Raw genomic sequence first — 54780 nt, 5'->3', positions numbered from 1 at the left:
CGCAGGTCGTGTCCCCATCGTGACTTTGGTCTGTGGTCCGGTCGGGGCTGCGGGTTGTGTCACGGGCAGCAGGATCCGGAACTGACCCGCGAGTTGGACCATGTCTCCCGGCAAGCACGCCTCGCACAACGAGGCTCCTGCCGTGATGACAGCACGTGTCCGCGGGCGATGCGGCGCCGCGCCTGCGTGACCCGCCCGGCCGTCCGGACTGTCGTCGCGGCCGGCCCGATCGCACTGGGCGTCGCCCTCACATCCCCATCCATGAAGGTTCGATCAAGCCGACGGTCACATCATCAACTCGGCCTTGTCAGAGCCGGTTAGAGTGATCTGCATGAACATGCGCCGGATCGTCGCAGTGCTGGCCGAGGAAGCCGAACAGCAGGTCCGTAGCCGTGTGTGGCAGCTGGAGCCCGACGACCGTGCACTCGCCCTTGAAACCGAGGCCGGCCTGCGCGACGCTGTCGGCCCGCCCAACGTCCAGGAGGCATTGCCCCAGATCAAGCGGCTCGAGCACCTGCGCGAGACACTCGCCGTCCTGGCCATATCTCTCGCGCGCACTCACGGCCGCCTGGCGTGGTTTCTGTCCGGCGCTCTCAACGCCCTCGAACCCGTCCTGCGCTGGCGTGCTCTGCAGATCGACCACGGCACCAGCTTCGGCACCGTCCTCCCCAAACCTGAGGACTACACAGAAGCAGAGGATGCCGTCCGCCAACTCCAGCACGCGCTGACGCAGATCACCGCTGAGCCAGGCTGATCAGCACACGGAGCCCCGAGCGTGCAGCCGCAGAACGGCGCCGACGACAGCACGCGTCCCGACGGAGACGTGCCGCCCGGGGCGGCCGCTGCCGAGCACAGGTCAGCGAAGGGCTGGATTGTGTGCAGGAGCCACCCGGACGCTCGACGGCACCAACAGTGCGTGACGGGCACCCACTTCACGCCTCGTTGTCCTCCATGACGCGCTTCGCGTGGTGATCCAGTCGGCCGGGCGGCGCCTAACTGACGCTGACAAAGCCTCTGGACGTGTCGGTGGGTGATCGGGCAGGCGGCGAGTCCGAGGAAGGCCTCGTGGATGTCGTCGCGTCGTTCCCAGCGGATGCGCAGGCGGCGCAAGCCGTGCAGCCGGGAGATGGTGCGCTCGACGACCCAGCGGAAGGTGCCCAGGCCGGTGCCGTGGGGCCGGCCCCGTGCGGCGATCACCGGCCGGATTCCACGCTGTCGCAGGAGCCGGCGGTACTTGTCGTGGTCGTAGCCGCGGTCGGCGAACAGCATGCTTGCTTGCTGCCCGCTCGTGCGCGGTCGACCGGGCTGTGTCCGCTTCTGGGCCCCGGCGCGCGGCCCGGACGTGGGAGGAGTCGATCACCGGCCTCGTTCCAGGCCGCCAGGCGGCGCCGGCAGGTCATGCCAGAGCCGAAGCCCAGCTCCTGGGGCAGGTACTCCCACTGGATGCCGGTGTGCAGGACGACGTCTTGTCCCGCCGAATGAGGGGGCTGGCCAGGTAATGGCGGCGAGGTAACGGCCGGGCTGTTTCGCGTAACGGGCGGCGATGCCACGCCAATGCTTGAGACGGCGCCCCGCCCGTCGCAGTAAGAGGGATCTTCCCGGTCAGCCCGCCCCGGGACCGGCCGAGCCCACGCTCGTCGAGCTCTGTTGGCAACGGGTGCCAGGGACTGCCGGCGGATCATGCATCGGGGGCGAGGGTCCGGAGGTCGTAGAGGTAGGAGCGGTCGTCCTTGAAGCTTCGCCAGACGGTGGCCGGGGGTTCCGGTTCGTCAGCGTGGCTGTTGAGAGGATGGGCGGTGACGAGACCATCAGCGATCTTGCAGTGCCAGCCCTCGGCCGGCGACCAGACGCACCACACGTTCCCGTCCGTTCGGCGGTAGGCAGGACGACCGTTGTGCTCGCCGTCCCGTTCGAAGCGGTGGCGGAGTCCGTCTATGTGGCGTACGAAAGTGAAGGATGCGAGTGCCGTCATACCTTCGGCACTGTATGGGACGACGCTCCCGGCGACTAAGCAGTTTTTGGGTGTAGCCAGATGCAGGACGCATCTCACGGGCGGAGCCAGGGCAGGACTGCGGCGACGGTGACGGTGCCGTGGAAGACGTAGGCCCCTTTGTCGTAGCGGTGGCGGCGGCCCGGGAGTTCTTCAGCCGGTTCGTCGTCCGCTCGACCTCGTTGCGGCGTTCGGAGATCTCGCTGTCGAAGGCGGTGGGCCGGCCGCCCCCGCTGCCGCGCCGTTCGCGGTTGGCCCGCTGGTCCTTCGGTTCGGGGATGGTGTGCTTCTGACGTCTTCGCAGACAGTGGCGGTCGCGGCGTGAGCTGTATGCCCTGTCGCCGCCGAGGCGGTCCGGCCGGGTGAGAGGACGACCGCCCAGAGGGCGGGGAACGCGCGCTCCAGTCGATCCGGCCCGCGAGGTCGGCGTCCGCCTGGACAGCACGCGGCATCCGGTCCCACGCGCCGTCCGCCGACCACCGGCGATAGCAGCTCGGCGCGGCCGGCCGGGTCGTGGCCGCCCTGCCCTCGTCACGCGGCAGTCTTCTTGCCGCGGCCTCCGCTGCGGGCGAGGGCATCGACGAGTTCTTCGCGGCTCATCTTCGACCGGCCGGGAAGGTCCTGCTCAGTCGCCCGCTGATACAGCTCAGCCTTGCTGAGCTTCTGGAGCTCTCTTCTGTCTCCTGCCCCGCCCGTGCGGGCCCGGGCCGTCTCGGTCTTCTTCGGCGGTGCCTTGCGCGCCGGCGTCTTGGCTGTCTTGCTCGCCGCCGACGACCGGGCAGCCAGCTTGCGCGGAGCGGCCTTCGCCTTCCGTTCGTCGGCCTGCTCCTTGCCGTCGCGGCCGGAGCGGGCCGCCTGCAGGCTTCCCTCGAGGACCTGCATCAGGTCGATCACGTTGGTCGCCTGCGGCGGTTCCTCGGCCACCGCGATCTCCTGGCCTTCAGCCTTCGCTCTGACCAGCTCACGCACCTTCTCCTGGTAGGTGTCGCGGTAGCGGGACGGCTCCCAGTCAGAGCTCAACGCGTCCACCAGTTGCAACGCCATGTCGAGCTCTTTGCCGCGCGCGGCGCGGCCCGAGGGCAGCTCGGGAAGCTCCTTGCGCGGGTCGCGAACTTCGTCCGCCCAGTGCAGCGTCTGCAGCACCAGCACCTTGTCCTCGGCGCGCAACGCCGTCAGGTACTGCTTGTTGCGCATGACGAACGTGGCGATGCCCACCTTGTTCGCCTCGGCCAGCGCGGCGCGCAGCAGCTCGTAGATCTTGGTGTACTCCTTGCCCCGCGGGGCGACGTAGTAGGTGCGGCCGAAGTACACGGGCTCGATGCGGTCGAGGTCGACGAAGTCGGTGATGTCGACGGCCCGAGAGCGACCCGGCGCGATCTCGTCAAGCTCGTCGGGCTCCACCACGACGTACTGGCCCTCGTCGATCTCGTATCCCTTGACGATGTCGCTGGTGTCGACCTCGTCACCGGTGCGTTCGTTGACCCGCTTGTTCCGGATCCGGTCCGACGTGCCGCGCTGGAGCTGGTGGAAGTGGACGGTGTGGTCCTCGGTCGAGGTGTAGAGCCCGACGGGGACGGTGACGAGCCCGAAGGTGATCACACCTGTCCAGATCGCCCGAGCCATCACTGTGCTCCATCCTGTGTGCGTCGGCGCCCTGCCTGGCTTGCTCCTTACACGCTCGCACCGCCGCCCGGGCCGCGCGCGCCCAGGCCTCACATGGCCACCCGATCGGCTTCCGTCGGCACGCTCAGTGGGCGGCGTGACCCTTCTGCGCGGACAGCCGGAAGGCGGGGGACGCGTACTGGACGTCGTCGTCCCGTGGACGTGTACGCAGACGAAGGGCCCGCGACCGTGCCTGGTCCCTGGGGCCCCTCTTGCGACCGCTCGCTCGCCCGGTCGCCGGGTTCGGGCCCGCGTCCTGCACAGTTGTTGTCAGCCAGGACAGCCACCGATTTTCGCCCCAGCGAGGTTGCCCCGTCCCCGGGGCCTGTGTGTGCTGCTTGAAAGCACTGCGGTGAAACTCAGGGCTCTGTCGCCCTGATGTCAGCGTCGGTACGCCCACGGGCCGGCGGTGTGGTCGCCGTGCCGGGCTTGGTGAAGGCCTGCCGGCTGTGCAAGAGCAGCTCGCGCGTCCCCGGGGTGTGCGAGTTCTTCCAGATCAGGGCGAGCAGTGCGGGGGTATCGACGTCCTCGATGGTGCGGGCGGTGAGCCGGTCGCGGTGGCTCGTGGCCATGGAGTCGCTGAGGACGGCGACGGCGAGCCCGCGGGCGGCGAGGTCGGCAACGGCGTTCGCGGCGCCGGCCTGCAGAGCAGCCACCATGACGCGCCGAGGCATCCCTGAGGGCTGCCTGCGAGTCGGCCGGCACCGCCCAGGCCTTGATCACCGTCGGATGCTCAAGGCTTGGGCGAGTGCGGCCGGAGACCGGGTGAGCACACGCTGCAACGGCTCTCCGTATGGCCTTTCGCCGTCGCATCCCCGTCGCGCTCCCGGTCCGTTGCCGGGCTTCCGTGCACCAGCACCCGAATCTTCTGGAACACCAGTAAAAACCGTTGCTTTTATCCGTTTTGCCCAGAAATGCGGGTACCCGCTGCAAGGGCGCGGAACCGACGGCATCCGCTCCGTCGGCTGCTCCACACGCTCCACACGTACCGAAGGAGGAACGGCTCATGAGCGAAGACGGCGGTCGCGTTCAACAGACGGGGCAGACAGCCAAGGAACAGACATCAGCGGTCGCGGCGCAGGCCCAGCAGGCGGCTGGCGAAGTGGCAGGAACGGCCACCCAGCAGGCCAAAACCGTCGCAGGCGAGGCACGCGCACAGGCCGGCAGTGCGATCCGTGACCTCGGTCAGCGCCTGCTGGACGAGAACCAGGGACATGTGGAACGGCTGGCGGGGACCGTACGGCAGTGGGCGGACGACCTTGCCGGTATGGCGCAGAACGCCTCCGGCGACTCCCCCGCCCGGGATCTTACGGCCCAGGCGGCCGATCAAGGTCATCGTGCCGCGGACTACCTGGACAAGGCCGGGCTCGAGGGCATGGCAGACGATCTGCGGACGTTCGCGCGCCGCCGACCGGCTGCGTTCCTGGGCGGAGCGGCACTGGCCGGTCTTGTGGTGGGCCGCCTGGCCAAGGCAGGCACCAAGACCGCGAAGTCGACGGCAGGCCCCGCCCAAGATGTGCAGTCGCAGGAAATCGGGCACGAGGAGAGCAGCATGCTGCCTCCCGCCGCGCCTCTTCCGACGCCGGTGCCGTCGGGATATCCGGCCCACCCGGGAGCATGACATGGCGTCGATCCACCCAAGGCCGCAGGTAAGCCGCGATGGACTGTCCGACGCAGGCCCGGACCGCTCGACGGGCGAGTTGCTCTCCGCCGTGACCTCGGACCTGCAGACGCTGCTCCGCCAGGAGGCCGAGCTGGCGAAGACGGAGATCCGCGAGGAGGCCACGAAGGCCGGCAAGGCCGCCGGGATGTACGGCGGCGCCGCATTCGGCGGATACATGGTGGCGATCTTCGCGTCGTTCGCGGCCGTCTTCGGCCTGGCCAACGTGATGGACGCCGGCTGGGCGGCGCTGATCGTCGCCGCCGTCTGGGCGGCCGTAGCCGCCGTGCTCTACGTCAAGGGCCGCTCGCGGATGCGCGAGGTGTCCCCCAAGCCGGAACAGACCCTGCAGAGTTTGAAGGAGGATGCTCAATGGGCACGGCACCCGACCAGCTAAGGTCCGAGATCGACTCCACCCGGAACCGTCTGGCCAAGAACGTCGACCAGCTGACCGAACACGCCCGCCCCAGGCAGATGGTGCGACGCCGCACCCGACGCATGCGGGGCGCGATGTCAGGGCTGCGCGACCGCGTCATGGGCTCCGCCGCGGAATCGGCCCAGTCGACGCGGGACCGTACGGCACAGGCAGGGCAATCCATACAGGAAAACGCGGGAAGCGCCGCGGACTCGGTACGCCAAGCGGCCGGTCAGGTCGGGAACGCGGTGAGCCGGGCCCCCGAGCAGGCGGTGCAGCAGACCCAGGGCAGCCCATTGGCGGCCGGGCTGATCGCTTTCGGCGCCGGTCTCCTGACTGCTTCCCTCCTGCCGACGTCCCAGGCCGAGGAACGAGCAGCCTCCCGCATGACCGAGCAGGTCGGCGACGCCCTCGAACCCGCCAAGCAGGCTGCTCTCGAATCCGCGCAGCAACTGAAGCAAGACGCCACGCACGTCGCCCAGCAGGCAGCACAGGAGGTGAAGGACACCGCCACGCAGGCTGCGAAGACCACCCAGGAAGAGGCTGCCGAGCAGGCGGGCCAGGTAGGACAGCAGGCCCGCACGTCCGGGCAGCAGGTGGCCGACGAAGCCCGCGGGCAGAACTGAGGGCCCCGCCTGATGGGTGCTGCCGGGTCGCAGGGACTCGGTGTCGCGCGAGAGGAGCTGCCATGTCCAGCCCGAACGAGGACGAACTGTCCCACCCACTGGAGCAGGAGACCGGTGAGAAGGACGTACCGCCGGAAGAAGAAGGCGCCGAACCGCAATCCGAGGAGGCGGACACCGACTCACCCGGTACGGGGGAGGGTGCCGCTGGGGATGCGGCGACCTGACGGTGTCCACCGTCGGAGAGGATCCCGCTCCGCCCGAAACCTGAGCGGGGCGGGCCGTTCCGCAGACGGACCACCTGCAGCCGCTTCGGCCCCTTCGCCGGGGACCGCTGAGGTCAGGCACCGGCGAAGGAAGTCCCCTCCCGTTCGTCGAGTTCGGCGACGCATCGCAGGCCGTCCGTGAGCGCGAAACCGAGCCAGACCGCCGGGGTGCGGAGTCTGGTGCCCTGTGCCAGTGAAGGTTGAGTGGCGCTCTCGAATCGTGAGCACGCGCACCTGCCGGCGCCGCGCTACATCTGCCGGACGACCTGGTACATCGTCTCGGAGACGGGTGCTGGGTGCGGGGCGTTGTGCCAGCCGATCTCCTCGGCGCGCTTCGCGATCGCCCTTCGTGCCGCTTGAGCTGCGGCTTCGTCCTCGAAGAAGGCGACAGACAATCCGTTGCCAGTGGCAGGATCGACGAGGTGGTAGGCGCCATGGACGCCGGGCACGGTGGCGGCGGCATCCAGTACCCAGCCGCGGTCGTCAGTCGGCATCGGTTCCCATACGGCTACCCTCGCGATCATCGCTGCCTCCTTCTGGTCGGCCTGTGCCTTCAGGATGAAGCAACCTCGGTGTCAGCGCTCACCCTTCGCTGACACAGGACACCTAGGCATGTCGGGCGCCAGATCCGTCACGCCTCCAACTCCCACCGGCATTCAGCTCCGAGCCTTGCTCGGCGCGGCTGACCTGGCGGCCTGCTCGATCTTCGCGAAGTACGCTGCCCGGGCCTCCTCGTCGATCGGCCTCTCATGTTCGGGGCGCAACCCGGTCCGGCCGTCGAGGCCCTCGCGCAGGATGTCGGCGTGCCCGGCATGCCGGATGGTTTCGCCGAGGACATGGACCATGACTGCGAACAGGTTGGTGTCGGCGTAGGGCTCCGGCCACCATGGCACATGACCGGGGGCGTCGAGGGGGAGCTCGTCGATCGTCGCGTCCGAGTGTTCCCACGTGCGCCGGCAGAACCCGAGGATCCGGTCGCGGGTCTCGTCCGCGGTCGCCCACAGATCGCTGCCGTCGGAGTCCTGCCACCGGGGCAGCGGTTCCGGGGAAGGGCGGTCGAAGACCTCGCCGAAGTACCTGGCCTCGACGGTGGCCACGTGTTTGACCAGGCCGAGGAGATTGGTCCCGGTCGCTGTCAGAGGTCGGCGGGCGTCGTACTCGGACAAGCCGTCGAGTTTCCAGAGCAGCGCCTCGCGGTCCCGGCGCAGTCTCCCGTGCAGGTTGTCCTTCGCGAAATCGTCGATCATGCGGCATGAGCCTGTCATGGGCTGCTCGCGCTCTCAAGATCCGTACGCGGTCCGCAACGGGCAGCAGAGCCGAGGCTCGGGACTCGTGACACAACGAGCTACCGGTATGGCTGTCTGTCATCGGTAAGCACCGCCGGCCGCCTGCCAGGGCGATTGCGCCGTCCCCGAACCCATCCCTCCACCCGACCGACGACAACAGGTCGCCCCGCACCTCCGCGAACGACTGCGGGCGCGCTACGCCTCCTGCAGCAGCAGCGCAGCGGGCCGCTGCTCCCCCGAACCGCGCACGATCAGCCGGGTGGGAACGGTGATGGTGCGGACGCGAGAGCGGTCGCCGTCGAGGCGGGCCAGGGCGGTGGTCGCGGCTGCTCTGCCGATTTCCTCCGGGTCCTGGGCCACGACGGTCAGGGCCGGTTCGAGCACCTCGGCGAGCGGGACGTCGTCGAAGGCGACGAGGGCGACGTCCCTGCGTCCGGTGCGGGCCAGTTCGGTGACGACTCCCAGGGCTACGATGTTGTTGCCGGCGAACAGGGCGGTGGGCGGGTCGGCCAGGCTCAGCAACTCGGCGGTGGCGGTGGCGGCCCCGTGCTGGTCGTGGGCGTTGGTGAGGAGGGAGCGGTCGTAGCCGAGGCCGGCTTCGTCCAGGGCCGCGCGGTATCCGGCCAGGCGCTCGCGACGGGTGTAGAGCTTGGTGGGCAGGTCGCCGACGAAGCCGATGCGCCGGTGGCCGTGGGTGATCAGGTGGGTGACGCCGGCCTGGGCGCCGGCTCGGTTGGAGCTGACGACGCTGTCCGTGGACAGGCCCACTCCGGGACGGTCGAGGAAGACGACGGGCAGGCCCGAGGCGCGGTGGGGCTTGAGGTGGGAGTGGTCGGCGCCGACGGACGGCACGACCATCAGGACGCTGACACGGCGGGCGAGGAACTTGTCCGTCAACGCGCGTTCCCGGTCCGGGTCGTCCGCGGAGGAGCCCATGAGCAGGGTGAGGCCGCGGTCGCGGACGGTGTCCTCGATGCTGCGGGCCACGGCGCCGAAGAAGGGGTTGGCGAGGTCGGGGATGACGAGGCCGACGGTGGTGTCGGGTCCGCCGACGCGGATGTTGCGGGCCATGAGGTTCGGCTGGAAGCCGAGCCTGGCCACGGCGGCGAGCACCTGCTCCCGGGTCTTCGCCGAGGCGGGGCCGTCCTCGTTGAGAACGCGGGAGACCGTCTTGGCGCTGACGCCCACTTCCCGGGCCACGTCTGCGAGGGTGGGGCGGCGTTTGGCTGCCATGGAGTAAACAGTCTCCCCTGCTCGTCGGTTCCGGCCGCGGTGGCGCGGTGTGTCGCCCCCGGCCGGAACCCCTGTCGTAGGTCAGTCGGCCTGAACTCCCGCGGCCTTGGCCGCCTGGGAATCCGCTACGACGGTACCTCCCGCCTCGTCGACGGTGAGCGCTCCGGTCATGATGGCGACGACTTCGGCCATGGAGTGGTCGGACGGCTTGATGACGGCCGCGCGCCTGCCGAGGCGGTGGACGTGGATGCGGTCGGCGATCTCGAAGACGTGCGGCATGTTGTGGCTGATCAGGACGACCGGCATGCCCTTGTCCCGGACGCGGCGGATGAGGTCGAGGACCTGTCCGGACTCCTTGACGCCGAGGGCGGCGGTGGGTTCGTCCATGACGACGACGCTGCGTGCCCAGGCGACGGACCGGGCGACCGCGACGGCCTGCCGCTGTCCGCCGGAGAGGGTTTCGACCGCTTGGGTCAGCGAGCGCAGGCCGATCTTCAGGTCGGCCATGTGCTCGGCGGCCTCCTGGCGCATGCGCTTCTTGTCCAGCATGCGGAAGACGCTTCCGAGGACGCCCGGGCGGAGCAGTTCGCGGCCCAGGAACATGTTCGAGGCGATGTCCATGGAGGCGGCCACGGCGAGGTCCTGGTAGACCGTCTCGATGCCGTGTGCGCGGGCGCTTTGCGGTCCGGAGAAGGCGATGGGTCGGCCGTTGAGGCGGATCTCGCCCGCGTCGGGGGTCAGCGCGCCGGTGAGGGCTTTGATCAGGCTGGTCTTGCCGGCGCCGTTGTCCCCGATGACGGCCAGGACCTCGCCGGGCATCAGGTCGAAGTCGGCGCCGTCGATGGCGGTGACGTGTCCGTACCGCTTGACGAGGCCGCGGGCCTGCAGCACGGGGGTGGGGGTCGCGATCATCGTGCCTTCTTCCGGGAGATCTGGTCGACGGTCACCGCGAGGATCACCAGGACGCCGGTGATCAGCGTCTGGTAGATCGAGGCGACGCCCATCAGCTGCAGGCCGTTGCGGAACACACCGACGATGAGGACGCCGATGAAGGTGCCCAGGACCGAACCGCGGCCGCCGAAGAGGCTGGTGCCGCCGAGGACCACGGCGGTGATGCTGTCGAGGTTGTCGGTCTGGCCGGCCTGGGGGTCGCCGACACCGGTGCGGGAGATGAGCAGGAGTGCGGCGACACCGTAGAGCAGACCCGCCACGGTGTAGACGCCGATGGTCAGGCGGGAGGTTCGGATGCCGTTCAGCCGTGCTGCTTCGGGGCTGTTGCCGAGCGCGTAGACGTGCCGGCCCCATCCGGTGCTGCTCAGGGCGTAGGCGAAGAGGAGGAACAGGCCGATGGTGACCAGCGAGCCGTAGGTGATGTCGGTGTTGCCGAGCGGGAACGTCTCTCCGAGAGCCGTCAGCGGTCCGGGCAGGTTGGTGACGGTCTGTTCCTCGGAGTAGATGTGGGTCAGCGCGAACGCCACGTTGAGCATGCCGAGGGTGACGATGAACGGCGGCAGCGGGATCTTCTGCACCAGCGCCCCGTTGAGCAGCCCGAAGCCGCCGCAGACGACCAGGCCCAGCGCGATGGCGGCGAGCGGTGGCAGGGAGCCCTCGGCGGCCATCTTGGCGATCATGATGCTGCCGAACGCCATCACGGCCCCGCAGGACAGGTCGATGCCCGCGGTGAGGATGATCAGGGTCTGGCCGATGGCGAGGGTGCCCACGACCATGACCTGCTGCACGATCAGCGAGAAGTTCCCGCCGGTGAGGAACTGGTCGGTCGAGAGTGAGAAGAAGGCGCAGGCCAGGAGCAGAGCGACCAGCGGGCCGGTGGTCGGCTGCGTGAGCAGTCTGCGGGCGGTGCTCGGTGCGGTGAGCCCGGCGTACGGCTTGGACGTGTCCGGGGGCGTGGTCGTGGCTGTCATGCGAAGTCCTTGTCGGAAGACAGATGTCCTTGTGCGTCCGCTGTCCTTGTGCGTCCACGTCGGAGGACAGGGGAACAAGGGGGCGGCCGTCCCTGGTTCGGGGAGGGCGGGACGGCCGCCGCGCGGGGGCAGGTGCGGTGTCGTACGGCCTCGGGGGGCTCAGCCCCAGCAGTTCTCGAGGCCGTAGGCGGTGTCCTCGGCCTTGATGCCGGCCTGCGTCGTGTCGGTGATCAGGGTGACGCCGGTGTCGGTGTAGCCCGACGCCTTCTTGCCGTCCTCGGCGTAGGTCACGACGGCCTTGACGCCCTCGGCGGCCATCTTCAGCGGGTACTGCTGCGACGTCGCGGCGATCTTGCCGTCCTTGACCGCCTGGGTCCCGGTGCAGCCGCCGTCGACGGAGACGATCAGCACGTCCTTCTCGCGGCCCTTGGCCTTCAGCGCGGTCCAGGCGCCCAGCGCGGCGGGCTCGTTGATGGTGTAGACGACGTTGATGTCCGGCTCCTTCTGGAGGCAGTTCTCCATCGCCGTCTGACCCTTGGCCTGGTCGCCGCCGGTGTCCTGGGAACACACGACGGAGGGGTCGCCCTCCTTGATGCCGAAGCCCTTCAGGAAGCCGTCGTGGCGCTGGACGCCGACGGACACGCCGGGCGCGAGGTCGAGGGTGGCTATCTTGGCGTCCTTGCCCTTCATTGCGGCCTTGGCGTACGCGCCGATCAGCTCGCCGGCCTTGAGGTTGTCGGTGGCGAAGAGGGCGTCGGCCGCGCTCTGCGGGTCGGTCGGTGTGTCCAGCGCGACGACCATGACGCCCTTGGCCTTGGCCTTCTCGATCGCCGGCACGATGGCCTTGGAGTCGCTCGGAGTGATCAGGATGCCCTTCACACCGGCGGCGACCATGTTCTCGATGGCGGTGACCTGGCCGGCGTTGTCCCCGTCGAACTTGCCGGCCGCGGTCATGAGCTCGACGCCCTCGGCCTTCGCCGCCTTCTCCGCGCCCTCCTTCATCTTCACGAAGAACGGGTTGGTGTCCGTCTTGGTGATCAGGCCGACCTTGACGTCGCCCGGACCGGCGCTGGACGAGCCCGCTCCGGAGCCGGAACCGCAGGCCGTGAGGGTGAGGGCCGCGACGCCCGTGACAGCGGCGGCTCTGAGGAGTGAGGAGGACAGGCGGGTGGTGCGAGACATGTTCGACTCCTGAGGGATAGCGGGCGGCACGGAGGCGGGAGCAGCACAGGCCGCCCGAGATGTCAGCGTTGACTTATGTCATCGTTGACACTGCTTGCCGAGGATGATGGACTCCGGCTCCCGGCAACGTCAATGCCTTGCACGAGACACAAGTCCGTAACGGCCGCGGCGGATGCCCGTACCGTGCCCGCTTTCCGCCCGCGCGTTCGCAGAGAAGAGCCGCCCATGAGCAGCCCACGCCAGATCACCGTCCTGGGAGAGTGCGTCGCGGACGCCTTCACCGAACCGGCGGACACCCCGGGCGAACTCGCCCTGCGGGTGCTGCCGGGCGGAGGGCCCGCGAACACGGCCGTGGCCCTGGCCCGCTTGGGCACTCGGGCGCGCTTCCTCGCGCGGCTGTCCGGCGACGTGTTCGGCCGCCTGTTCCGGGCTCACCTGGAGTCCTCCGGGGTGGACCTGTCCAGCGCCGTAGCAGCCGCGGAAGCCAGCACGCTGGCCGTGGCGGAGCTGGACGAGCGGGGGCAGGCCGCGTACTCCTTCCACGCGCAGAACACGGCCGACTGGCAGTGGACAGCCGAGGAACTGGCGCGGGCGGACCTGTCCGGGACCGTCTGCGTGCACACCGGTTCCCTGGCCCTGGTCCGGGAACCCGGCGGGGCGGCGGTGGAGGACTTCCTGGCCGCATCGGCCCCTCGGGCCACCATCAGCATCGACCCCAACGTCCGGCCGCTGCTGGTGGATCCCGGCGTCTACCGTGCCCGGCTGGCGCACTGGTGCGCCCTGGCCGATGTGCTGCGGCTGAGCGAGGACGACCTGCACCTCCTGCTGCCGGGCACGCCGCCCGGGCAGGCGTGCGACACCTGGCACGCAGCCGGGACGCGGCTCGTCGTGATCACGCTCGGCGCGGACGGCGTCCTGGCCTCCCTCGACGGCGAACGCATCACGGTGCCCGCCGTACCCACGAACGTCGTCGACACGGTGGGGGCGGGAGACTCCTTCACCGCCGGGCTGCTGCACCACCTCGCCGCCCAGGGACTCCTCGGCGGCAGACTGACGGAACTCCGTCTCGGCGACGTCGCGGACGCCTGCCGGTTCGCCGCCAGGGTTGCGGCCCTGACCTGCTCGGTCGCCGGCCCCAACCCGCCCTGGCACAGTCAGTTGGAGCAGCTCGCCACCGCCGGCCGCTCATGACGTACCGGCGCGCCGCCGGCCGGTGACCGGCGTCCGGACGGTTGACGCGTCGGCCGGACTGCCCCCATCATCGGGCCACTCGATGTCATCGCTGACACAAGTCATCGATGACACGTCCTCCTCTTCGGGTGCCGTGCACGTCGGCGCCCGTGAGGCGTCAACCCTTCGGCTGGTTCCGCGCCGGGGCAGCAGGCCCCGCAGTCCGACAGCCGCAGCACAGGAGACCCCATGAGCTCTGGACGTGTAACCCGACATGCCCGCACCCGGCTGATCGCGGCGGTGGCAACCGTCTGCGCCCTCTCCGCGGCCCCGCTCGCCCCCCAGGCCCTCGCCGCCGACCCCGAGCCGTATTCCGAGACGTACCGGCCCCAGTTCCACTTCACCCCGCAGAAGAACTGGATGAACGACCCGAACGGCCTGCTCTATCACCAGGGCGAGTATCACCTCTTCTACCAGTACAACCCCAACGGCAACTCCTGGGGGGACATGTCCTGGGGGCACGCGGTGAGCAAGGACCTCGTGCACTGGAAGGAGCTGCCGCTCGCCCTGTCGCACGACGACCAGGAGATGGTCTTCTCCGGCAGCGCGGTCGTCGACCGGAACAACACCACCGGGTTCGGCACAAAGGAGAACCCGCCCATGGTGGCGGTCTACACCAGCGCCTACAGGAACGGCGGCAGGCAGGCCCAGTCGCTCGCCTACAGCACCGACCGCGGCCGCACCTGGACCAAGTACCAGGGCAATCCCGTGCTCGACATCGGCTCCGGCGAATTCCGCGACCCCAAGGTCCAGTGGTACGCACCCACCCAGAGCTGGCTGATGACGGTGTCGCTGTCCACCGAGCACAAGGTGCGGTTCTACTCGTCGAAGAACCTCAAGGACTGGGACCTGCTCAGCGAGTTCGGCCCGGCCGGCGCGACCGGCGGCGTGTGGGAGTGCCCCGACCTGTTCCCCCTCGCGGTCGACGGGGACCCGCACCACATCAAGTGGGTCCTCGTCGTCAACATCAACCCCGGTGGCATCGCGGGCGGTTCGGCCGCGCAGTACTTCATCGGCGACTTCGACGGCACGAAGTTCACCGCCGACGACAAGGGCACCTACACCCCGCCCACCGGGAAGATCGTGCAGGACTTCGAGGGCACCGGCTTCGGGACCTGGACCGTCACCGGCACCGCGTTCGGCGACGGGCCGTCGGCCGGTGCACTCGCCGGGCAGGGCACCGTCGACGGCTTCGACGGCAAGGGCCTCGCCAACAGCTTCCACTCGGGAGACGGCACCACCGGCACCCTCACCTCCCCCGCATTCACCGTCGACAGCCCCTACCTCAACTTCAAGGTCGGCGGCGGGCGCCACCCGCACGAGCCGGGAACCGTCCTGGAGCAGGGACTGCCACCCGCGGGCACGGTCCTCGCCGACTTCGACGGCGGCAGCTACGACGGCTGGACAAGGACCGGAGACGCCTTCGGCACCGCGCCCGCCACCGGCACTCTCCCCGGCCAGCAGGAAGTCTCCGGATTCCTGGGCGGCGGCCTGGTCAACACCTTCCTGAACGGCGACTCCACCACCGGCACCCTCACCTCACCCGAATTCACCCTCGACAAGAAGCACATCAACTTCCTCATCGGCGGCGGCCATCACCCCGCCGGCACCGCCGCACCCACCGCCGTGGAACTCCTCGTCGACGGCCACGTGGTGCGCAGCGCCACCGGAAGCGACGCCGAGGCGCTCAACTGGGCCTCATGGGACGTCAGCGACCTCGCCGGCAAGAAGGCCCGGATCAGGATCGTCGACGACAACACCGGCGGCTGGGGACACATCAACGTCGACCACATCGTGCTGTCCGACACCAAGGCCCAGCCCGTCTCCCGGGAGACGTCCGTCAACCTGATCGTCGACGGTCGGGTCGTCAGCAGCGCCACCGGCTCCAACAGCGAGACCCTCGACTGGGCTTCCTTCGACCTGCGCCCCTACGCCGGAAAGAACGCCCAGATCCAGGTCGTCGACATGAACACCGCCGGCTGGGGCCACATCCTGGCCGACCAGTTCACCGCCGCCGACAAGCCCGCCGAGTCCGCCCTGCAGCGCGTCGACTGGGCGGACTACGGCAAGGACTACTACGCGGCGGTGTCCTGGGAGAACACGCCGGGCGGCAAGCGCTACATGATCGGCTGGATGAACAACTGGGACTACGGCGGTGCCATCCCCACCTCCCCCTGGCGAGGCGCCCAGAGCACCCCCCGGGAAATGGCGCTGCGCACCGTCGACGGCCGGATCCGCCTGACCAGCAAGCCGGTGAACAGCCTGAAGTCCCTGCGGCAGGGGCCCCCGGCGACCGCGGCCGGCATCACCGTCACGAGCACCACCGAACCCCTTGCCGGCCCCGCGGCCAAGGGCACGGCACTCGACATCGAGGCCACCTTCTCCCTCGAGGACGCCGAACGCTTCGGCCTGAAGGTGCGCACCGGCGCAGCGGGTGAGGAGACAGTCATCGGCTACGACACCACGACGCAGGAGCTGTACGTCGACCGCACCCGCTCCGGCGCCGTGGACTTCAACAGCTCCTTCCCCGGCGTCCAGCGCGCCCCCCTGGAGACGAAGGACGGCAAGGTGAAGCTGCGGATCCTCGTCGACTGGTCGTCCGTCGAGGTGTTCGGCGGCAACGGCGAAGCGGTGATCACCGACCAGATCTTCCCCGACCCGGCCAGCCAGGGGGTGGAGGTCTTCGCCGAGAACGGCTCGGTGACGCTGGAGCGGGCCCATGTCTGGCACCTCGGCTCCTACCGCGACTGACCCTCACACCGCATCCCGACCGAAGGACACCACACCGTGAACAAGACCCTGCTCGCCGAGTTCACCGCACGCGAGGGAGCGCAGGACGAGGTCGCCGGCCTCGTCCGTGACTACGCCGAGAAGGTACGCGAGGAGGACGGGAACCTCGCCTTCGAGGTCTACACCAAGGTCTCGAACCCGCGCGCCTACCGGATTCTCGAGGCGTACCGGGACGAGGACGCCTTCCAGGCCCACCTGAAGGCTCCCTATGGCGGTCCCTTCAACGCCGCCCTCGCCCCGCTGATCGAGGAGGACGCCTCGGTGCTGACCTTCCTCGATCCGCTGGCCTGACCTTGGGGCTGACCTTCCTCGATCCGCTGGCCTGACCTTGGGGCTGACCTTCCTCGATCCGCTGGCCCGACCTCGGGGCTGACCTTCCTCGATCCGCTGGCCCGACCTCGGTGCGGGCCACCTCAAGGGCGACAAGGAGGATGCGGCCGCCTGCGGGGAGCGCGCGTCCGGCACGGACCGTGTCGGACGCACCCCGCCTTCACCCCTGTCCGCAGCCTGCCGCTCCGCGCGCCGTGGACGGAGTGAGAGCCGGGCCACGGGGCGGCGGGAGCGGGGACGGCGAAGGCATGAACGACTCGGCTCACCAGCGGGTCCCACACCGCCGCTCGTTTCGTGTTCAACGGGCGCGCGGCGGGCACTCTTCGCCATCTTCAGTGCCTTCGGGAGCGTCAGACGTCCGGCGACGTCAGAATCCCAGCCCGGCCCGTCAAGCCCGGAGTGGCTCAGAAGCACTGCTGTATGAGGCCGTGATACGTCACGTTATTCGCAAAGATCCAGCCTCTGGTCCAGTTCGGGTACGCGCTGACGTAGAACCATGTGCTGCCTAGCCGGTTGTTGTAGTGACAGTAGATGGTCATGGTGTAGCCCTGATAGAGCGTTTCCCTCGTACCGCAGTCGGCGTACGGCCCTGGACGCAAAGGGGCGGTCGCGTTCTTGACCTCGCCCCACCCCGGCTCATACGCCTCGGGGTCCGGAGTCGATGTCGTGTAGCAGGTCAAGGTCGCTGTGTCGCCCAGCGCCTCCGCCGACGCCGTGGCCGCCGGCATCGTCAGCACCACGGCGGCGGCGACCACGGTCATCGTCGCTCTTGCTCGCCTGAACAGCAGACGCACCGTTCCTCCCATCAGTGGGTGATCCGAGGCATGCGGCGAACTCGGCGCCCGCTCAACCACGTGGGCTCGACCGCCGAGCCAGTCCCATCGTTCCTGACCACCGTCCAGGGCGGACAGAACGAGAATTGGTCATCCGGCCTTCTCCGCGAGTGGCGTCCCTTCGTGAGTGCCGCGTGCTGCTCGGATCTCACACCGTGGCTGCCCTTCCCTCAGCAGCGAGATGCCGAGCGCCTCGGCGAACGGGGTTGCCGGAACTCGCCTAGGACCGGCCCGTCTACGATCAGCCGATATGGACTGGCTGGAGCGGATGGCGAAGCTGAGGCAGTGGACCAGGAGCGGAACGCGCGCTCCGCACAAGCCGCTGCTGCTCCTGTACGCCCTCGGCCGGTTCCAGGAGGACGCCGACGGCGGCCTGCGATACACCGCGGTGGAGCAGGACCTGCAGCGACTGCTCACCGAGTACGGGCCACCCCACAAGACGACACCCGCCTATCCCTTCCACCACCTGGTCAGCGACGGCGTGTGGGAAGTCCGCACCGATCGCGGCCCGGGCAGCCCCGGCAGCGGCGTACGGGACCTCCGCGAGACGGGCGCCACGGGGCAGCTCGCGCCGGACTTGAGAGCGGCCCTGCGCCGTGAACCCGCCCTGCTCGGCAGAATCGCGCGCTTGCTGCTCGACCAGCACTTCCCACCCTCTCTGCACGGGGAACTGTGCGAAGCCGTCGGGCTGGGACTCGAGCCGGCGGAGGCCGAGCAGCTTTCGGCGGTGCGCAGGCAGCGGGACCCGCGGATGCGGGACCTGGTGCTGACCGCCTACGAGTACCGGTGCGCCTTCTGCGGATACGACGGCAGGATCGGCGCGGTGCCGGTCGGGCTGGAGGCCGCCCACGTGCGCTGGTGGACGTTCGGCGGACCCGACGAGATCGACAACGGACTGTGCCTGTGCGCGCTGCACCACAAGCTCTTCGACAAGGGCGTCCTCGGCGTGGGAGAGGATCACCGCATCTTGGTCTCACAGCGCTTCGTCGGTCACAGCCCCGCAGCCCGGGAGCACGTCATAGCCCTCGCGGGCCGTCCGCTCATCGGCCCTCAGCCCGGTTCGCGCCCTGTTGCCGCAACCCACCGCGACTGGCATGCCCGGCAGGTCTTCCACGGCGAACCGCGCCCTGCCACGGCCGGCTGACCCCGGCAGCCACCCGCGAGACACCCCTTTCGAGGCCGCACCGCACTACCTCACGTACCGGCTGCTGGTCCGCGACGAGCGAGGCCAGGAGCCGTCCGATCAGCTGGCCCGGATGCTTCGGCGGCCCACCGATGACGGGGCGATGACATGGCGCTGACGGCACCGGCCTACCGTTTCTCATGGGCAGAAGGGTGCAAAATCGGCACAGAAGGGGCTATCCATGACCTCGCTTCTCGAGTACCGGAGCAACCGGATCGTCGAACTGATGGAGGAGCCCGCCGAGCACCGCGACGCCGACTGGCTGAAGGAGTCGCTTCAGCAGGCGATGATGCTGGAACTCGCCACCCTCCCCCCGTACTTGTCCGCGATGTGGTCCATCGAGCCCCAGAGCGGCGAGGTGTTGAAGGCGTTCAAGCGGATCGTCTTCGACGAGATGTCCCATCTCGGCCTCGCCGGGAACATGCTCACCACCATCGGTGGAGTCCCCCGCCTCGGCGACGTCCACGCGGTGCCGAAGTACCCCGGGCCGCTGCCCGGCGGCGTACGTCCGTCGCTGACGGTCTTCCTGAGCGGGCTGTCGAAGGAGTCCCTCGATCTGTTCGCCCGGATCGAGGAGCCCGACAACCCGATCGCGGACGCGGCTGCCCAGTCGCACACCTCCATCGGCGCGTTCTACACCGCGATCCTGGAGGCGTTCCGGGACCACGCGGACCTGATCACCGGAGGTCACCAGCTCATCCGGGACATGGAGCACCATGGCGCGGGGAACAGCCTCGTGGCACTCAACTCGCTCGCCGACGTCGAGGCGGCGATCGACGTGATCAAGGAGCAGGGCGAGGGCATCGGCGCCTCGCCGGAGAACCCGCACCCCGGAGTGACCGGCGAGCTCGCCCATTACTTCGTCTTCCGGGAGCTGTTCCGAGGCCGCAAGCTGGTCAAGGTCGCCGAGAACCCGGACCGGTGGGACTTCTCCGGGGACGTCATCGCGATGCCGGGCACCCGCCCGATGGGCACGGTGCCCGACGGCGGCTGGGGAGCGCCGGGCCAGCCGGCCCCCGACGCCGAGACACAGGACCTGCTGGACCAGGGCAACCAGGCGTACAGCCGGATGCTGGACCATCTGGAGGACGCCTGGCAGGCGAACGACCCGGACACGGCGTCCGGCTTCCTCGACGAAGCCGTCTTCAAGATGGTCAGCCTCAGAGGACCGGCTCGGACACTGATGCTCCGCGAGGTCCCGGGCGGCGACGGCAGGACCTACGGACCGGAATTCCGCTACGTCGAGGGCTAGGACGGACGATGCCGTGTGGGGACCACACGGCAGAAGCCGCCCTCACTCCCCCGGGCCCGGTGGGCTGGCGGCCCTCGCGCCCCCCGCGGACAGTGGCAGAAAGACCCCGCCCGGAAGGCCCGCCGCCCATGTCCGGACCCGTGGAACCCCTGCCCGACTGCGCCGACGACCCCACCGGCGCACTGCGCGCCATGTTCGTGGACCTCGTACAGGGCAGGCGGATCGCGCAGGGGCAGGAACCCGCGCTGCGGCCCGTCTTCCTCAAGGCCCACGGCTGCGCCCGGGGCGTCCTCACCGTCGACACCGATCTGCCGGAGGAGCTGCGCGTCGGCTTCCTGGAGGTCGCCCGTGCCCAGGGCGGGCTGACCGCCTGGGTGCGGTTCTCCAGCGACACCGTGCCCTCCCGGTCCGACCTGCGCACCACCCTCGGCATCGGGATCAAGCTCTTCGGGGTGCCAGGCGCGAAGCTCCTGGCGGACGACAGTGCCGCGGACACCCAGGACCTGCTGCTCCAGAACCACGACGTGTTCTTCGTCGACACCGCCCGTGACATGTGCGAATTCACCCGGGCCGGGGTGGTCGACAACACCGCCCAGGCCTACCTGGACAGTCACCCGGTCACCCGGACGATCCTCCAGGACATGGCCAAGGCCGAGAAGAGCACGCTGACGGCCACGTACTGGAGCGTGCTTCCGTACGGCTTCGGGGACGAGCGGCACGTCAAGTACAAGCTGGTCCCCGCGGGCTGCCCGGACGGAGATCCGCAGGCGGTGCCGCCGGACGAGGACCCGTCCTTCTTCCGCGGCGACCTGCGGCACCGGCTGGCCGCCGGGGAGGCGGCCTTCGACCTGTTCGTACAGCTGCGCACCGAACCGGACGGTATGCCTCTGGACCGGGCCACGGTCCGCTGGGAGGAGGCGGTGAGCGCTCCGGTGCGGGTGGCCAGGCTGACCCTGGATCAGCAGAACACCGAGGCGCGCGGCCAGGCCGCGTACGGCGAGAACCTCGCCTTCAACCCCTGGCACTCCCTGCCCGAGCACCGCCCGGCCGGCAGCATCGCCGAGGCCCGCCGGGACGTGTACCTCGCCTCGGCCGCCCGGCGGCGCGACGCCAACGGCGTCCCCGCGACCGAGCCCGGCCCCGCCCGGCCGGCCTCCGACGAGCCGCCCGGCCGCGACAGCCGAATCGTCCGCGCCGCCATCCACCCTGCGATCGGCGTGGCCCGGGTCGGTGACAGCGCCGAGGGGTTCTTCCTCGCCCCCGAGGTCGACGACGCGCCCACCGAGGCGTCGTACAAGGACGCGACCGGGGCCCTCAAGCGGCAGGCGGTCCGCTTCCGGGTGTACGGCTTCAACGCCGCCGGGGAGCCGGTCGCCGAGCTGACCGCGGACAACGCCGACCTGCGGTGGACCGTGCACGTGGCCAACAAGAAGGCCGCCTGGTACCGGTTCCAGACGGCCCTGGACATCCCGGAGGCCGCCCAGGCCGAGGAGAGCGGACTGCGCAACGCCACCGTCCTGCCCAGGAGCCGGCTGGTCATCGACCCCGGCTCCCGGTCGGTGCGCGGCCGCGACCGGGCCGGGCTGCCCGAGCTCCGGTTCGACACCGGCACGTTCATGGGCACCCCCGTCTACCTGGGCGAACTGCGCACCGACCGGGCCGGCCGGCTCCTCTTCCTCGGCGGCCGCGGCAAGGCGGCCTCGGCGGACAACCTCCCCGCCACCGACTTCGCCAACAACGACGGCTGGCACGACGACATCGCCGACGGGCCGGTGCGGGCCGAGGTCCGGATCGACGGCCGGACCATCCCCGTCGAGCCCGCCTGGGTCGTCGTCGCGCCCCCCGACTACGCGCCCGGCCTCAAGTCCGTCCGCACGCTGTACGACCTGCTCCGCGACACCTACGTGACGGCCGGGCTGCTGCCGCGCCCGCAGCAGGTCTCCTTCACCCACGACGTACTGCCGGTGCTGAGGCGGCTGTGCGACCTTCAGTGGGTCAACCACGGGATCGCCGTCCGGTTCGGCCACGGCGGCCGCGACCATCTGCTGGCGCCCGAGCGGCTCGCCCGGCTGGCGAGCAAGGACCCGGTGAACAAGGAGCTGCGGCGCCAGGTCTGGGCATCACTGCGGCACCTCGACCGCGACGGCATGTCCACCGTCCCCTGGCCCCCGGTGTACGGCGACGCCGTGAATCTGCCGCCGGTCTCCCCCCGCCAGCACCTCGCCCTCTCCCCCCTCCAGTACGACCTGCTGATGCGCTGGATGAACGGCTCCTTCGTCGAGGACTTCGACCCGGCCGCCACCCCGGTGACCAGGCTGGAGGACGTTCCGCTCGCCGAGCGCCCCGCGACGCTGGACCGGGCCGCGCTGTCGTCCTGCCTCGCCGACGCCTTCCATCCCGGCTGCGAGCTCACCTGGCCGATGCGGCACGCCACGATCTACTCGGCGCCCTTCCGGATCAAACACCGCGACCCGGGTCTGCCCGACCAGAGCTACGGCCGGGTCCTCACGCCCCAGGCCGCGCTCGGCGTCGACGGCCCGCTGTACGCGCAGGGTCCCGGCCACCTCACCCGGTGGATGGCCGTCCCCTGGCACACCGACACGGCGAGCTGCCGCTCCGGCTACGACCAGGGCTTCGGGCCCCGTTACGACCCGTACCTGCCGACGTTCTGGCCGGCCAAGGTGCCCAATCACGTCCTAGCCGAGGAGGAGTACACGATCGCGACGGATCCCGCGCGGCCCCAGGAGGAGCGCCGGCTCGCCTTCGAGCGCAGGTCCGTGTGGCTGCGCTGGCTGCCCACCGGCTACGCGACCCAGATCAACGACATGGTCCGGGACTTCGGCAAGCTCGGGATCGTCGAACGCCGCCCCGGGCCACAGGACACCCCCGGGCTCCCGGAGACCATGCTGGTGGAGTCCGAAGTGAGCTTCCCTCCCGAGCCCGCACCGCCCCGCGAACGCAATCTGGTCACCGTGCATGTACCGGAGGCCATCGACCCGGAGGTACGGGCCGACGCCGTGGCCACGGCCGCCATGATGGCCGAGCCGCCCGACGAGGAGGTCTCGACCGGCTTCATCAACAAGATGACCCGCTTGTCGGGCGGCCGGTGACGGGCGGCTGCGACGCGGTCGTGACGGCCGGCTGCGACGCCATCGTGGCGGGCGCCGGGCCGGCCGGGTCGGTCGCGGCGCTGTGCCTGGCCCGCGCGGGCCGCCGGGTCCTGCTCCTCGACCCCCGCCCGCGGGACCTCCCCGGGCCGAGGGGAGCGGGCCCGTACCGGATCGGCGAGACCCTGCCGCCCGGCGCCCGGCCTCTGCTGCGCGACCTCGGGCTGCTGGCCGGGCTCGACGCCGACGGGCACCTGCCCTGCACCGGCACCGACGCCGCCTGGGGTTCGGAGCAGCTGCACGGGCGCGCTCACGTCATGGACCCGCACGGGCACGGCTGGCATCTGAACCGCGTCCGCTTCGACGCGTTCCTGCGCGGCGCGGCCGAGGACGCCGGGGCCCGGCCCGTGTGCGGCGTCGCGGTGCGCCGGACCGGCCGGCCGGGAGCGTGGCGTCTGGTGGTCCGCGAGCGCGGGGTGGAGCGGGAACTGCCCTGCGCCTGGCTGGTGGACGCCACCGGCCGGCGCGCGCTGATCGCCCGGCAGGGCGCCGTACGGCTGCGGCAGGACCGGCTCGTCGCCGCGCACGCCCTGCTGCCCGGCCCCGCAGCGGCCGACCACGACCTGCGCACGCTCGTCGAGTCGGCGCCGGGCGGCTGGTGGTACACCGCGCGGGTGCCGGCCGGGCGGCTGGTCGCCCACCTGACCGATCTCGACCTGGTCGAGCCCCGACTGCGCACCGCCGCCGGTTTCCTGGAGGCGGCGGCCGGCACCCGGCACGTACGGACCCGCCTGGAGGGCTACGCCGCCGGGCAGCTGCCGGAACCGCGTTGGGCGCCGGCCCACGGGCAGCGTCTCGACCCGCCGGCCGGGCCCGGCTGGGTGGCCGCCGGGGACGCCGCGCTCGCCTGCGACCCGCTCTCCTCCCAGGGAATCCTCACGGCCCTGCACACCGGCGCCCGGGCGGCCGCGGCCGTCGACGGCTCCCTGCGCGGCGAGGCGGGCGCCCTGACCGCGTACCGAGCCTTCGTCGACGGGATCGCGGCGCGCTACCTCGCCCTGCACGCCCTGGCCTACGCCGACGAAACCCGCTGGGCGTCGTCGCCGTTCTGGGCACGGCGCCGCACGGCGGTGACGGCCCTGTCCGGGGTCCTCACGCCGGGTTGAGGCAGATGTCCTGCACCGACAACCACGCCCCCCTCTCCAGGAGGGCGGCGCGGCCGATGAGTTTGTGACTCCCGGCCGGTCCAAGCTCGTGACACCCAGGAAAGGACACGCCATGTCGGAACTTCTCGTCGACTTCATCACCTCCCTCGACGGCTACGCGTCGGGACAGGGATGGCCCGGGTTCTGGGGCCTCGAAGGCCCGGAGTACCTCGCATGGCTCAGCGAGCAGCCCAAAGCCACCTACCTCATGGGAGCGAACACCTACCGCCTGATGTCGGGCTTCGCCGCGGGCGAGGTCCCCGCTGGCCAGGACGAGTTCAGGCCCGAGGAAGAGGCGTCCGTCGACGAGCTCACGCAGGCGCCCAAGGTGGTGTTCTCCTCCTCGCTCGAAGAGCCGCTGAAGTGGGCCAACTCCACGCTCGTCCGCGACGACGCCGTCGAGGCGGTCCGCCACATGAAGGCGAGCGGCTCGGGGCTCCTCAGCACGATCGGCAGCCTCAGCCTGTGCCGCTCCCTGCTACGAGCCGGACTCGTCGACCGCTTCCGCGTCGTGATGTTCCCCGTGATCACCGGTGCCACGGGCGAAGAGCGCATCTACGACGGCTATCCGGACGTTGCCCTCGAGATGATCGATCACCGCACCTTCGACGGCCGCATCCAGCTGGTCGAGTACAAGCCCCGCGTGCTCGAGCACCCGCCGCTGAGCGTCCCCGCGTGATGCCGCGCCCCGTCCGCCGGGTCGGGACGGCACCGGGCCGGCGTCGGCGGGGGCGGAGCAAGCGCTGACGGATGCTGAACGGCCCACGTCAGGAGGCCCGGTCCAGGTCGCGTCGAAGGAGCAGACGTGGGGGCGGACCTTTAGCAGCCGAGCGGCTCCCTTATGCAGTGGCATTCCGGTGTCATCGGGGATCTCAGGTGGACGTGCGGTCTGATGCCTACTCCATCAGCCGTCTCCGGCCAGAGGGCCGAGGGCCACAGTGCTCGGGGTAGTGCGACGAGGAGGTCCGTCTGTTCGGCAACGACAGGTGCGCCGGGCCGACGGTGGGGGTGTGGTCATGCCGGACCGTCAACCGGCCTCACCCCGCGTCCCGCTGATGCGCGTCAACAGGCCCAAGAACCGCTCCCGTTCGGCAACCGGAAGGGGGGCGAGCAGCACGTCGTTCGCCTCGCGGGCCGCCTTCTCGCAGCGCACCAGCTTCCGCTCGCCGGCCTCTGTGAGCGACACCGCGTTCTTGCGGCGGTCCTTCGGGTCGGGGGCGCGGACGACGAGGCCGGCGGACTGCAGGTCGTTGAGGATGCCGACCAGGTCCTTGGGGTCGAGTCCGACGGAGCGGCCGAGGTCGGCCTGGGCGACGGGGGCGAGGTCGCGGACGGCGGAGAGCACTACGTGGTGCCACATGCGCATGTCCTCGGCGGCCAGTGCCTCGGCCACCAGCGCGCGTCCCCGGGCCGCCGCGCGGCCGAGCAGCCAGCTGGGCAGGGAGCGGATCGCGGGCAGGGGTGCTTCGGTCATGACGGCAGCCTAGACGGAAACCATTGGACTCCCCAACGAAAGGGGCTATCGTTGGGGCCACCAACGAACTCGTTGGGGTTCCCTACGACATTTCCGGAGGCCCAGTGCGCCGCATCCGCTACGACCACCCCGGCGGCCCCCTCTTCCTGGAGGACGCGCCCGTCCCCGAGCCCGCGCCCGGCGAGCTGCTGGTCCGCTGCGAGGCGGTCGGCGTCACCCTGCCCGTCGTCCGCAAGGTCACCGAGGCCGCCGAACCGGTCGCGCTGGGGGGCGAGATCGCAGGCGAGGTGGTGGCCGTCGGCGAGGGGGCCGACCGCTTCAGGCCCGGAGACCGGGTGACGGGGCTGTGCTTCGGGCACGGCTACGCCGACTACGCCCCGCTGCTGGAGCACATGGCGTCCCCGGTGCCGGACGGCGCCTCGGCCGTGGACGCCGTCGCCCTGGTGCGCAGCGGCCTGGTCGCGTACGGCGCACTGGAGGCGGCCCGCCCCGCTGCGGGAGAGGCGGCTCTGATCACGGCCGCGGCGAGCGGCGTCGGCCATCTCGCGGTGCAACTCGCCCGGCTGCGCGGCGCCTCCCGCGTGGTGGGCACCGTATCCGACCCGGGCAAGGCCGACTTCGTGCGCTCCCTGGGCGCCGACGAGGTGGTCCTCTACAGCGACACCGGCTGGGGCGAAGGCGTCGACTACGCCCTGGACGCCGTCGGCGCCGACCTGCTGGGCCCGGTGGTGGCCGCACTGGCGCCTGGCGGACGGCTGGTGGCCTACAGCTCCGGCGGCGGCACGATCCAGGCGTACGACCTGCTGGCCGGCGCCAAGTCCGTCACCGGCTTCCAGATCGCGCGGATCTCACGCGAACAGCCCGGACTGTACGAGGAATGGCGCAAGGAGCTGTGGGCATTGTTCGCGCAAGGCTCCCTGCGGCCCGCCGTGCACGCCCAGTACCCGCTCGCCCAAGCCGGGAAAGCTCACCACGCGATCACCATCCGGGCCAACCTCGGCAAAGTCGTACTCGTGCCCTGAAGCCCCAACCGCCGGTGCGTGATTGCCGCTGGGACTTGTCCGGGCGATCTCTGAGGGAAGCGGAGATCAGCACCCGTGAATTTCGTTGTCGCAGTTCCGGCCGAGTGATGTGGAAGGACGACATGGATACCGCCGTGCTTCAGGGCGAGGCCGTGGCCTTGCCCAAGAGCGGTGCCGCCGCACAGACGGTTGCAGCCTGAACCATCGAGCCGGACGCGAGGTGCGTGCTCGTGGTGCTGTTTCCTCGGGCCGGCCCCGCTCGTGAAGGCGGCTGTCAGGCAGGCCGCGACCGCGGCCACCGAGCCGAAGAAGATCCCCTCGAAGACCAAGCTGTTCGCGCCCTCACCCGTGCCATCTTCACGCATGCAGGACTTCTCGGACGGCACTCGCCAAGATCCCCCGGCCGGGGCGGGGCCGCTGGCATCGAAGTTCGCCGGTGCGCCCCGGCGCCCGCCCGCGGACCCGTATCAGGCTGGTGCCTCTTGGCAGGTCCTGGCGGCGGCCAGGTCCGCCGCCAGCCGGACTGAATCGGCGGAGGCGGCCAGCAGCGGCAGGCGGACGGCCGGACTGGGGATGCGGCCCTGAGCGTGCAACACCCCTTTGATCACGGTGGGGTTCGGCTCGGCGAAGAGCGCGGCGGACAGCCGGGCCAGCTCGGCTCCCAGCCGGCGGGCCGGTCCGGCGGCGTCGCGCTGCCACAGTGAGATGAGTTCGGCGTAGTCGGCGGTGCGGACGTTGGCCGAAGCCAGGATGCCGCCGCAGGCGCCCGCCGCGAGCAGCGGCGAGATGACGGCGTCATCGCCGCCGAGCACCGCGAAGTCCGGGGTCGACGCGCCGAGCAGTTCCATCGCGGCTGCGTCGATCGCACCGGTCGCGTACTTGACCCCGACGACCTGCGGCAGGCCCCCGAGCGCGTTCAGCGCGCTGGTGCTGAGGCGCTGACCGGTGCGGTACGGGATGTCGTAAACGACCAGCGGCAGCCCCCCGTGTTCGGCGAGTGCCGCGAAGTGCGCCAGTGTTCCCGCCTCGCCGGGCCGGGTGTAGGGCGGCGTGGGAACCAGCGCCGCGGCGACGTCACCGCTTTCAGCGAGCTCCCGCAGCGCCGTGATGGCGGCCGCGGTGTCGTTCGTGCCGACGCCGACGACCAGCGGAGCTCCGTGTGCACGGCAGGCGGCCGAGCAGACACGGACCACGGCCCGCTTCTCCTCGGTGGTCAGCGTGGCCGCCTCCGCCGTGGTGCCCAGGGCAACGAGTCCGCGAGCCCCGGCCGACAGCGCCTCGCCGGCGAGGCAGGCGAGCGCGTCCGGATCGAGGTGCAGGTCGTCGGTGAAAGGCGTCACCAAGGGGACAAACAGGCCGGTGAGGTTCGCTTCGGGCTTCATGGGCCCAGCCTGACCGACATAACTCAGTAGATCCAGTTCATGTTTCTACGCTCATACGTAAGCTCACCTTATGCTCGATGTCCGACGACTCCACCTGCTGCGCGAACTGGACCGACGCGGCACCATCGCGGCCGTCGCCGAGGCGCTGAACTTCACCGCCTCGGCCGTCTCCCAGCAACTGGGAGTGCTCGAGCGCGAGGCGGGCGTGCCTCTGCTGGAGCGAAGTGGCAGACGGGTGGTGCTCACCCCCGCCGGCCGCGCACTCGTCACCCATGCCGACGCCGTCCTCGAACGCCTCGAACTGGCGGTCTCCGAGCTGGCCGGGGCACGTCAGGGCATCGGCGGACCGCTGCGGATCGGGACGTTTCCCTCGGGCGGTCCCGCGATCGTGCCGGCCACGCTGGCGGAACTGGCCCGGCGGCATCCCGCGCTGGAACCGATGGTGCAGGAGATCGACTCGGCGCGGGTCTCCGACGGCCTGCGCGCAGGCGAACTCGACGTGGCCCTCGTCCACGACTACGACTTCGTGCCCGCGTCCCCGGACACCACGGTCGACCAGGTGCCCCTGCTAGAGGAGCCGATGTACCTGGCCACGGGCGTCGCTACCGACACCGGTCCCGCAAGAGATCCCGCCGGCCGCGGTGACACGCTCGCGGAGTTGCTCGGGCCGTGGGCCACGGCCCCGTGGATCACGGCCCGGGACGGCACGACCGGCCACGCGATGGCTGTACGCGCCTGTCAGGCCGCCGGCTTTCAGCCGCGCATCCGCCATCACGTCAACGACTTCCGGACGGTCCTGGCACTCGCCTCCATCGGGCAAGGCGCCGGATTCGTGCCGGAGATGGCCACCGCACACGCCCCCGAGGGCGTGGTGCTGACCCGGCTGCCCCTCTTCCGCCGCTCGAAGGTCGCCTTCCGCGCGGGCGGCGGCGCTCACCCGGCGATCTCAGCATTCGTGGCGGCGGCGCGTACAGCGGTGGGCGCTGCGGTCCAGGATGTCTGACCGCCTCGCCGGGGGCGCAGTGCAGTGGCCGGAGCCGCCCGCCGGGTCAGGACTGCCCCGTGGCCCAGTACGCGGCGCGCACCTCCCCTTGCGCGAAGTCCCGGCGCGGCAGACTCAGGCCGAGGGACTCCTCCAGAGCATGGAAGTACAGCTGGAAGGTGTTGGTCAGCTCTGGGTGGTCCAGCTCGGCGCGGCGTAGGGCGCGGTTGAGGAAGTCCAGTTCACCGCCCCGCAGATAGGGGGCACGGCCACGTTCGTACCAGATCAGTTCCAGGACGCCCCAGTCGTCGTCGACGCGACGAGAGTCGCGCATGTAGTCGAAGGTGTAGATGGCCTTCGCGGCGGTGGCGGTCAGCCACACGCTTTCCTTGATCCCGAGAGCCGCGTACGCCTCCTTGTCGGCGAAGGACCCTGGCGGCGTGTCGTGGTACAGCAGGAACGTCCACTCCCCCGCCTGCCCGTAACAGCAGCTCTCCCACTGGCGGTCCCAGTGGACCCGGCCATTGTCGACGGCTTCCAGATCCTTCAGGCGGGTGCCGGCGGCGACCTGCGCGGGGTCCGCCCCGTACAGCAGGGCCAGTTCCTCGGCGTCGACGGCTCTGCCGGGTGCCGCGCGGTAGAAGGCGAGGGTGGTGTACGGGGCCTGTTCCCGCCAGGACCCGGCTATCCAGGCGAGTCCTTCCAGCGGGTCGCGCCCGCACGACTCGGCCGTCCCCATGTCGTCCAGGCCGCCGCCGCGAAACCGTCTGCCCCACGCCGGATCGATCCGCCCCAGCGCATCGGCCGTCTCCTCGGGGCCGGCGGCCCGCCGACGCACCGCGGCCTCGGCGATCAGGTAGAGCGCCAGTTCGAGATCCCTGGTGGCGAACACCTCCCGGTAGGGACCGTGAAAGCCGCGCACGACTCCGTCCCTGCCCAGCACCAGGCACAGGCCGCCGTCCGGATCCTCCGCCCTCTCGGCGCACTCCTCCAGCTCGTCCTCCGAGAACGCCACAGGCGGCAGCCCAACCCCGTGGAGCTGGACGTGTCCGTCGGCCTTCCGCCGCCAGGCCTCCGCAAGTGCGGTCTTCGTGATCTCCATAGCTGCAGCATAGGAAGCACCACTGACAATCAGCCCGCCCTGCCCGGCGGTTAGCCCCCGACCGCCCGACCTCCGTTGCCGTGCCCCGTCTCGGACCGAGCGGGGGCAGAGGCGCTCTGCCCGGCTCCAGGGCGACGGCCGCCGGGTGCCACGAGTCGGGTGCGCCGTGCTCGCGGGCGCGTCATGATCCCTGAAATGCCGGTTCGCCGGTGGAGGCGGTCGACGAAGTGGGGAGGCAGACAGTGCGAAACCAGCTCCTCGGGGGTCGTCACCGATTGGTGCGCCGGCTCGGCGGGGGCGGCATGGGGCAAGTGTGGGAGGCGCGGGACGAGACGCCGGGGCCGGCCCGCCGCGGCCAAGGTGATCTCCCTGCTCGCCGGTGGCGAAAGCAGCGGCGACGAGGCACGCGCCAGGTTCCCGCGTGAGGCGCAGATCACCGCCCGGTCGCAGCATCCCAGCATCGTGACGATCCACGATCTCGGCGAGACCGGAACGGGCGACAGCAGAGTCCCGTTCCTGGTGATGGAGCTGGTCCGGGGCGAGGGCCTGCTGCGATGCAGTTGGGCGTCAGCCTCTTCGACGCAGGCCACCTGTCGACGGCCAGGGACAGGCCGGCAAGCTGCCAGGCGGAGCTCATGACCAGCCCGACGGACCGCGACCGATTCCTGCGCGGAGTCGCACTGAACCGGGCGACCCTCGCAACACCGGCACCCCTCGGCCCTGCCACGGACCATCCTCAGCAGTGATCGGGCCCTGCGTAACTGGCCCTGACAAAGCCTCTGGACGTGTCGGTGGGTGATCACGCAGACGGCGAGTCCGAGGAAGGCCTCGTGGATGTCGTCGCGTCGTTCCCGTCGGATGCGCAGGCGGCGGAGACGTGCATCCACAGATGGTGCGCTCGACGTCCCGGTGGAAGGTGCCCGGGCCGGTGCCGTGCGGCTTTCCTCGTTCGGCGATCACGGGCCGGATCCCGCGTTGTCGCAGGAGTCGGCGGTACTTGTCTTGGTCGTAGCCGCGGTCGGCGAACAGCATGTCCGGGCGGCCGTCGCGGCCGGCCGACGACTCCCGCGACCGCCGGATCCTGCTCCAGCAGCGGCAGGAGTTGGGTGACGTCGCCCGCGGTTTCCGCCGGTCGGCGACACCGCGAGCGGGATGCCCTGGCCGTCGGTGATGATGCAGTTGATGCAGTTGGCCCGGACGCCGGCGACCTGCTTCCGCGGCGGCTCGGGCGGAAACTGCCCGTTGAGGGACCACAGTTCGCCCGACAAGCCGTCATTCACAGGGTCGACTCGCTTCGTCGGCGCCAGTCAGGCGAGGGCGGCAGTCAGGGAGGTGAAGGCGGCGATGATGACGGCGACGCGGGCGTAGTGGTAGCGCTGCCAGCGGTTCAACTGCTGCTTCCAGTCGGCGGGCCGGTTCTCGGGGGTCCACGTCCTGTTCCGGTTGTTGATCGGAACGAGCAGCAGAAGGGACATGACCACGCTGAGGATCAACAGCGCGCCGGCGGTGACGACCAGGCCGGTGCCGTCCTGATGCCATCCGGCGACGGCCCACGCGGCGACGAGCACCACCGACGTGATGTACCAGACGGGCATCACCGCGCCGAGCATCCGGCCGCCGTGGGCGTGGCCGAGTTGGGCGCTGTCCTCGGGAAGGGCGTCGAGGATCCGGTTGACGACGAAGGCGACGGAGAACTCCACCCCCACCATCACGCCGACGACAACGGTGGTGACGACTTCGAGTGCATCGAGCATGACGAACGACCCCTCTGGAATCTAGCACTGCTAGCTGTTGAGGCAACGCTAGCGCTACTGCCGCTCGATTGTCTAGCAGTGCTAGAATCGACTCATGTCGGTACAGGAGCGCAAGCAGCGCGAACGGGCGGAGCGCGAGCGCCTCATCGTCGCCACGGCCCGTGAACTCGCCGAGCAGCAGGGCTGGGACGCCGTCACCACCCGCCGGCTCGCCGAGCGCATCGAGTACAGCCAGCCCGTCCTCTACAGCCACTTCCGCGGCAAACGCGAGATCATCGGCGCGGTCGCCCTCGAAGGCGCCGCCGAACTGGCCGCCGCAGTGCGTACCGCGACCGCCGCTGCGGACAGCCCGCGCGCCCGGGTCACCGCCCTCGCCCGCGCCTACCTCGACTTCGCCGCCCGCAACCCGGCGGTCTACGACGCCCTGTTCCAGCTCGACGGCGGCCTGGCATACGCGCAGGAAGACACCCCCGAACCCCTGAAGGACGCCTTCGCCGCGCTACTGGAGAGCCTCGGCGAAGTCGCCGGGGACGACATCCCCCCAGAGCTGTTCACCGAGGTGTTCTGGGCATGCCTGCACGGCATCGCAACCCTGACCCGCGCGGGACGGCTGCCCCCGCAGTACGCCGAGCAGAGAGTGGAACTCCTGGTGAACCGGCTTGCCGCGCCGTGACACGTCCTCCCGGCGTGGGCCTTGACGGCCGTCAGAACCGGGACGCCCCGCCGTTCTTGCGCTCTGCCCTGTCAGGGGCGATGGGGCGGGGCCTCGACCGCCCCGATGCCTGCGGCCAAAGGCGGTACATCGCCCCCAGCCTCGTCCGCCCGCACCTGGGTTCGCCGCGCGTTGGCAGGACCCGCCAAGGCGATGCCGTACAGCCACGGCAGAGCGTCACCACCCCGCCGTGGCGACCAACTCCGGCTCCTCGCCGGCCGGCTCTTCGCCAACGGGCCGACAATGCCCCCGGCTTGCAGTCTTGACCCACGATCCCCGGGGTAGTCGAGCACGCCACAGGCCCCGGCGAAGGGAGAGCGGATGTCGGTCGACCTCGTCGGCTTCCTCGGTGTGGTACTGGTGGCCTACCTGGTGCCGGGCCCGGACTTCCTCGTGGTGGCCAGATCCGCCACCGAGCACCCCGCCAAGGGGCGGGCCGCGGCGCTGGGCGCCCAAGCCGGACTGTGCGTGCACATGCTCGCCGCGGCGGCAGGGCTGTCGCTGATCGCCGCCCGGTCGCCGGTGGTCTACGACGCCGTCAGGCTGCTGGGCGCGGCGTACCTCGTGTACCTGGGGGTCCGGGCGGTCCTCGCCGCCCGGCGCGCGGCGCGAGAGGCGACCGGAGGACCGGAGGACATCGCCAAGACGTGGGCCTCGGCCGAAAACGGTCCGGGCCGCGGCCGGTGGCGCTCCGGCTTCACCCAGGGCTTCCTCACGAATGTGCTCAACCCCAAGGCGGCGCTGTTCTTCCTCAGCATCCTGCCGCAGTTCGTCCACGGCGAGGCGTCCGTCACGCAGCAGATCTTCCTCCTCGGCCTCCTGGACGTCCTGATCGGCGTCGTCTACTGGTTCGCCCTCGTCGCCGTCGCCGCGAGGCTGCGTGCGTTCCTCGCCCGCCCGAGGATCCGCCACCGGTGGGAACTGACGACCGGCTGGCTGTTCATCGTCATCGGCATCGGAGTCGCGGTGGCCTCGTGAGGTTGTGCCCGAGGCGGCTGCACACTTGGTCGGCGGTGGCACCGGACTGAGCCCTGCTGCATGATCACGTCATGACGAGTCCCGCTGCGTTCCGGGACCGGACGAACTGGTCCGCCGGCTACTACGAGCTGGCTGTAGAGGTTGGATCGCACGATGATGCCCGGCTCCAGGCCGTCCTGAGCGCTCTGTGGTCCGCCGCGGAAGTCCATGGGTGCTTTGGGCACAGAGACCGTGAGCCTGAGGAGCAGGACGATGTGCCGTGCACGGTGGCCTCTGTGGGCGAGTTCGGCCATCTCCACGGTCAGGTCCGCCTGCCGACGGGCCAACTGGCCGTGTGCGGGTGCGTGGCGATCCGCGGCGGCGATGAAAGCGGCGATCGGCTCGACTTCCACGTCCCCCTGGGCGCGCTGGATCGCGCGGGCGTTGCGTACTGGGACGGCCAGCCATTCTTCAGGTCCAGCGTGATGGACGACTGGTTCGGCGATCACCGGCCGGATCCCGCGTTGCCGCAGAAGGCGACGGTGCTGCTGACGCGCTGCAAGCTCGGGGACGGCCGGTCCGCGGGAGGCGAGTGCCCCGACGCCGGTCAGACGGAAGTGAAAGCCTCCTCCGGGGCGGTGTCGAGGACGAATCCGTTGTCGAGCCGGACGCGGACCGTGACGCGGAGCATCCGTTGCCGGTAGGCGACCCAGTGTTCCTCCAGGGCCTCCACCTGCTCCTCCAGCTGTCTTCTGCTCGCGGGCGGCATCTGATGGCCGAAGTCGTCGAGGAGTGATTTGAGGCGCAGGTACTCACGGACTTCGTGGCTCTGCTGACGTTGATGCTCGTCCACACGCTCGACGGTGCCCTCGACGCCTGATGCCAGGGCGAGCGTGGTGGCGAAAGCGCCCGTCTCCTCAGGGGGTTTCCCGGCCGAGGTCACCGACCCGGTCAACCGCAGCTCGGCCGCCAGTCGCACCCGTTGACCCACGTTCAGCGTCATCGATCCTTCGTCTTCCTCGTCGGACACCGGCAATCCGGTACACGTGGCGTCGCCTGGTACACCGGAGAGGGAAGGATCATCCCACCCTCGCCCTCACCCTCAGTCCCGGCACGTGCGAAGCCGTCACCGGAGCCGCCTGTCTCCGGTGCCGCCCCCGCCCGCCATCACCTGGCTCGTCGACCATGTCGATCGATGGCCCCCAGGCCCGGGTCTGCACAGCCCGAAGGGAACGGGCGGCTAGCCGGAGATAGCCGATGTCGGAGTACCCGGGGAAGGCGGGCAGGTCAGCGCACGCCGACCCGTGCCGCTGATTCAGACGAACTCATCACGGGTCGCCGCCCTCTCGTCGCAGGACGCCCGCTCCGGGGCGGCTCGCGGTGTCAGCCGTGTTCGCTGCCGACTTCGAGGACCAGCGCTCCACTGCGCGCCGCCGCCCCGCGGACGAGGCCGACAACGCCGGCGGCGCCCTCCCCGTACCCGTGCACCGTGGCGGGAGCCTTCCGCCGGTGCCGGATCCTGTCCGTACGACCGCGCGGCCGACCACCGCAGGCAGTGTGCCGGCCACGCAGGACAGAGAGCGCCGGCCGTCGATTGCCTCACCTCACTGACGCGCCGCACCGACACAATGTGACCGACCAGAGACGTGACCCACGTCGCCCCTTGGACATCATCGACGCCTCTGGGAAAGCGACGACGACCATCCGGATCCAGCACCCGAAGCGCCCGCGCTGTCTCCGTCTGGACCAAGCAGAGCGCGTGATCGCCTCGTAGCGCCTACTGTGCTCAGGAAAGGGGCTGACGATGACTTCCGGAAAGACCAGGGACACTGCTGACGTCGTCGTGGTCGGTGCAGGGCCAGCCGGCTCCACCACGGCCTACTACCTGGCCCGAGCAGGGCTTGATGTGGTGCTGCTGGACAAGGCGCACTTCCCCCGGGACAAGATCTGCGGCGACGGACTCACCCCTCGCGCCGTCAAGGAACTGCTCGCCATGGGCGTCGACGTCCAAGGTCCCGGCTGGGTACGCAGCCGTGGCGTACGGGCCTGCGGCGCAGGTCTACGGGTCGAGCTGGACTGGCCCGACACCACCGGCTACCCCGGCTTCGGGCTGGTGCGCACCCGCCAGGATTTCGATCACCTGCTGGTCAGACGGGCGCAGGAGGCCGGCGCCCGTGTGCAGCTGGGAACCAACGTCACCGACGTCCTGCTGGATGAGCGCACCGGGCACGCCCGTGGCGTCGTCGCCCGCCGCGACGGCGTGGGACACCTCCACGGGGCACGCCTGGTGGTGGCCGCGGACGGGGCCTCCAGCCGTGTGGCCGTACGCATGGGGCTGCAGCAGCGCAAGGACCGCGTCGCGGTCGCGGTACGCCGCTACTACACCACGGACCGCGCGAACGACGACTATCTCGAAGCCTGGCTGGACCTGTGGAGCCCCGCCTCGTCAGGCCGCCGCTGCATGCTGTACGGGTACGGATGGCTCTTCCCGGTGGGCAACGGTGTGTGGAACGTCGGGGCCGGCACACTGGCCACTCGGCGCGCGAGCGTCGACCCTCGCGCGCTGCTGCGGGAGTGGCTCACGCGGCTGCCCAGGGAATGGCAGATCGACGACGACCACGCCACCACCGCCGTCCGCGGCCACGCCCTGCCCGTAGCCATGAGCCGTACGCCCCACTACACGCGCGGAGTACTTCTGGCCGGTGATGCCGCAGGCCTGATCAACCCGCTCAGCGGCGAAGGCATCGACTACGCGATGGAGTCCGGCCGGTTCAGCGCCGAAGTCATCGTCCAAGCCCTTGCCCGGTCCACCGCGGCCCAGCGCGAACGTGCCCTGCAGGCGTATCCACACGTCCTCAAAGACGCCTTCGGCGGCTACTTCACCCTGGGCCGCCTCGTCGCCCAGGCTCTCGCAGGCCCCCACCTGATGAAGTTCATCACCACGCACAGCCTGAGCCACCCACCGCTCGGCCGCCTGCTGCTCAAACTGTGGGGCAATCTCATCGACCCGCACAGCAAGGACGCCGGCGACCGCATCATCAGCGCGGTACTCAAAGCCACTCCCGCCCCATGAACGCGTTGCAGGCGCGGATCCCAAGGTCTGCGCCATGCCCACCTCCGCACACGCCCTGGCCGGATCTGCGCCGCGGGGCCGACGCGTGGCGGCCGTACGAGTGATGCCGCCTCGGCCAAGGCCTCGCTCCCCCACCCCCGCGACGTAGATCATGCATCGTTGACGGCGCCTGAGCGACCGCTTAGTATCCGATTCTGCCGCCCTCCCGATCGGATACATGACCATGGACTCCCTGCTGCTCTCGCGCCGCGACCTGGACTTCCTGCTCCACGACTGGCTGGACGTCACGTCACTGACGCGCCGCCCCCGCTACGCCGACCACGACCGGGACACCTTCGACGCGGTGCTGGAACTCAGCGAGGCCATCGCCACCCGGCACTTCGCCCCGCACAACAAGAAGAGCGACGCCGAGGAGCCCCGCTTCGACGGGGAACGGGTGCACATCATCCCGGAGGTCGAGCAGGCGCTGCGGGTCTTCGCCGAGGCCGGACTGACCGGCGCGGCCATGGACTACGAGATCGGCGGACAGCAGCTGCCCATGGTGGTCGCGGGCGCCTGCATGGCCTGGTTCCAGGCCGCCAACGTCGGCACGTCCGCGTATCCGTTCCTCACCGTCGGCAACGCCAACCTGCTCCAGGCGCACGGCAGCAAGGAGCAGATCGAGACATACGCACGCCCCATGGTCGAGGGCCGCTTCTTCGGCACCATGTGCCTGTCCGAGCCCCAGGCGGGCTCCTCGCTGGCCGACATCACGACCCGGGCGGTGCCGCAGGACGACGGGACGTACCGCATCACCGGGACCAAGATGTGGATCTCCGGCGGCGACCACGAGCTCAGCGAGAACATCGTCCACCTGGTCCTGGCCAAGATCCCCGGCGGTCCGGCCGGCGTGAAGGGCATCTCCCTGTTCATCGTGCCCAAGTTCCTGGTCGAGCCGGACGGCACACTCGGCGAGCGCAACGACGTGGTGCTCGCCGGCCTCAACCACAAGATGGGCTACCGCGGCACCACCAACACCCTGCTCAACTTCGGCGAGGGCCGGCACACGCCGGGCGGCGCCCCGGGTGCGGTGGGCTACCTCGTCGGCGAGGCCCACCAGGGGCTCGCGTACATGTTCCACATGATGAACGAGGCCCGCATCGGCGTCGGCCAGGGCGCCATGGCGCTCGGCTACACCGGCTACCTCCACGCTCTCGACTACGCCCGCACCCGCCCGCAGGGCCGCCCGCTGACGGGCAAGGACGCGAACGCCCCGCAGGTGCCCATCATCGAGCACGCCGACGTACGCAGGATGCTGCTGGCGCAGAAGTGCTATGTGGAGGGCGCCCTCGCGCTCGTCCTGTACTGCAGCCGGCTGCTCGACGAGGAGCGCACCGCCGAGCACGAGCCCGAGCGTGCCCGCGCCCGGTTGCTCCTCGACGTCCTCACGCCCATCGCCAAGAGCTGGCCGTCGCAGTGGTGCCTGGCCGCCAACGACCTGGCCATCCAGGTGCACGGCGGCTACGGCTACACCCGCGAGTACAACGTCGAGCAGTTCTACCGGGACAACCGTCTCAACCCCATCCACGAGGGCACCCACGGCATCCACGGACTGGACCTGCTCGGCCGCAAGGTCGTCATGAACGGCGGCACGGGGCTGCGGCTGCTCCTGGACACTCTCGCGGCCACCACCACCCGCGCCACGGCGGCGGGCGGCGAAGCGGCCGAACTGGCCGCTTCGCTGGAACAGGCCATGGCCCGCGTCGAGCGGACCACCGCCCGCCTGTGGTCGACCGGGGACCCCGCGACCGCACTCGCCAACGCCTCCGTCTACCTGGAGGCCGTCGGCCATGTGGTGCTGGCCTGGATCTGGCTGGAGCAGTTCCTCGCGCTGGGCGACGGCACGGACGACTTCCACGAGGGCAAGCGGCAGGCTGCCCGCTACTTCTTCCGGGTCGAACTCCCCCGGTCCGGGCCCCAGTTCGACCTCCTCGACAGCCTCGACCGCACGGCGGCGGACTGCCGGCCCGAGTGGTTCTGACTCCCCGCCGCATTCCCTTCCCGCGTCTCGTCCGGTCGCGAGGACCGGTCTGCTCCGGCTGTCCCCTCACCGACACGACGGGGCGCGGCATCGGGCGTCACATGCGTCGGGGCGGTCCGCTGCTGCGGACCGCCCCGGCGTTCATCAGCCGAAGCACCATTGTCGTTCGGCCGTTCCGTCCGTCTCTGCGTCGGATCCCTCGTGGGGCTCGGTCAGGGCCTGGTGGTGAAGCGTTCCCAGACGCGGTGGGCGGCCATCAGCCGGCGGAGCTGCTCCAGCGTGGCGGTGGCGCTGTCGCCGACGATCACACCGGGCGCATCGGTGGGCACGCCTGCCGCTTCCAGGGCTGCCTCGCCGCCTTCCCAGGCGCCGATCGCCTTGCCGTGACGGAAGGCCTCGGCCAGCATGAGGCCGACCCGCGGGTCGTGCGCCGGCCGCCGTGGGCCGACGGGTCCGCCCTTGGCGTCCCGGGCGCCGTAGGCATCGCCGCCCACACCCGGCGGGCCGGCGAGCAGGAGAGCGTCGAACTCGACGGACCGCGCTGTGGCGAAGGTCCGTTGGACGGTCAAGGAGCCGTTGTCCGAGTTCAGGGTGCCGCCCGTCGGCGCGACGACCAGCGGCACCATTCCGGCCTCTAGGATCGCCTCACGCACGGCGCGCACACCGCCGAGGTCCCCGTCGGGCCCGGTGACGATGCCGATGATGCGCCCGTCGGTGGGCCAGGTGCGGCCGACCTGGGACAGGGCCGGGCTGGGCTCGACCTCGGCCGGCGGCACGGTGGGCTCGGGCGCCGGCAGCCCAAGGCCCTCGGCGACCTGGGCGCACAGCTCACCGTCGATGTTGGCCAGCACCTGCAACGCCCGCTGCTTGACGGCCTGCTCGTAGCATTTCCCGAGTTCGAAGGTGTAGGCGCCGATGATGTGCTCGCGTTCGACCGGGCTCATGCTCAGCCAGAAGCGGCGGGGCTGGCTGAAGTGGTCGGCGAAGGACTCCGGCGCCTCTCGCACCTTGGTCGCCTCCGGCACGCGAACGGGCGCCTCTACGTACGCCGCGGCGTCGCCTCCGGCGGTGAAGGGGCAGCCACCGTCCAGGGAGTTGGGCCGGTAGGGGGCCACGCCGCGGTGCACGGCCGTCTGGTGCATGCCGTCGCGCTGCATGTCGTTGACCGGCGCGTGCGGCCGGTTGATGGGCAGTTGGGGGAAGTTGGGTCCGCCCAGCCGGGTGATCTGGGTGTCGAGGTAGGAGAACAGACGTCCGGCGAGCAGCGGGTCGTCGGTGATGTCGATGCCCGGTACGAGATGCCCGACGTGGAAGGCCACCTGCTCGGTCTCGGCGAAGTAGTTGGACGGGTTGCGGTTGAGGGTGAGGAGCCCGACGGGCTGCACCGGAGCGAGCTCTTCGGGCACGAGGTTGGTCGGGTCGAGCAGATCGATGCCCTCGAAGGTCTGGTCCGGGGTGTCGGGGAAGGTCTGGATGCCGAGCTCCCACTCCGGGTAGGCGCCCGCCTCGATCGCATCGGCGAGGTCCCGGCGGTGGAAGTCCGGGTCGACACCGCCGATGATCTGCGCTTCCTCCCACACCAGCGAGTGCACGCCCAGCTTCGGCTTCCAGTGGAACTTCACCAGCGTGGTCTCACCGGACGCGCCCACCAGGCGGAACGTGTGGACCCCGAAGCCCTCCATCGTCCGGTAGGAGCGGGGGATGCCCCGGTCGGACATGTTCCACAGGGTGTGGTGGGCGGCTTCGGTGTGCAGGGTGACGAAGTCCCAGAACGTGTCGTGGGCGCTCTGCGCCTGCGGGATCTCACGGTCCGGGTGCGGCTTGCCGGCGTGGATGATGTCGGGGAACTTGATGGCGTCCTGGACGAAGAAGACCGGCATGTTGTTGCCGACGAGGTCGAAGACGCCCTCACTGGTGTAGAACTTCGTGGCGAATCCGCGTGTGTCGCGCACGGTGTCGGCCGAGCCCCGTGACCCGAGCACGGTGGAGAAGCGCACGAACACCGGCGTCTCCACGTCCTTGGCGAGGAAGGCCGCCTTGGTCACCTGACTGGCCGTTCCGTAGCTCCTGAAGACGCCGTGGGCCGCGGCGCCCCGGGCGTGGACGACGCGCTCGGGGATGCGTTCGTGGTCGAAGTGCATGACCTTTTCGCGCAGATGGTGGTCCTGCAGCAGCACGGGGCCGCGTGGTCCGGCCTTCAGGGAGTGGTCGGTGTCGTACAGACGTGTGCCATGGGCGTTGGTCAGGTGTGCGCCGGCCTGCGCCATCTGCGCCTGATCGGCTCCTGTCGGCTGTCCCGTCGGCGAGAAGGTGTCGGGGCCGCTCTGGTCGGGCTTGGGCGGCAGCGGCTCCCGCGGTCGTGCCGGCTCCGCCACGGGAGGTGACTCGGATCCGGGCTTGCCGGGGATGCCGTCCTGCGGTCCCGAATCGTCGCCGGAAACGGCGTCGCTGACCTTCTGAGCTGCCCTCTTGAGAGGGTTGGTCTCGCTCACGGGTATCGCTCCTCCGGGTCGTTCACACAGTCCCACCTAGGTACCCGATCACAGCCGTTCAAGACCGGCATTCCGGGCTGTTTCCGTGTGAGCGCTCCGCAACGAGCGGGGCAGACCCGGCGCTGGCGCCGTACAAACGGCCCAGGCGGAGTCGCGCCCTGCCCGCACGGCACCGACGATGGACACGATGCACCGACCAGGCACGAAGGAAGACAAGATGCCGCGAGACCGCTCCGGGCTCGGCCACCGAGCCGTCACGGCGGCACTCGGTTGTGCTCTGTCCGCTGTCGCACTCACCGGGTGCGGCGACGACCAGGACACCAGCCCCTCACCTTCCCGGACCACGACGAGCAGCCCTGCTACGGCATCGTTCTCCGGGTTGCCGCCGTCGGCACTGGCCTCCCAGGCGGCTTCCGCCATCGCCTCCGCGCATGCTTCCGCCTCGGCGGCGGCCTCCTCGGCAAGTGCTCGCGCCTCCGCGTTCGAGGCATCCGTCGACGCCGAAGTCGCCCGCGCCGGAGCGGCTGCGGAGAAGGCGCTGAAGAACGTCGAGGGGCGCGGCAACGCACTGTCCGAGGTCGGCATGAAAGGGCTGCCGCGCAACGAGACCAGCGGGCTGCTCGCGGTGCTCGTCACGATCACCAACAAGACCGGCAGCAAGGCCTCGTACGCCGTACAGATCGACTTCGAGGACCCGTCGGGGAAGGTCGTCGAGACGAGGTTCGTGGGCGCGGAGGACCTCGACCCGGGTGAGAGACAACAACCCGTCGCCTTCAGCCGGCAACCCGCGGACGCACAGCTCACTCCCCGTCTTGCCAAGGCACAGCGATACTGAACGCACAGGCGCCGAGAACACCCGCCGCAAGGGGTAGGCGGACCTCGAATCGCGGTCAGGCCGAGACTTGAGCCGCCCCACACTCCGCGCGCCAAGCGTCGGTCAGACACTGCCGCGACAGTTCAGGACGGCCGTGCTCGCCGCCGCGGGTTCGCCCGGTTGGCGACCCCCGAGCAACACCGGCAAGCGCAGCGAGACAGAACAGGGCCCTGGCCTGGTACTTGCTGTGTTCTCCGCTGTTCAGCCGGCCGGAGCCCGCCAGGGCTCGAACCACGGGTCGGGCCACTGCTCGGCCGCGGCGAGCAGGGGGAACAGCGTGGCGCCGTCGATGGTTTCGCGAATGATGTCGGCGTGGCCGCCGTGGCGGGAGGTCTCCTCGATGAGATGGAGCAGCACCCAGCGGACTGACCAGTTCTTCACGTCGGCGGGGAACCACGGCAGTCCCTGCGGGACGGGAACAGCCTGGCCGAGATCGGCGATTCCGGCGATCACGGCGTCTGTCTCGTGGGCTGCGGCCTCGTACTGGTCCAGCACGCCGGCGAGCGTCTCCTCCGGGGTGAGCGCGAATTCGGCGGAGTCGCTCTCGTCTGCGGACCGCTGTGGTCCGCGCTGCCGCTGGAGGATCAGGTCGGTCCACCCGGCCTCGCATCGTGCGGCGTGTTTGATGAGACCCCCGATGCTCAGCTCACTGGCAGTGGGTGTCATTCGCGCCTGTTCATCCGTCAGGCCATGGGCGGTGGCGCGCAGGGCCTGGCGCTGCTGGACGAGGTAGGCGAGCAGACCTTCGCGCTCGTCGGCGATCGGCGGTACGTGTGCGGGCATGGGGCCGACCCTCTCCCCCTACTGTAGGGCCGGTCAACCCTTCGGTGAGAGAATTTTCAACGTCTTGCGCAAGGGCCGGGAACCGCGCCGAACGATCACTCGGGCCGCGCCACACAACGGCAAGCCGGGCCGCGACGTGGGACGTTGCCTGCTGTCCACGATGTCGGGCGCCTCCGGCGCTCCGCCGACGCCAGAGCTGACGCCGACGGCGGGAATCACTTCAACGCAACCGGTGTACGCCGAGCGAGGAGGGCAGTAGGGTCCGCATGAAACTTGCTGCAAACAATTGCATCAGGAGAGGCCTCCACCCATGCCGAGAGTTGTCCCGCCCGTCGCCGACGAGCGCACAGCGCTGACCGCCTACCTGGCCCACCAGCGGCGCGCTCTGCGGGCCACCGCTTACGGCCTGACCGATGAACAGGCGCGCATGGCGGCATCCGCCGGCCAGCTGAGCATCGGCGGTCTCATCAAGCACGCCGCACGGTGCGAGGGCTTCTGGACCGATCTCATCCTTCGCCAGCAGCGCGAGCCGAAGGCGGACGGGTCGGACGGGTCACACGGGTCGGACAGTTCGGACGGGTCACACGGGTCACACGGGTCGGACAGTTCGGACGGGTCACACGGGTCGGACGGGTCAGGGTCGCACGGGTCGCACCGGTCAGGGTCGGACGGGTCGGACGGGTCGGGCGGGTCGGACGGGAGCGAATTCCGGCTCGCACCGGACGAGACCCTGGCCGACGTCCTGACCGCGTACGCGGAGGCGTCCGAGCGGACTGACGCGGTGATCACCGGTGTCCCGGACCTCGGGCAGGCCGTTCCGGTGCCGCCGGGGGCCCCTTGGGTCCCCGCGGAGGTCGAGGAATGGTCGGTCCGCTGGGTCCTGTTGCACCTGATCGAGGAGACGGCGCGACACGGGGGCCACGCTGACATCATCCGCGAGAGCATCGACGGCGCGACCTTCGACCCCCTGCTCGCCGCTGCCGAGGCGTGGCCCGACCCATGGGTCAGGCCGTGGGAACCGGCGTCTCCGGGTGGCGGCTGACAGCAGGTCCCGATCGCGGCGGCTACGTGACCGACGCGCTCGCGCGTGTGCGTGCCGCGTCGATGCTTGGCGGGACGCCGAACTGGCGCTTGTACTCCCGGCTGAACTGCGAGGGGCTGTCATACCCCACCCGGTGGCCTACTCCGGTCACGTCGTGCGGACGGTTGGCCAGCAGGAGCCGCGCCGCCTGCAGACGGATCTGCTTCTGGTACTGGATCGGGCTCATCGCCGTCACCGACTGGAAGTTCCGGTGGAAGGCGGAGACGCTCATCCCGGAAGACCTTGCCAGATCCTCCACGCGGAAGGCTTCCGCGTAGTGGTCCCGAATCCAGCCGACCGCTCGGCTGATGTGGTTCAGGCTGCTCTCCGCAAGACCGAGTTGGCGCACCGTCTCGCCCTGCTCCCCTGTCATCAGCCGCCACAGAATCTCACGTTTGATCAAGGGGGCCAGCACCCGGCGGTCGCGCGGCCGGTCCAACAGACGGAGGAGGCGGACGATCGCGTCGATGAGCTCTGCCGAGGCGTCGCTGACCATGATCCCCGGCCGGGGCGGTCCGCTCGGTCGCGGCAGGCCGCCCGGCCCAGCCTGCATCATCAACTCGGCGATGACGGCGGGTTCCAGTGTCATCCCGAAGCCCAGTTGCGGCCCTCCCGGTGTGACACGGCCGGTCACCGGCAGGTCGGCCGAGGTGACCAGATACTGGCCGGCCCCGTACTCGTACACCCGCTCGCCGAACGCGAGCCGCTTGCCGCCGTGCGCGATGACGGCCAGCATCACACCGGACATCGCGTACTCCGGCTCGGCGTCCGGGTCGGCCCGGCAGATGCGGACGCCGTCGATGGCCGTGGCCGGACCGGACCGCGCATGTCGTTCCAGCACATCGCGAAGCTCGTCGAGGGACATGCTCCCATCTCAGCATGGACCGACATGCTCCTCCCCCGCCCGTGAGAGGATCGTGCAAGGACTCGCGAAGATCGTGCGGGCGCCCCAGTGAATTGCAGAGACCCACCTGGAGCGAGTCCTCTCGCACCTGAGGCGTCTACTCCCCGACGTTCTCGTACTCGGCCATCAGTTGACCGCGGGCGATGGCGTGGAAGCGGAGGTGGAAGCCGACGAGCGCCGGCGCCGCGTCCGCATCGGGACCGAGCTTCTCCCGGTCCACGGCGTACACCGTGAACACGTAGCGGTGCGGCCCGTCTCCCGGCGGCGGTGCGGCGCCGCCGAAGTCCCTGGTGCCGTAGTCGTTCCGAGCCTGCACGGCTCCCGCCGGGAGCCCCTCGGAATCACCGGTCCCGGCTCCGGCCGGCAGTTCGGTGACATCCGCCGGGATGTCGAAGACCGTCCAGTGCCAGAATCCGCTGCCGGTCGGCGCGTCCGGGTCGAAGCAGGTGACCGCGTAGCCACGGGTACCCTCCGGTCCAGCCGACCAGCTCAGCTGCGGCGAGGAGTTCCCCTTCGCGTACACATGCGCGTCCGGCAAGGCCCCACCGTCTGTCAGGTCCTCGCTGCTGACCGACAGCTCGGGCACCGGCGGGTGAAACTCGTGCGGCAGTGGACGCCGGCTCCTCAGGTCGCTCATTCCCGACTCCCTTTCCATGCTCTCGATGAATCGCCCGGACGGGCCTGGTCGTCATCCGAACACGCGTCGAGTGACGCCGTCCGACCGGCGAGAGGATCGTGCAAGGAGTCGCGATCTCTGTGAACGGATCCGCGAGTTCCGGCGCCGCTGTCAGAGGGTGGCGGTCAGGTCGGGCGTCCGGGCCGGACACCCGGCGGGAAGCCGTGGATTCCCGCCGTGCCAACGCTGTCATCGGCGATCTCCGCGGGGCACACGCTCCAGTCGGCGGCGATGCGCAGCACATGCTGTTCGTGCGGCATGGCGTCGTGCCAGGCGTCCCACTCGGAGTCCCCCCAGTCCTGACGGACCTCCTCGCGCCCGACGAGTCCGACGCCCAGCTCCCTCTCGACGGCGGTGGGTTCCCCGTGGCGCAGGGGGACTTCACCGCTCATGCCGATGTAGCAATAGCCGCGCGTCAGCTCTCCGGAGTCGATCCTGGCCCAGGCGTGGTACTCGCTGATGCGGTCCGTGGCGAAGAACTGCAGGTCACCGACCCGCGCGGCCAGCGCCGTCAGCTGTGCTGGGAAGTTCGGGCGAGTGATGTCGGCCTCCGGCAGCAGATGAATCCGGCCGTGGGCGAGTGTCCAGTGCGGAACGGGCCGGGCCACGAAGACCCCCTCGTCATAGGCGGCCTCGGTGCCCGCCGCCCAGTCCATGGTCCGCCGGTGCCGCAGATCGAGGGCGTCCGCCACCTCCTCCGGCCCGGCGTTCGCCACCGCGATCCAAGACGTCTTGTAACCGAAGGACATGACCCCTCCCAACGCGCTGCCCCCGATGACATCGCGGGGATCGTCGCAGACGCCACCGACAACGGCGCCTCACCGGTCGGCCTGAGTCCGCGCGGGGTGGGCGGGCCGGCAGCGTGGGGCCGTTCCGCAACCCTGATGCGAATGCGTGGGGCCCCGGCCCGAGAATGATCACCGAGGTCCGTGTTCGCGGGTCCGCGGCAGCGGTGTGAGGAGAGTTGTGGAAGAGGTCATGCAATACATCCGGGAGACACACTGGCCGGACGAGGTTCCGCCGGAGCTCCCCGACGAGCAGCTCCTCGCGCAGATCGAAGAGGGACACGGCATCCAGCTGCCCGCCGGGCTGCGGGAGTTCCTGCTCCATGTCGGCGACGTCGAGCGCGCCCGCCTGGAGCCGGTCACCGTCACGGATGAGAGCGCAGACACGTACCTTCCGGAGCTCACGGCCATCGCCTGGGACCAGGGTGTCCCGCGCGACCTGATCGTCCTGTGCGAGGACGAGGGCGACTTCTACCTCGTCCGCCCCGACGGCACCGTCGTCTTCTGGTCGTGCATCAGGACGGGCGGCTTCACGGAGGACCGCTGGGAATCGGTGTGGGACTGGGCCCGCAAGGAGTGGCTCCGCCTGTGATCCCCGGTCCGCGAGACCGGTTCACCACCGTGCGGGAAACCTCGTGCCCGCCGTCCTGAGGGAGTGGTCGGGAAGTGGCCGCGGCGGCGGAAACGACGAGTTGCTCTGCGCAGGCCCGTCCCTGGCGAAGGGTGACCGAAGGCGGTCGTGGGATCCACAATGCTGGAATGGTCACGCTTCGGACTCCCCGTCTGATCCTGCGTCGTTGGCGCGAGGACGACGTCGCTCCCATGGCTGCCGTCAATGCCGACCCCGAGGTCATGCGGTGGATCCGTGACGGCAGCGTCCGTGACGAACAGCAGACCCGCGACGGGATCCGGGGGTGGGAGAGCGAGTGGGAGTCACGGGGCTTCGGCCTGTTCGCCGTGGAGATCCGGTCCACCGGCGAGCTGGCCGGGTTCACCGGCCTCTCGGTACCGGCCTACCTGCCGGAGGTGCTGCCGGCGGTCGAGGTCGGCTGGCGGCTGGCACGTTCCCACTGGGGGCAGGGCTTGGCCACCGAGGCCGCTGCGGCCGCCGTGCGGTTCGGGTTCGAGGAGCGGGGGCTGGAGCGGATCGTCAGCATCGCCCAAGTGGGCAACGTCGCCTCCGAACGGATCATGACCAAGCTGGGGATGCGTCTGGCATGTGAGGCGGTCAGTCCCACGGGCGGCCGACGGGTGCGGGTGTTCGAGTTGCGGTCGGACGCATACGTCGCAGCCACCGCGAACGCGGACTCCACGCCGACCGCCCCGTACGGAGGTGCCCGTTGAGGTCAGCTCCCGCGCGGGTGCAAGCGCCTCGACCGCGACCTGCACCTGGACCTGCCGGCAGGCCCGCAGGACGACCACCGGACGCGGGAGTGTCAGCCAGCGCGGGATCCGCTGTCGCGCCCAGCGCTGCCATGGCGCCCATCCTGCGCCCGGCCTTCGTTGCCGGAGAATCCACAGGCTGATCACCGTCTCGGTGAGGAGCGCGGAGCCCTCCGCGAGAGACACGCGGAGGAGATCGTCGTGAGTAAGTGACTCCTGAACGCCACCTGACCGCCTCCGAAGCCGTGGCAGGCAAGGACAAGCTGAACTGAGCGAGGCTGCCACCACAAGCGGATCGCCGGCCACGCACGAGGCCGGTTGTGCCGGACCTTCTGCGGGGCCATGAGCCGAGCGAAATCGCGCATCGGCGGGTGCCGAGGGACGCGCCCCACGCCACATCCCGGCATCGGAGGTGTCAGCGCTCAGGCGTCAGCCGGCGTGAGGGTCACCGGCGTTCATGAACATCTCGTTGCCTCCACGTCCTGCGGCGTGCGACGCGGCGATACTGTGCGGGCGATCGAGGGGCGGGACGGCAGTGGACTGGACAATCTTGGCCGGCCTGGCGGCCGGACTGCTGATCTCGCTGGTGACCGCGCCGGTCGGTGTCTCCGGAGCCGTCTTCCTCCTCCCGGTGCAACTCAGCGTCCTGGGCGTGCCGAGTCCCGCGGTCACGCCGACGAATCTCCTGTTCAATGTGGTGGCCGGGCCGGGCGCACTCTGGCGGTACCGCCGCGACGGCGCTCTGCGCGGCGGCCTGGCCCGGCGCCTCGTCGTCTGGACACTGCCCGGCGTCGTCGCCGGTGCCGCCATCCGCGTCTTCGCCCTGCCGGGCCCGGACGTCTTCCGGATCCTGGTCGCCGCCCTCCTCCTGCCGCTCGGCACCTGGCTGTGCCTGCGCACCCTGCGCCCGGTTCGCCGTCGTCCCGGTGCCGCCGAGCCGTCGGCGCCCGCGCTCGCTGTCCTGGCACTGGCCGTCGGTGTGGTGGGCGGGGTCTACGGGATCGGAGGCGGGTCCCTGCTCGGGCCCGTCCTCGCCGCGCGCGGCATGGCCATAGCCCGTATAGCGCCCGCCACCCTCGCCGCGACTTTCACCACGTCTGTCGCGGGGGCCGCCGCGTACGCAGTGCTGGCCGCCGCGAGTCCCGGTCCCGTCGCACCCGACTGGCCGCTAGGAGTGGTCTGCGGCCTGGGCGGGCTCGTCGGCGGCTACCTGGGCGCTCAGCTGCAACACCGCCTGCCCGAGCGCGGGTTGCGGCTCCTGCTCGGAACGCTCGCCGCGGCGCTCGGAGCGCTGTACGCCGCGCGGGCCCTGTAGCGCCCCCTGGAATCGGCCACCGGCCCCCGAGAACTCGTCCGCCTTCAGGTGGAGACGGGCATGCCGAGAGTCTGCACGAAGTCCGGCCTCGGGGAACAATGGAGCAGCGGTTGGCGCCAAGAACGATCTTGTCGCCTAGCACGGTGATCCACTCTGCTGCCGGGGTTCGGTGAAAGATCGTATGAGCGGTGCGGCGTGGGGTTGCCGTCCGCCGCGTGCCGGTGGAATTTCTGACTGATGAGCAGCCACAGCGTACGGACGGTTCGTGGAGGAGCCGACCCGTCCGGAGCTGGAGCGGTTCTTCTACCTCGACGACGTGGACCGGGAGCTGATCGGGAAAGCGGCGGAGTGATCACAATCGTCTGGGGTTCGCGCTTCAGATGTGCACGGTCCGCTGTCTGGGGCTGTTCCTGGAGGACCCGCTGGATGTGCCGTGGCCGGTGGTGGAGTACCTGGCCGAGCACCTGGGCATGGAAGATGCCTCGTGTGTGAAGCGGTACACCGAGCGGCTGAAGAGGCGTACGAGCACGCGTGGGAGGTTCGGGACGCCTGCGGCTGTCACCAGGTCGAGGATCGCGAGTGGGGGCGGAAGTTCCGTACGTTCCTGCAGGTCAGCGCCGCGCGGCGGGCGACGGACCGGGAGTGGGTGGCGGGCCGGCAGCGGGTGGTGAAGGCGTTCCGCATGGTCGACGGGGTGTTCCGGCTGTGGAGCGAGCAGCTGGATCTGATCGCCGAGAGCGGCACGGACTCCGATCCGGGCGCGATGTGGCGGGCGCTGGAGACGGAGATCGGCCCGCGCGCGGAGATCGGGCCCGCGTCCGAGCTGGCGGAGATGATCGGGCCGGGGGACGAGGAGGCCGAGGCGGAGATGCGGCGCCTGCTGGCCACCCGCTGCAACACTGTCCGCCCGTTCTTGTCGCTGCTGAGGGAGTCGCCCGCGCTGGGGGCGGCCTCCGCCGGCAAGCGCATCCTGGAGGCGGTGCGGCGGCTGCCTGCGCTGGCGCGGCGGAAGGTGAAGGTCGAGCCGCTGCTGCCGCATGAGATCGACGCCAAGCCGGTGCCGCCGGCGTGGCGGTCGGCGACCGCAACCGCCTGGGCCGCTACAGCTTCCGTGCCGCCGTCCCGGCCGGCGGGGGCCTGCGCCCGCTGCGCGACCCGGCCGCCGCCGACACCGACGAGGCTGGGCAGAGGTGAGGTGCGGCGGCCGTGCACGGTGCGGACCGCGTCCGTCCTCTTGAGGCCGAAGAGGGCGAATGCGCTGGGGCGTTGCCCGCCGGGGGAGCCGGGCTGCCGCGGTTGCGCACCCGCGTTCGTGGCGTTCAACGACGCGGCACGGGCGGATCGGCGGTGCGGGTTGCGGTGGCCGTGCTGGGGGTGAGATGCGGGCCGGGCGGGTGGACGGGCACGGAGGTGATGACGGTGGCGGCGCCGGTCCGGGCGGCCAGCCTGGCCAGGGTGCGGGCGGGCAGGCGGTGGTAGGGGTTGGTGCGGGCCGACAGCACCACGACGGCGCTTTCGTAGTGGCCGGCCGCTGTGAGGGCGTCGGAGTGGGTGGCGAGGACGGCGTCGGCCTGACGGTGCAGGCGCCGCTGTCGGGCGAGGTGGAGCAGGGCGTTGATGCTGAAGCCGGTGGAGCGGAAGGCCACGGCGGCAGTGATCTTCTGCCCGGTGCGGGCGGCGAGCTGCCCGGCGTGCCGGGCAACATCCTGGTCGGCGCGGGCGCCGGTGAGGACGGCCAGCACACGGCCGGCCGGGCGGCCGGGGAGCGTGTAGGTGCGGGCGGCGACGGTGGAGGGTGCGGCAGGCGGGGCGTGGACGTGCCGCCCGGGGGTCAGGGTGTTCATGACGGGGGCCCTTCCGTGCGGTGCGGGGTCGTGGAGGAGGGGGCGGGACGGGGTCCGGCAGCTGGTGCGGGTTCGGCGGTCTCGTCCGGACGGCCGGTGCCGGTGGGGGTGTCGCCGATCTGGCCGCGGGTGGCGATCAGGGACCAGGCGATGGAGACGGTGATGGTGACGGCGATGACGCCGAGGGTGAGCGGAATGGGCAGCTTGCCGACGGGGGTCTCGGACAGGATGAGCTTGACGCCGGCGAAGGCGAGCAGCACCGCGAGCCCGTAGTGCAGGTACTGGAAGCGGCGCAGGAGTCCGGCGAGGCAGAAGTACAGGCTGCGCAGGCCGAGGACGGCGAAGGCGTTGGCGGTCCACACGACGAAGGTGTTGGTGGTGATCGCGAGGACCGCGGCGACGGAGTCGACGGCGAAGATGAGGTCGGTGGCCTCGATCGCGACCAGGACCACGAACAGCAGGGTGGCGATGCGCTTGCCGCTGACGCGGATGAAGAACCTGTCGCCGTGGAACTTGGGATCGGTGGGGATGAGCTTCTTGACCAGGCGGACGACGGGGTTGCGGTCGGGGTGGACTTCCTCGTCCTTGGAGACGGCCATCTTGTAGCCGGTCCAGATCAGGAACGCACCGAAGAGGTAGGCGGTCCAGAAGAACACCTGCAGCAGCTCGGCGCCGATGAAGATGAACACCAGCCGGAAGGCCAGCGCCCCGATCACGCCCCAGAACAGCACCTTGTGCTGGTAGGCGTCCGGCACCGCGAAGAACGAGAAGACCAGCGCGAACACGAAGACGTTGTCGATCGACAGGGCCTTTTCGATCAGATAGCCGGCGTAGTAGGTGGAGGAGGCGTCCCCGCCCTGCCAGGCCCACAGGATGAGGCCGAAGCCGAGGCCGATGGCGATCCAGACCGAGCTCCAGATCGCGGCCTCGCGGAAGCCGATCACGTGGTTGTCGCGGTGGGCGATCAGGTCGACGGCGAGCATCACTCCGATGCCGACGGTGACCGCGGCCCACACCCACAGCGGGACGGCGAACGACGGTTCATTCATGGTGGATCGGCTTCCTGGGACGGAGACGGAGAGACGGTGGAAGGAGAAGGAGGGGGCGGGTGCCGGGCCCTGGCGGCCATGCGGAGGGAGAGCCGGGCCCGGGCCGCCGACGGGGCTTCACATAGGCGTTCACCTCCCGCTCACGCCGGTCTACGGAGGGTGGTGCGGCGGCGCGGGCGCATCGCGAGGGCGATGCACACGCCGCCGACGGCCAGGTCGACCAGCGCCAGCAGCCACCAGGGGGCGAGCGCGGTCAGGCCGTCCATCACGCCTCCCCGGCCACCGGCCGTGCGGCCGCGGTGGGCAGGCGGCGCTGGGCTAGGGTCCACACGCGGCGGACCCCGGCCGGGGACAGGTCGGACGCGCCCAGGCCGGCGCCGGCGACGGGCACGGCGGACCGGGTGGGGGCGACGGCGTAGACGAAGGGGCCGCCGCGTACGGCGGAGGCTTCGATCAGGCTGTGCGCGTCCAGCCCGGCCGGGCCCCGGCTGGAGGTGACCACCAGCGGCGAGTGGTGCCGGGCGGCCAGGGCCAGCACCCCGCCCGCGGCCCGCAGCCTGGGCTGCCCGCCACCGTCGGCCGGGGTGCGGTGGGCGACCGGGATATAGCCGACACCCGCGGACCGCAGTCGGGGCAGCACCCGGGCCAGGAACATCCGGGCCGTGTCCAGGCCCGCGCGGTACGGGCCGGGGACCCGCCGCTCGGCGGGCAGCACGGCCACCAGCAGCACCGGCGCCTTGCGGGGGGCGGCCAGGCGGACCGCGGCGTCCACCACAGCGATGTCCTCGGGCCGGTTTGTCACCAGCGCGGTGACCGGATGCGGCAGCGAGACAGGCAGAACGGGCGTGCCGGAGGCGGCGGGACGGGTCAGGGGCGGGGCGGACATCGTGGCCCCCTTTCCGGGGGTCGGAGCCAGTGGTGGGGGTGTGTTCAGCGTCACCCGCCACGCTGATTCCCGTCAAGAGTTACGCGAAATCTTTTTCGTCAATACTGTTTCGCGAAAGAATCTTGTTCATACGAAGTCCGCTTCGTAGGATGGAGGTCATGACCCAGCCCTCTGCCGCGCGCGGCGACCAGTGGACGTTCCTCACGAACCACGCCCGCGTCCTGATCGCCCTCGCCCGGGACCCGGAAGCACGCGGACGCGACGTCGCCGACCAGATCGGCATCACCGAACGCGCCGTGCAGCTGATCGTCGCCGACCTCGAAGCGGCCGGATACCTCACCCGCACCCGCGTCGGGCGCCGCAACCGCTACACCATCGACCCCACCGTCGCCCTGCGCCACCCGGCCGAGGCCGACCACCCCGTCGGCGACCTGCTGACCACCTTCCTGCACCGCGAGGACACCCCCACCGCCGACACCGAACGCGTCGCCGCCCCCTGACCGCTGCCCGGCAGCACATGGCCGCACCAGGGTGCGGGACATCGGCCCCGGCCGCCCTCTCCCGTGGGGCGGTGCCGGGGCCGCTTCCTTCGCCCGACCGGCACCTTCAGGGGCAGGGGGCCGCCAGCGGAGCCCAGGGCACCGGCGAGGCCGCGTGCACGAACGGACCGCTGCGGATCGCGGCCGCCTGCATCACCGTGCACGCATCCAGCCCCGCCGGCCCGCTGCGCGAGACCACCATCACCGAGCAGCCATGGGCGACGGCCACGTCCAGCAGACCCTTCGCCTCACACAGGCGCCCCTTGCGGCTCGTGGGGCGGTGATAGACGGCCGGCTGATGGGCGAGGCCGGCGCGGGCCACACGCGGCAGCGCCCGCCCCATCACGGCTCGGGCCGCCGCCCCGTCCGGACGGGGCGCCACCCGCGGCGGCAGCGGGGGCATCACGGCGATCAGCAGCAGCGGTGCGCCGCGGGCGGAAGCGAGCCGGACCGCGACGTCGACCACGGCGGTGTCATCGAGGCGGTCGGCCAGCACCGCGGCCACCGGGGACCGCAGACGCGAACGGCCGGGCGCGGCGCCGGCGTCCGTGACGGGCGAGAGGGGTGAGCGCGGAGAGTTCATGGCCTTCGCTCCTTCCGGGAGCGGGGAGAAGGGGCACCTCCAGCGTCCCTTCCGCCCGGAATATGCGTCAATGCTTACGCGAAACTTTTTTCGCGTAAGGTCCATCGCGTGTTGTGTTGCCCCGCGCTCCGGTCGCTGCGGGCCCTTCGCAAACGGAGCCGCGCTTCGCGGTCTCTCACACATGGACAGTTGCGAGAGCGCTGCGAGAACCCCAGAATCGATCACGAATCCGCAGGTCGCCGTTCGCAGAAGCCCTCTCGAACCTGCACGTTGTGCGAGACGGTTCTGACAGACTTCCCGGGTGGATCTGACGCCCGGTCAAGCCGCAATCGCGGTGGAACGGAACGCCTGTCCGAAGTGCGAAGCCCCGGCCGGCAGCGCCTGCCGCACCCGCGGCGGGAAGACCGCGCCGAAGTACCACACCGCCCGGTTCGTCCTCGTGCCCGCACTCCGCGAGGAACTCGACGTCCTCGTGCCCCAGGACACCGACGCCGCGCCCACCGCCGAGGAGGCCAACGCCATCCTCATTGCCTGGCGCACCGCCCGGCGCGCGGCCCGCGCCGCCATCCGCCGCATCACCGGCCACAGCTTCCGCCGCGGCCGGATCCAGCAGGCCCTGCCCGCCGGCAACCCGGCCGAGACGGTCGCCATCCACTCACGCCACTCGCTGCGCAGCACGGCGTCCGACGGCGCGGCAGCAGCTACTCGGTGGGCTCGCCAGCGGGGTCACCTCCCGCTTTCAGTCCCCCCCCCTCATGTCCGGAGGCACCAGCTGGAAGTAGTGGCCGGGCACCTGGCCAGCGAGAATGTCTCCGCCTCAGACGGTGACCCGAGCAGGCCCGGGGGGATCGCCTGGGCAGAAGGGGAACCAGCCGGTCAGCGAGGTCCCGCCCTCTCGTCCAGGCGCTCCAGGACCACGTTCGCCATGATCTCCATGCC

The 54780-nt window shown here is 70.6% G+C and carries 51 protein-coding genes and 4 pseudogenes (1 of these 55 running past the window's edge); 26 read left to right on the top strand and 29 right to left on the bottom strand.

The window, feature by feature from the left end:
• Positions 1 to 331 precede the first annotated feature (331 nt).
• Complete coding sequence (locus ACIGXJ_RS09405) at positions 332 to 754, top strand: hypothetical protein (RefSeq protein ID WP_399642740.1); 423 nt, start codon at positions 332 to 334, stop codon at positions 752 to 754.
• Positions 755 to 1053: 299 nt separating this feature from the next.
• Here the strand turns inward: ACIGXJ_RS09405 and ACIGXJ_RS09400 are convergent.
• From ACIGXJ_RS09400 to ACIGXJ_RS09380, 5 genes and pseudogenes are all read right to left on the bottom strand, one after another.
• Positions 1054 to 1556 (bottom strand): annotated as a pseudogene (locus ACIGXJ_RS09400) (transposase); the annotation flags it as partial.
• Between the two features lie 122 nt (positions 1557 to 1678).
• Positions 1679 to 1972: a hypothetical protein gene (locus ACIGXJ_RS09395; RefSeq protein WP_399642739.1), complete on the bottom strand. Its 294-nt coding sequence runs from the start codon at positions 1970 to 1972 to the stop codon at positions 1679 to 1681.
• A 74-nt stretch (positions 1973 to 2046) separates the two neighbouring features.
• A pseudogene (locus tag ACIGXJ_RS09390) lies at positions 2047 to 2478 on the bottom strand (hypothetical protein); the annotation flags it as partial.
• 43 nt (positions 2479 to 2521) lie between these two features.
• Positions 2522 to 3613, bottom strand: coding sequence for a Ku protein (locus ACIGXJ_RS09385; protein WP_399642738.1), 1092 nt, complete (start codon positions 3611 to 3613; stop codon positions 2522 to 2524).
• 398 nt (positions 3614 to 4011) lie between these two features.
• Positions 4012 to 4311, bottom strand: coding sequence for a hypothetical protein (locus ACIGXJ_RS09380; protein ID WP_399642737.1), 300 nt, complete (start codon positions 4309 to 4311; stop codon positions 4012 to 4014).
• A 347-nt stretch (positions 4312 to 4658) separates the two neighbouring features.
• On the opposite strand from ACIGXJ_RS09380, the gene ACIGXJ_RS09375 reads away from it, so the two are divergent.
• The 4 genes from ACIGXJ_RS09375 (at position 4659) to ACIGXJ_RS09360 (ending at position 6577) form a co-directional block, all read left to right on the top strand.
• Positions 4659 to 5273, top strand: coding sequence for a hypothetical protein (locus ACIGXJ_RS09375; protein ID WP_399642736.1), 615 nt, complete (start codon positions 4659 to 4661; stop codon positions 5271 to 5273).
• Between the two features lies 1 nt (position 5274).
• Positions 5275 to 5709, top strand: coding sequence for a phage holin family protein (locus tag ACIGXJ_RS09370; protein ID WP_399642735.1), 435 nt, complete (start codon positions 5275 to 5277; stop codon positions 5707 to 5709).
• Entirely contained in the window at positions 5685 to 6353 is a 669-nt protein-coding gene (locus ACIGXJ_RS09365; RefSeq protein ID WP_399642734.1) for a DUF3618 domain-containing protein, read from the top strand. The genes ACIGXJ_RS09370 and ACIGXJ_RS09365 overlap by 25 nt, the downstream gene beginning before the upstream one ends.
• 62 nt (positions 6354 to 6415) lie before the next feature.
• Complete coding sequence (locus ACIGXJ_RS09360) at positions 6416 to 6577, top strand: hypothetical protein (RefSeq protein WP_399642733.1); 162 nt, start codon at positions 6416 to 6418, stop codon at positions 6575 to 6577.
• Between the two features lie 287 nt (positions 6578 to 6864).
• On the opposite strand, the gene ACIGXJ_RS09355 is transcribed toward ACIGXJ_RS09360, so the two are convergent.
• From ACIGXJ_RS09355 to ACIGXJ_RS09330, 6 genes are all read right to left on the bottom strand, one after another.
• Positions 6865 to 7140, bottom strand: coding sequence for a hypothetical protein (locus ACIGXJ_RS09355; protein WP_399642732.1), 276 nt, complete (start codon positions 7138 to 7140; stop codon positions 6865 to 6867).
• Positions 7141 to 7272: 132 nt separating this feature from the next.
• Positions 7273 to 7863, bottom strand: coding sequence for a DinB family protein (locus ACIGXJ_RS09350; protein WP_399642731.1), 591 nt, complete (start codon positions 7861 to 7863; stop codon positions 7273 to 7275).
• A gap of 234 nt (positions 7864 to 8097) precedes the next feature.
• A complete protein-coding gene (locus tag ACIGXJ_RS09345; protein WP_399642730.1) occupies positions 8098 to 9135 on the bottom strand; it encodes a LacI family DNA-binding transcriptional regulator in 1038 nt (345 codons plus the stop codon).
• A gap of 81 nt (positions 9136 to 9216) precedes the next feature.
• Positions 9217 to 10047 (bottom strand): ATP-binding cassette domain-containing protein, encoded by an 831-nt coding sequence (locus ACIGXJ_RS09340; protein ID WP_399642729.1) that lies wholly within the window; start codon positions 10045 to 10047, stop codon positions 9217 to 9219.
• The gene (locus tag ACIGXJ_RS09335) at positions 10044 to 11057 is read right to left on the bottom strand and encodes an ABC transporter permease (protein ID WP_399642728.1); all 1014 of its coding nucleotides are present in this window, start codon (positions 11055 to 11057) and stop codon (positions 10044 to 10046) included. Before ACIGXJ_RS09335 ends, ACIGXJ_RS09340 begins: the two co-directional genes overlap by 4 nt.
• A 159-nt stretch (positions 11058 to 11216) precedes the next feature.
• Positions 11217 to 12239 (bottom strand): sugar ABC transporter substrate-binding protein, encoded by a 1023-nt coding sequence (locus tag ACIGXJ_RS09330; RefSeq protein WP_399642727.1) that lies wholly within the window; start codon positions 12237 to 12239, stop codon positions 11217 to 11219.
• A gap of 225 nt (positions 12240 to 12464) precedes the next feature.
• On the opposite strand from ACIGXJ_RS09330, the gene ACIGXJ_RS09325 reads away from it, so the two are divergent.
• The 3 genes from ACIGXJ_RS09325 to ACIGXJ_RS09315 all read left to right on the top strand — a co-directional run bounded on the left by ACIGXJ_RS09325 (position 12465) and on the right by ACIGXJ_RS09315 (position 16550).
• Positions 12465 to 13430, top strand: a complete 966-nt coding sequence (locus tag ACIGXJ_RS09325) for a carbohydrate kinase (protein ID WP_399642726.1) — start codon at positions 12465 to 12467, stop codon at positions 13428 to 13430.
• A gap of 228 nt (positions 13431 to 13658) precedes the next feature.
• Positions 13659 to 16220, top strand: a complete 2562-nt coding sequence (locus ACIGXJ_RS09320) for a GH32 C-terminal domain-containing protein (RefSeq protein ID WP_399642725.1) — start codon at positions 13659 to 13661, stop codon at positions 16218 to 16220.
• Positions 16221 to 16256: 36 nt separating this feature from the next.
• Positions 16257 to 16550, top strand: coding sequence for a putative quinol monooxygenase (locus ACIGXJ_RS09315; RefSeq protein ID WP_399642724.1), 294 nt, complete (start codon positions 16257 to 16259; stop codon positions 16548 to 16550).
• Positions 16551 to 16993: 443 nt separating this feature from the next.
• On the opposite strand, the gene ACIGXJ_RS09310 is transcribed toward ACIGXJ_RS09315, so the two are convergent.
• Positions 16994 to 17350, bottom strand: a complete 357-nt coding sequence (locus tag ACIGXJ_RS09310; protein ID WP_399642723.1) for a hypothetical protein — start codon at positions 17348 to 17350, stop codon at positions 16994 to 16996.
• Positions 17351 to 17672: 322 nt separating this feature from the next.
• On the opposite strand from ACIGXJ_RS09310, the gene ACIGXJ_RS09305 reads away from it, so the two are divergent.
• The 5 genes from ACIGXJ_RS09305 (at position 17673) to ACIGXJ_RS09285 (ending at position 24848) form a co-directional block, all read left to right on the top strand.
• Complete coding sequence (locus ACIGXJ_RS09305) at positions 17673 to 18566, top strand: phosphorothioated DNA-binding restriction endonuclease (protein ID WP_399642722.1); 894 nt, start codon at positions 17673 to 17675, stop codon at positions 18564 to 18566.
• A 220-nt stretch (positions 18567 to 18786) separates the two neighbouring features.
• Entirely contained in the window at positions 18787 to 19857 is a 1071-nt protein-coding gene (locus ACIGXJ_RS09300) for a ferritin-like protein (RefSeq protein WP_399642721.1), read from the top strand.
• A gap of 128 nt (positions 19858 to 19985) precedes the next feature.
• Complete coding sequence (locus ACIGXJ_RS09295) at positions 19986 to 22967, top strand: LodA/GoxA family CTQ-dependent oxidase (RefSeq protein ID WP_399642720.1); 2982 nt, start codon at positions 19986 to 19988, stop codon at positions 22965 to 22967.
• Between the two features lie 20 nt (positions 22968 to 22987).
• The gene (locus tag ACIGXJ_RS09290; RefSeq protein ID WP_399642719.1) at positions 22988 to 24130 is read left to right on the top strand and encodes an NAD(P)/FAD-dependent oxidoreductase; all 1143 of its coding nucleotides are present in this window, start codon (positions 22988 to 22990) and stop codon (positions 24128 to 24130) included.
• 112 nt (positions 24131 to 24242) lie between these two features.
• Positions 24243 to 24848: a dihydrofolate reductase family protein gene (locus tag ACIGXJ_RS09285; RefSeq protein WP_399642718.1), complete on the top strand. Its 606-nt coding sequence runs from the start codon at positions 24243 to 24245 to the stop codon at positions 24846 to 24848.
• 348 nt (positions 24849 to 25196) lie between these two features.
• Here ACIGXJ_RS09285 and ACIGXJ_RS09280 read toward each other — a convergent pair whose 3' ends face one another.
• Positions 25197 to 25643, bottom strand: coding sequence for a MarR family winged helix-turn-helix transcriptional regulator (locus ACIGXJ_RS09280; protein WP_399642717.1), 447 nt, complete (start codon positions 25641 to 25643; stop codon positions 25197 to 25199).
• A 104-nt stretch (positions 25644 to 25747) separates the two neighbouring features.
• Here ACIGXJ_RS09280 and ACIGXJ_RS09275 point away from each other — a divergent pair, with 104 nt between their 5' ends.
• The gene (locus ACIGXJ_RS09275) at positions 25748 to 26665 is read left to right on the top strand and encodes a zinc-binding alcohol dehydrogenase family protein (protein WP_399642716.1); all 918 of its coding nucleotides are present in this window, start codon (positions 25748 to 25750) and stop codon (positions 26663 to 26665) included.
• A 467-nt stretch (positions 26666 to 27132) separates the two neighbouring features.
• On the opposite strand, the gene ACIGXJ_RS09270 is transcribed toward ACIGXJ_RS09275, so the two are convergent.
• Positions 27133 to 28047, bottom strand: coding sequence for a dihydrodipicolinate synthase family protein (locus ACIGXJ_RS09270; protein ID WP_399642715.1), 915 nt, complete (start codon positions 28045 to 28047; stop codon positions 27133 to 27135).
• 70 nt (positions 28048 to 28117) lie between these two features.
• On the opposite strand from ACIGXJ_RS09270, the gene ACIGXJ_RS09265 reads away from it, so the two are divergent.
• Positions 28118 to 29050 carry a LysR family transcriptional regulator gene (locus ACIGXJ_RS09265; protein ID WP_399642714.1) on the top strand — a complete coding sequence of 311 codons (933 nt, stop codon included), beginning with the start codon at positions 28118 to 28120 and terminating at the stop codon, positions 29048 to 29050.
• Between the two features lie 46 nt (positions 29051 to 29096).
• On the opposite strand, the gene ACIGXJ_RS09260 is transcribed toward ACIGXJ_RS09265, so the two are convergent.
• From ACIGXJ_RS09260 to ACIGXJ_RS09250, 3 genes and pseudogenes are all read right to left on the bottom strand, one after another.
• Positions 29097 to 30131 (bottom strand): hypothetical protein, encoded by a 1035-nt coding sequence (locus ACIGXJ_RS09260; RefSeq protein WP_399642713.1) that lies wholly within the window; start codon positions 30129 to 30131, stop codon positions 29097 to 29099.
• A gap of 773 nt (positions 30132 to 30904) precedes the next feature.
• A pseudogene (locus tag ACIGXJ_RS09255) lies at positions 30905 to 31327 on the bottom strand (transposase); the annotation flags it as partial.
• A 111-nt stretch (positions 31328 to 31438) separates the two neighbouring features.
• Complete coding sequence (locus ACIGXJ_RS09250; protein ID WP_399642712.1) at positions 31439 to 31885, bottom strand: anthrone oxygenase family protein; 447 nt, start codon at positions 31883 to 31885, stop codon at positions 31439 to 31441.
• 94 nt (positions 31886 to 31979) lie between these two features.
• On the opposite strand from ACIGXJ_RS09250, the gene ACIGXJ_RS09245 reads away from it, so the two are divergent.
• Complete coding sequence (locus ACIGXJ_RS09245) at positions 31980 to 32558, top strand: TetR/AcrR family transcriptional regulator (protein ID WP_399642711.1); 579 nt, start codon at positions 31980 to 31982, stop codon at positions 32556 to 32558.
• Positions 32559 to 32918: 360 nt separating this feature from the next.
• Positions 32919 to 33575: a LysE family translocator gene (locus ACIGXJ_RS09240; protein WP_399642710.1), complete on the top strand. Its 657-nt coding sequence runs from the start codon at positions 32919 to 32921 to the stop codon at positions 33573 to 33575.
• Positions 33576 to 34161: 586 nt separating this feature from the next.
• On the opposite strand, the gene ACIGXJ_RS09235 is transcribed toward ACIGXJ_RS09240, so the two are convergent.
• Positions 34162 to 34557, bottom strand: coding sequence for a hypothetical protein (locus tag ACIGXJ_RS09235; RefSeq protein WP_399642709.1), 396 nt, complete (start codon positions 34555 to 34557; stop codon positions 34162 to 34164).
• Between the two features lie 801 nt (positions 34558 to 35358).
• Between ACIGXJ_RS09235 and ACIGXJ_RS09230 the strand changes: the two genes are divergently transcribed.
• The gene (locus tag ACIGXJ_RS09230) at positions 35359 to 36627 is read left to right on the top strand and encodes a geranylgeranyl reductase family protein (protein ID WP_399642708.1); all 1269 of its coding nucleotides are present in this window, start codon (positions 35359 to 35361) and stop codon (positions 36625 to 36627) included.
• 223 nt (positions 36628 to 36850) lie between these two features.
• A complete protein-coding gene (locus ACIGXJ_RS09225; protein ID WP_399642802.1) occupies positions 36851 to 38647 on the top strand; it encodes an acyl-CoA dehydrogenase in 1797 nt (598 codons plus the stop codon).
• Between the two features lie 212 nt (positions 38648 to 38859).
• Here the strand turns inward: ACIGXJ_RS09225 and ACIGXJ_RS09220 are convergent, their stop codons facing one another.
• A complete protein-coding gene (locus ACIGXJ_RS09220) occupies positions 38860 to 41139 on the bottom strand; it encodes a catalase (protein ID WP_399642707.1) in 2280 nt (759 codons plus the stop codon).
• Positions 41140 to 41356: 217 nt separating this feature from the next.
• On the opposite strand from ACIGXJ_RS09220, the gene ACIGXJ_RS09215 reads away from it, so the two are divergent.
• Positions 41357 to 41974, top strand: a complete 618-nt coding sequence (locus tag ACIGXJ_RS09215) for a hypothetical protein (RefSeq protein WP_399642706.1) — start codon at positions 41357 to 41359, stop codon at positions 41972 to 41974.
• 240 nt (positions 41975 to 42214) lie between these two features.
• Here ACIGXJ_RS09215 and ACIGXJ_RS09210 read toward each other — a convergent pair whose 3' ends face one another.
• Entirely contained in the window at positions 42215 to 42796 is a 582-nt protein-coding gene (locus ACIGXJ_RS09210; protein WP_399642705.1) for a DinB family protein, read from the bottom strand.
• 310 nt (positions 42797 to 43106) lie between these two features.
• Between ACIGXJ_RS09210 and ACIGXJ_RS09205 the strand changes: the two genes are divergently transcribed.
• The gene (locus ACIGXJ_RS09205) at positions 43107 to 43838 is read left to right on the top strand and encodes a DinB family protein (RefSeq protein WP_399642704.1); all 732 of its coding nucleotides are present in this window, start codon (positions 43107 to 43109) and stop codon (positions 43836 to 43838) included.
• Between the two features lie 22 nt (positions 43839 to 43860).
• On the opposite strand, the gene ACIGXJ_RS09200 is transcribed toward ACIGXJ_RS09205, so the two are convergent.
• From ACIGXJ_RS09200 to ACIGXJ_RS09190, 3 genes are all read right to left on the bottom strand, one after another.
• Complete coding sequence (locus ACIGXJ_RS09200) at positions 43861 to 44742, bottom strand: AraC family transcriptional regulator N-terminal domain-containing protein (RefSeq protein WP_399642703.1); 882 nt, start codon at positions 44740 to 44742, stop codon at positions 43861 to 43863.
• A 136-nt stretch (positions 44743 to 44878) separates the two neighbouring features.
• On the bottom strand, positions 44879 to 45418 hold the full coding sequence (locus ACIGXJ_RS09195) for a YbhB/YbcL family Raf kinase inhibitor-like protein (protein WP_399642702.1): 540 nt from the start codon (positions 45416 to 45418) through the stop codon (positions 44879 to 44881).
• 164 nt (positions 45419 to 45582) lie between these two features.
• Positions 45583 to 46206, bottom strand: a complete 624-nt coding sequence (locus ACIGXJ_RS09190; RefSeq protein ID WP_399642701.1) for a hypothetical protein — start codon at positions 46204 to 46206, stop codon at positions 45583 to 45585.
• Positions 46207 to 46435: 229 nt separating this feature from the next.
• On the opposite strand from ACIGXJ_RS09190, the gene ACIGXJ_RS09185 reads away from it, so the two are divergent.
• The 4 genes and pseudogenes from ACIGXJ_RS09185 to ACIGXJ_RS09170 form a co-directional block, all read left to right on the top strand.
• A complete protein-coding gene (locus tag ACIGXJ_RS09185) occupies positions 46436 to 46834 on the top strand; it encodes an SMI1/KNR4 family protein (protein WP_399642700.1) in 399 nt (132 codons plus the stop codon).
• 167 nt (positions 46835 to 47001) lie between these two features.
• Positions 47002 to 47586: a GNAT family N-acetyltransferase gene (locus ACIGXJ_RS09180; protein ID WP_399642699.1), complete on the top strand. Its 585-nt coding sequence runs from the start codon at positions 47002 to 47004 to the stop codon at positions 47584 to 47586.
• Positions 47587 to 48160: 574 nt separating this feature from the next.
• The gene (locus ACIGXJ_RS09175; protein ID WP_399642698.1) at positions 48161 to 48940 is read left to right on the top strand and encodes a TSUP family transporter; all 780 of its coding nucleotides are present in this window, start codon (positions 48161 to 48163) and stop codon (positions 48938 to 48940) included.
• 215 nt (positions 48941 to 49155) lie between these two features.
• Positions 49156 to 50021: pseudogene (locus tag ACIGXJ_RS09170) on the top strand (DUF4158 domain-containing protein); the annotation flags it as partial.
• Between the two features lie 238 nt (positions 50022 to 50259).
• Here ACIGXJ_RS09170 and ACIGXJ_RS09165 read toward each other — a convergent pair.
• The 4 genes from ACIGXJ_RS09165 to ACIGXJ_RS09150 form a co-directional block, all read right to left on the bottom strand.
• Entirely contained in the window at positions 50260 to 50784 is a 525-nt protein-coding gene (locus tag ACIGXJ_RS09165; RefSeq protein WP_399642697.1) for a hypothetical protein, read from the bottom strand.
• On the bottom strand, positions 50781 to 51833 hold the full coding sequence (locus ACIGXJ_RS09160; protein WP_399642696.1) for a TerC family protein: 1053 nt from the start codon (positions 51831 to 51833) through the stop codon (positions 50781 to 50783). The genes ACIGXJ_RS09165 and ACIGXJ_RS09160 overlap by 4 nt, the downstream gene beginning before the upstream one ends.
• 140 nt (positions 51834 to 51973) lie before the next feature.
• Positions 51974 to 52099: a hypothetical protein gene (locus ACIGXJ_RS09155; protein ID WP_399642695.1), complete on the bottom strand. Its 126-nt coding sequence runs from the start codon at positions 52097 to 52099 to the stop codon at positions 51974 to 51976.
• Entirely contained in the window at positions 52099 to 52719 is a 621-nt protein-coding gene (locus ACIGXJ_RS09150) for a universal stress protein (protein WP_399642694.1), read from the bottom strand. Before ACIGXJ_RS09150 ends, ACIGXJ_RS09155 begins: the two co-directional genes overlap by 1 nt.
• Positions 52720 to 52877: 158 nt before the next feature.
• On the opposite strand from ACIGXJ_RS09150, the gene ACIGXJ_RS09145 reads away from it, so the two are divergent.
• The gene (locus tag ACIGXJ_RS09145; protein ID WP_399642693.1) at positions 52878 to 53219 is read left to right on the top strand and encodes a helix-turn-helix transcriptional regulator; all 342 of its coding nucleotides are present in this window, start codon (positions 52878 to 52880) and stop codon (positions 53217 to 53219) included.
• Between the two features lie 106 nt (positions 53220 to 53325).
• Here the strand turns inward: ACIGXJ_RS09145 and ACIGXJ_RS09140 are convergent, their stop codons facing one another.
• Positions 53326 to 53841 (bottom strand): universal stress protein, encoded by a 516-nt coding sequence (locus ACIGXJ_RS09140; protein ID WP_399642692.1) that lies wholly within the window; start codon positions 53839 to 53841, stop codon positions 53326 to 53328.
• Between the two features lie 876 nt (positions 53842 to 54717).
• A protein-coding gene (locus ACIGXJ_RS09135; RefSeq protein ID WP_399642691.1) for an SGNH/GDSL hydrolase family protein crosses the window boundary here: on the bottom strand, positions 54718 to 54780 show its 3' end. It continues 861 nt past the right edge of the window; only the last 63 of its 924 coding nucleotides appear in the window; its start codon lies beyond the right edge, outside the window; it ends in the stop codon at positions 54718 to 54720.

Source organism: Streptomyces sp. NPDC053367 (genome assembly GCF_044545925.1).
Classification (GTDB): domain Bacteria; phylum Actinomycetota; class Actinomycetes; order Streptomycetales; family Streptomycetaceae; genus Streptomyces.
Note: the sequence above shows the minus strand (reverse complement) of the source record. Positions and strands in the feature narration are given on the sequence as shown.

What these genes read in the sequence shown, in the direction of transcription:
- ACIGXJ_RS09405 (WP_399642740.1), top strand. Translation starts at nt 332, where the DNA reads ATGAACATGCGCCGGATCGTCGCAGTGCTGGCCGAGGAAGCCGAACAG.
- ACIGXJ_RS09395 (WP_399642739.1), bottom strand. Translation starts at nt 1,972, where the DNA reads ATGACGGCACTCGCATCCTTCACTTTCGTACGCCACATAGACGGACTC.
- ACIGXJ_RS09385 (WP_399642738.1), bottom strand. Translation starts at nt 3,613, where the DNA reads ATGGCTCGGGCGATCTGGACAGGTGTGATCACCTTCGGGCTCGTCACC.
- ACIGXJ_RS09380 (WP_399642737.1), bottom strand. Translation starts at nt 4,311, where the DNA reads ATGGTGGCTGCTCTGCAGGCCGGCGCCGCGAACGCCGTTGCCGACCTC.
- ACIGXJ_RS09375 (WP_399642736.1), top strand. Translation starts at nt 4,659, where the DNA reads ATGAGCGAAGACGGCGGTCGCGTTCAACAGACGGGGCAGACAGCCAAG.
- ACIGXJ_RS09370 (WP_399642735.1), top strand. Translation starts at nt 5,275, where the DNA reads ATGGCGTCGATCCACCCAAGGCCGCAGGTAAGCCGCGATGGACTGTCC.
- ACIGXJ_RS09365 (WP_399642734.1), top strand. Translation starts at nt 5,685, where the DNA reads ATGGGCACGGCACCCGACCAGCTAAGGTCCGAGATCGACTCCACCCGG.
- ACIGXJ_RS09360 (WP_399642733.1), top strand. Translation starts at nt 6,416, where the DNA reads ATGTCCAGCCCGAACGAGGACGAACTGTCCCACCCACTGGAGCAGGAG.
- ACIGXJ_RS09355 (WP_399642732.1), bottom strand. Translation starts at nt 7,140, where the DNA reads ATGATCGCGAGGGTAGCCGTATGGGAACCGATGCCGACTGACGACCGC.
- ACIGXJ_RS09350 (WP_399642731.1), bottom strand. Translation starts at nt 7,863, where the DNA reads ATGATCGACGATTTCGCGAAGGACAACCTGCACGGGAGACTGCGCCGG.
- ACIGXJ_RS09345 (WP_399642730.1), bottom strand. Translation starts at nt 9,135, where the DNA reads ATGGCAGCCAAACGCCGCCCCACCCTCGCAGACGTGGCCCGGGAAGTG.
- ACIGXJ_RS09340 (WP_399642729.1), bottom strand. Translation starts at nt 10,047, where the DNA reads ATGATCGCGACCCCCACCCCCGTGCTGCAGGCCCGCGGCCTCGTCAAG.
- ACIGXJ_RS09335 (WP_399642728.1), bottom strand. Translation starts at nt 11,057, where the DNA reads ATGACAGCCACGACCACGCCCCCGGACACGTCCAAGCCGTACGCCGGG.
- ACIGXJ_RS09330 (WP_399642727.1), bottom strand. Translation starts at nt 12,239, where the DNA reads ATGTCTCGCACCACCCGCCTGTCCTCCTCACTCCTCAGAGCCGCCGCT.
- ACIGXJ_RS09325 (WP_399642726.1), top strand. Translation starts at nt 12,465, where the DNA reads ATGAGCAGCCCACGCCAGATCACCGTCCTGGGAGAGTGCGTCGCGGAC.
- ACIGXJ_RS09320 (WP_399642725.1), top strand. Translation starts at nt 13,659, where the DNA reads ATGAGCTCTGGACGTGTAACCCGACATGCCCGCACCCGGCTGATCGCG.
- ACIGXJ_RS09310 (WP_399642723.1), bottom strand. Translation starts at nt 17,350, where the DNA reads ATGACCGTGGTCGCCGCCGCCGTGGTGCTGACGATGCCGGCGGCCACG.
- ACIGXJ_RS09305 (WP_399642722.1), top strand. Translation starts at nt 17,673, where the DNA reads ATGGACTGGCTGGAGCGGATGGCGAAGCTGAGGCAGTGGACCAGGAGC.
- ACIGXJ_RS09300 (WP_399642721.1), top strand. Translation starts at nt 18,787, where the DNA reads ATGACCTCGCTTCTCGAGTACCGGAGCAACCGGATCGTCGAACTGATG.
- ACIGXJ_RS09295 (WP_399642720.1), top strand. Translation starts at nt 19,986, where the DNA reads ATGTCCGGACCCGTGGAACCCCTGCCCGACTGCGCCGACGACCCCACC.
- ACIGXJ_RS09285 (WP_399642718.1), top strand. Translation starts at nt 24,243, where the DNA reads ATGTCGGAACTTCTCGTCGACTTCATCACCTCCCTCGACGGCTACGCG.
- ACIGXJ_RS09280 (WP_399642717.1), bottom strand. Translation starts at nt 25,643, where the DNA reads ATGACCGAAGCACCCCTGCCCGCGATCCGCTCCCTGCCCAGCTGGCTG.
- ACIGXJ_RS09270 (WP_399642715.1), bottom strand. Translation starts at nt 28,047, where the DNA reads ATGAAGCCCGAAGCGAACCTCACCGGCCTGTTTGTCCCCTTGGTGACG.
- ACIGXJ_RS09265 (WP_399642714.1), top strand. Translation starts at nt 28,118, where the DNA reads ATGCTCGATGTCCGACGACTCCACCTGCTGCGCGAACTGGACCGACGC.
- ACIGXJ_RS09260 (WP_399642713.1), bottom strand. Translation starts at nt 30,131, where the DNA reads ATGGAGATCACGAAGACCGCACTTGCGGAGGCCTGGCGGCGGAAGGCC.
- ACIGXJ_RS09250 (WP_399642712.1), bottom strand. Translation starts at nt 31,885, where the DNA reads ATGCTCGATGCACTCGAAGTCGTCACCACCGTTGTCGTCGGCGTGATG.
- ACIGXJ_RS09245 (WP_399642711.1), top strand. Translation starts at nt 31,980, where the DNA reads ATGTCGGTACAGGAGCGCAAGCAGCGCGAACGGGCGGAGCGCGAGCGC.
- ACIGXJ_RS09240 (WP_399642710.1), top strand. Translation starts at nt 32,919, where the DNA reads ATGTCGGTCGACCTCGTCGGCTTCCTCGGTGTGGTACTGGTGGCCTAC.
- ACIGXJ_RS09235 (WP_399642709.1), bottom strand. Translation starts at nt 34,557, where the DNA reads ATGACGCTGAACGTGGGTCAACGGGTGCGACTGGCGGCCGAGCTGCGG.
- ACIGXJ_RS09230 (WP_399642708.1), top strand. Translation starts at nt 35,359, where the DNA reads ATGACTTCCGGAAAGACCAGGGACACTGCTGACGTCGTCGTGGTCGGT.
- ACIGXJ_RS09225 (WP_399642802.1), top strand. Translation starts at nt 36,851, where the DNA reads ATGGACTCCCTGCTGCTCTCGCGCCGCGACCTGGACTTCCTGCTCCAC.
- ACIGXJ_RS09215 (WP_399642706.1), top strand. Translation starts at nt 41,357, where the DNA reads ATGCCGCGAGACCGCTCCGGGCTCGGCCACCGAGCCGTCACGGCGGCA.
- ACIGXJ_RS09210 (WP_399642705.1), bottom strand. Translation starts at nt 42,796, where the DNA reads ATGCCCGCACACGTACCGCCGATCGCCGACGAGCGCGAAGGTCTGCTC.
- ACIGXJ_RS09205 (WP_399642704.1), top strand. Translation starts at nt 43,107, where the DNA reads ATGCCGAGAGTTGTCCCGCCCGTCGCCGACGAGCGCACAGCGCTGACC.
- ACIGXJ_RS09200 (WP_399642703.1), bottom strand. Translation starts at nt 44,742, where the DNA reads ATGTCCCTCGACGAGCTTCGCGATGTGCTGGAACGACATGCGCGGTCC.
- ACIGXJ_RS09195 (WP_399642702.1), bottom strand. Translation starts at nt 45,418, where the DNA reads ATGAGCGACCTGAGGAGCCGGCGTCCACTGCCGCACGAGTTTCACCCG.
- ACIGXJ_RS09190 (WP_399642701.1), bottom strand. Translation starts at nt 46,206, where the DNA reads ATGTCCTTCGGTTACAAGACGTCTTGGATCGCGGTGGCGAACGCCGGG.
- ACIGXJ_RS09185 (WP_399642700.1), top strand. Translation starts at nt 46,436, where the DNA reads ATGCAATACATCCGGGAGACACACTGGCCGGACGAGGTTCCGCCGGAG.
- ACIGXJ_RS09180 (WP_399642699.1), top strand. Translation starts at nt 47,002, where the DNA reads ATGGTCACGCTTCGGACTCCCCGTCTGATCCTGCGTCGTTGGCGCGAG.
- ACIGXJ_RS09165 (WP_399642697.1), bottom strand. Translation starts at nt 50,784, where the DNA reads ATGAACACCCTGACCCCCGGGCGGCACGTCCACGCCCCGCCTGCCGCA.
- ACIGXJ_RS09160 (WP_399642696.1), bottom strand. Translation starts at nt 51,833, where the DNA reads ATGAATGAACCGTCGTTCGCCGTCCCGCTGTGGGTGTGGGCCGCGGTC.
- ACIGXJ_RS09155 (WP_399642695.1), bottom strand. Translation starts at nt 52,099, where the DNA reads ATGGACGGCCTGACCGCGCTCGCCCCCTGGTGGCTGCTGGCGCTGGTC.
- ACIGXJ_RS09150 (WP_399642694.1), bottom strand. Translation starts at nt 52,719, where the DNA reads ATGTCCGCCCCGCCCCTGACCCGTCCCGCCGCCTCCGGCACGCCCGTT.
- ACIGXJ_RS09145 (WP_399642693.1), top strand. Translation starts at nt 52,878, where the DNA reads ATGACCCAGCCCTCTGCCGCGCGCGGCGACCAGTGGACGTTCCTCACG.
- ACIGXJ_RS09140 (WP_399642692.1), bottom strand. Translation starts at nt 53,841, where the DNA reads ATGAACTCTCCGCGCTCACCCCTCTCGCCCGTCACGGACGCCGGCGCC.